General features: G+C 35.8%; 48 protein-coding genes and 7 pseudogenes. 27 read left to right on the forward strand and 28 right to left on the reverse strand.

Annotated elements, in window-relative coordinates; translation table 11 throughout:
* Window positions 1-420 precede the first annotated feature (420 nt).
* Window positions 421-1,764, forward strand: coding sequence for a DNA repair protein RadA (radA, locus tag OOK89_RS05640; RefSeq protein WP_264718930.1), 1,344 nt, complete (start codon window positions 421-423; stop codon window positions 1,762-1,764).
* Here radA and ftsY read toward each other — a convergent pair.
* Window positions 1,751-2,662: a signal recognition particle-docking protein FtsY gene (ftsY, locus tag OOK89_RS05645; protein WP_264718931.1), complete on the reverse strand. Its 912-nt coding sequence runs from the start codon at window positions 2,660-2,662 to the stop codon at window positions 1,751-1,753. The two genes, radA and ftsY, sit on opposite strands and share 14 nt — an antisense overlap.
* Window positions 2,663-2,853: 191 nt before the next feature.
* Here ftsY and iscU point away from each other — a divergent pair, with 191 nt between their 5' ends.
* From iscU to OOK89_RS05665, 4 genes are read left to right on the forward strand one after another with little or no spacing between them, the layout of a single operon-like run.
* On the forward strand, window positions 2,854-3,246 hold the full coding sequence (iscU, locus tag OOK89_RS05650) for a Fe-S cluster assembly scaffold IscU (protein ID WP_182319561.1): 393 nt from the start codon (window positions 2,854-2,856) through the stop codon (window positions 3,244-3,246).
* 10 nt (window positions 3,247-3,256) lie between these two features.
* The gene (locus OOK89_RS05655) at window positions 3,257-3,661 is read left to right on the forward strand and encodes a HesB/IscA family protein (protein ID WP_264718932.1); all 405 of its coding nucleotides are present in this window, start codon (window positions 3,257-3,259) and stop codon (window positions 3,659-3,661) included.
* Entirely contained in the window at window positions 3,654-4,112 is a 459-nt protein-coding gene (locus tag OOK89_RS05660; RefSeq protein ID WP_319606935.1) for an iron-sulfur cluster co-chaperone HscB C-terminal domain-containing protein, read from the forward strand. Before OOK89_RS05655 ends, OOK89_RS05660 begins: the two co-directional genes overlap by 8 nt.
* A complete protein-coding gene (locus tag OOK89_RS05665) occupies window positions 4,090-5,943 on the forward strand; it encodes an Hsp70 family protein (protein WP_264718935.1) in 1,854 nt (617 codons plus the stop codon). Before OOK89_RS05660 ends, OOK89_RS05665 begins: the two co-directional genes overlap by 23 nt.
* 7 nt (window positions 5,944-5,950) lie before the next feature.
* Here the strand turns inward: OOK89_RS05665 and lepB are convergent, their stop codons facing one another.
* The 6 genes from lepB to OOK89_RS06540 all read right to left on the reverse strand — a co-directional run bounded on the left by lepB (window position 5,951) and on the right by OOK89_RS06540 (window position 12,257).
* A complete protein-coding gene (gene lepB, locus OOK89_RS05670; RefSeq protein ID WP_264719328.1) occupies window positions 5,951-6,697 on the reverse strand; it encodes a signal peptidase I in 747 nt (248 codons plus the stop codon).
* Between the two features lie 772 nt (window positions 6,698-7,469).
* Window positions 7,470-7,601: a hypothetical protein gene (locus OOK89_RS05675; RefSeq protein ID WP_255317428.1), complete on the reverse strand. Its 132-nt coding sequence runs from the start codon at window positions 7,599-7,601 to the stop codon at window positions 7,470-7,472.
* A 45-nt stretch (window positions 7,602-7,646) separates the two neighbouring features.
* Window positions 7,647-8,534, reverse strand: coding sequence for an aspartate carbamoyltransferase catalytic subunit (locus tag OOK89_RS05680; RefSeq protein ID WP_006280416.1), 888 nt, complete (start codon window positions 8,532-8,534; stop codon window positions 7,647-7,649).
* A gap of 203 nt (window positions 8,535-8,737) precedes the next feature.
* Window positions 8,738-9,763: an extracellular solute-binding protein gene (locus OOK89_RS05685; RefSeq protein ID WP_095866589.1), complete on the reverse strand. Its 1,026-nt coding sequence runs from the start codon at window positions 9,761-9,763 to the stop codon at window positions 8,738-8,740.
* Between the two features lie 700 nt (window positions 9,764-10,463).
* Window positions 10,464-10,625, reverse strand: a complete 162-nt coding sequence (locus tag OOK89_RS05690; protein ID WP_264718938.1) for a hypothetical protein — start codon at window positions 10,623-10,625, stop codon at window positions 10,464-10,466.
* Between the two features lie 270 nt (window positions 10,626-10,895).
* Window positions 10,896-12,257, reverse strand: a complete 1,362-nt coding sequence (locus OOK89_RS06540) for a leucine-rich repeat domain-containing protein (RefSeq protein ID WP_264718939.1) — start codon at window positions 12,255-12,257, stop codon at window positions 10,896-10,898.
* 151 nt (window positions 12,258-12,408) lie between these two features.
* Here OOK89_RS06540 and OOK89_RS06675 point away from each other — a divergent pair.
* From OOK89_RS06675 to OOK89_RS05730, 5 genes and pseudogenes are all read left to right on the forward strand, one after another.
* Window positions 12,409-13,349 (forward strand): annotated as a pseudogene (locus tag OOK89_RS06675) (IS5 family transposase).
* A gap of 7 nt (window positions 13,350-13,356) precedes the next feature.
* A complete protein-coding gene (locus tag OOK89_RS05715; RefSeq protein WP_231115842.1) occupies window positions 13,357-13,695 on the forward strand; it encodes a hypothetical protein in 339 nt (112 codons plus the stop codon).
* A gap of 12 nt (window positions 13,696-13,707) precedes the next feature.
* Window positions 13,708-13,980 (forward strand): 30S ribosomal protein S15, encoded by a 273-nt coding sequence (gene rpsO / locus OOK89_RS05720; RefSeq protein WP_006279944.1) that lies wholly within the window; start codon window positions 13,708-13,710, stop codon window positions 13,978-13,980.
* Window positions 13,981-13,994: 14 nt separating this feature from the next.
* On the forward strand, window positions 13,995-16,268 hold the full coding sequence (gene pnp, locus OOK89_RS05725; RefSeq protein ID WP_264718940.1) for a polyribonucleotide nucleotidyltransferase: 2,274 nt from the start codon (window positions 13,995-13,997) through the stop codon (window positions 16,266-16,268).
* 205 nt (window positions 16,269-16,473) lie between these two features.
* Window positions 16,474-16,857, forward strand: a pseudogene (locus OOK89_RS05730) (DUF6444 domain-containing protein); the annotation flags it as partial.
* A gap of 28 nt (window positions 16,858-16,885) precedes the next feature.
* Here OOK89_RS05730 and OOK89_RS05735 read toward each other — a convergent pair.
* Window positions 16,886-17,745 (reverse strand): IS630 family transposase gene (locus OOK89_RS05735; protein ID WP_264705388.1). Its coding sequence is split into 2 segments (ribosomal slippage): window positions 16,886-17,421 and window positions 17,421-17,745, totalling 861 coding nucleotides; the frame shifts between segments, so codons are not numbered across the junction.
* A 63-nt stretch (window positions 17,746-17,808) separates the two neighbouring features.
* Between OOK89_RS05735 and OOK89_RS05740 the strand changes: the two are divergent.
* Window positions 17,809-18,413: pseudogene (locus tag OOK89_RS05740) on the forward strand (transposase); the annotation flags it as partial.
* 117 nt (window positions 18,414-18,530) lie between these two features.
* Here the strand turns inward: OOK89_RS05740 and OOK89_RS05745 are convergent.
* On the reverse strand, window positions 18,531-21,362 hold the full coding sequence (locus OOK89_RS05745) for a WPE palindromic element domain-containing protein (protein ID WP_264718941.1): 2,832 nt from the start codon (window positions 21,360-21,362) through the stop codon (window positions 18,531-18,533).
* A 108-nt stretch (window positions 21,363-21,470) separates the two neighbouring features.
* On the opposite strand from OOK89_RS05745, the gene OOK89_RS05750 reads away from it, so the two are divergent.
* The 6 genes and pseudogenes from OOK89_RS05750 to OOK89_RS06360 form a co-directional block, all read left to right on the forward strand.
* Window positions 21,471-24,866, forward strand: a complete 3,396-nt coding sequence (locus OOK89_RS05750) for an AIR synthase-related protein (protein WP_264718942.1) — start codon at window positions 21,471-21,473, stop codon at window positions 24,864-24,866.
* Window positions 24,867-24,961: 95 nt separating this feature from the next.
* Window positions 24,962-25,474 (forward strand): hypothetical protein, encoded by a 513-nt coding sequence (locus OOK89_RS05755; protein WP_006279733.1) that lies wholly within the window; start codon window positions 24,962-24,964, stop codon window positions 25,472-25,474.
* Between the two features lie 47 nt (window positions 25,475-25,521).
* Window positions 25,522-25,683: a hypothetical protein gene (locus tag OOK89_RS05760; protein ID WP_153801320.1), complete on the forward strand. Its 162-nt coding sequence runs from the start codon at window positions 25,522-25,524 to the stop codon at window positions 25,681-25,683.
* 425 nt (window positions 25,684-26,108) lie between these two features.
* Window positions 26,109-28,904, forward strand: coding sequence for an excinuclease ABC subunit UvrA (uvrA, locus tag OOK89_RS05765; RefSeq protein WP_012673297.1), 2,796 nt, complete (start codon window positions 26,109-26,111; stop codon window positions 28,902-28,904).
* 54 nt (window positions 28,905-28,958) lie between these two features.
* On the forward strand, window positions 28,959-29,603 hold the full coding sequence (locus OOK89_RS05770) for a hypothetical protein (RefSeq protein WP_264718944.1): 645 nt from the start codon (window positions 28,959-28,961) through the stop codon (window positions 29,601-29,603).
* A 115-nt stretch (window positions 29,604-29,718) separates the two neighbouring features.
* A pseudogene (locus OOK89_RS06360) lies at window positions 29,719-30,315 on the forward strand (ComF family protein); the annotation flags it as partial.
* Window positions 30,316-30,338: 23 nt separating this feature from the next.
* Here the strand turns inward: OOK89_RS06360 and OOK89_RS05780 are convergent.
* Window positions 30,339-31,171, reverse strand: a protein-coding gene (locus OOK89_RS05780) for an IS5 family transposase (protein ID WP_264718686.1) whose coding sequence is annotated in 2 segments (ribosomal slippage) — window positions 30,339-30,805 and window positions 30,805-31,171 — 834 coding nt in all. Because the reading frame shifts where the segments join, the coding sequence is not laid out codon by codon here.
* Between the two features lie 163 nt (window positions 31,172-31,334).
* Here OOK89_RS05780 and OOK89_RS06365 point away from each other — a divergent pair.
* Window positions 31,335-31,451 (forward strand): annotated as a pseudogene (locus OOK89_RS06365) (ComF family protein); the annotation flags it as partial.
* On the opposite strand, the gene OOK89_RS05785 reads toward OOK89_RS06365, so the two are convergent.
* The 5 genes from OOK89_RS05785 to OOK89_RS05805 form a co-directional block, all read right to left on the reverse strand.
* Window positions 31,425-32,885 (reverse strand): UDP-N-acetylmuramoyl-L-alanyl-D-glutamate--2,6-diaminopimelate ligase, encoded by a 1,461-nt coding sequence (locus OOK89_RS05785; RefSeq protein WP_264718945.1) that lies wholly within the window; start codon window positions 32,883-32,885, stop codon window positions 31,425-31,427. The pseudogene OOK89_RS06365 and the gene OOK89_RS05785 overlap by 27 nt on opposite strands.
* Complete coding sequence (gene metC, locus OOK89_RS05790) at window positions 32,860-34,101, reverse strand: cystathionine beta-lyase (RefSeq protein WP_264718946.1); 1,242 nt, start codon at window positions 34,099-34,101, stop codon at window positions 32,860-32,862. Before metC ends, OOK89_RS05785 begins: the two co-directional genes overlap by 26 nt.
* Before the next feature lie 7 nt (window positions 34,102-34,108).
* Window positions 34,109-34,393, reverse strand: coding sequence for a BolA family protein (locus OOK89_RS05795; protein ID WP_264718948.1), 285 nt, complete (start codon window positions 34,391-34,393; stop codon window positions 34,109-34,111).
* A 70-nt stretch (window positions 34,394-34,463) separates the two neighbouring features.
* Entirely contained in the window at window positions 34,464-36,386 is a 1,923-nt protein-coding gene (gene dnaK / locus OOK89_RS05800) for a molecular chaperone DnaK (RefSeq protein ID WP_012673300.1), read from the reverse strand.
* An 86-nt stretch (window positions 36,387-36,472) separates the two neighbouring features.
* The gene (locus OOK89_RS05805) at window positions 36,473-38,236 is read right to left on the reverse strand and encodes an Rne/Rng family ribonuclease (protein ID WP_264718950.1); all 1,764 of its coding nucleotides are present in this window, start codon (window positions 38,234-38,236) and stop codon (window positions 36,473-36,475) included.
* Window positions 38,237-38,385: 149 nt separating this feature from the next.
* Here OOK89_RS05805 and rpmG point away from each other — a divergent pair, with 149 nt between their 5' ends.
* Window positions 38,386-38,586: a 50S ribosomal protein L33 gene (gene rpmG / locus OOK89_RS05810; RefSeq protein ID WP_064124823.1), complete on the forward strand. Its 201-nt coding sequence runs from the start codon at window positions 38,386-38,388 to the stop codon at window positions 38,584-38,586.
* A 25-nt stretch (window positions 38,587-38,611) separates the two neighbouring features.
* A complete protein-coding gene (locus OOK89_RS05815) occupies window positions 38,612-38,887 on the forward strand; it encodes a helix-turn-helix domain-containing protein (RefSeq protein WP_264718951.1) in 276 nt (91 codons plus the stop codon).
* A gap of 393 nt (window positions 38,888-39,280) precedes the next feature.
* On the opposite strand, the gene OOK89_RS05820 is transcribed toward OOK89_RS05815, so the two are convergent.
* Window positions 39,281-40,162: a zinc ABC transporter substrate-binding protein gene (locus OOK89_RS05820; RefSeq protein ID WP_264718952.1), complete on the reverse strand. Its 882-nt coding sequence runs from the start codon at window positions 40,160-40,162 to the stop codon at window positions 39,281-39,283.
* Here OOK89_RS05820 and OOK89_RS05825 point away from each other — a divergent pair.
* Entirely contained in the window at window positions 40,154-40,894 is a 741-nt protein-coding gene (locus tag OOK89_RS05825) for a metal ABC transporter ATP-binding protein (protein ID WP_151808002.1), read from the forward strand. The genes OOK89_RS05820 and OOK89_RS05825 overlap by 9 nt on opposite strands.
* Entirely contained in the window at window positions 40,891-42,321 is a 1,431-nt protein-coding gene (gene ubiB / locus OOK89_RS05830; protein WP_264718953.1) for a 2-polyprenylphenol 6-hydroxylase, read from the forward strand. Before OOK89_RS05825 ends, ubiB begins: the two co-directional genes overlap by 4 nt.
* A gap of 430 nt (window positions 42,322-42,751) precedes the next feature.
* Here the strand turns inward: ubiB and OOK89_RS05835 are convergent.
* The 6 genes and pseudogenes from OOK89_RS05835 to OOK89_RS05860 all read right to left on the reverse strand — a co-directional run bounded on the left by OOK89_RS05835 (window position 42,752) and on the right by OOK89_RS05860 (window position 48,755).
* Window positions 42,752-43,584 (reverse strand): IS5 family transposase gene (locus OOK89_RS05835; protein ID WP_264718686.1). Its coding sequence is split into 2 segments (ribosomal slippage): window positions 42,752-43,218 and window positions 43,218-43,584, totalling 834 coding nucleotides; the frame shifts between segments, so codons are not numbered across the junction.
* An 85-nt stretch (window positions 43,585-43,669) separates the two neighbouring features.
* Window positions 43,670-44,502, reverse strand: a protein-coding gene (locus OOK89_RS05840) for an IS5 family transposase (RefSeq protein ID WP_264718686.1) whose coding sequence is annotated in 2 segments (ribosomal slippage) — window positions 43,670-44,136 and window positions 44,136-44,502 — 834 coding nt in all. Because the reading frame shifts where the segments join, the coding sequence is not laid out codon by codon here.
* A gap of 71 nt (window positions 44,503-44,573) precedes the next feature.
* A complete protein-coding gene (locus tag OOK89_RS05845) occupies window positions 44,574-44,909 on the reverse strand; it encodes a transposase (protein ID WP_049973597.1) in 336 nt (111 codons plus the stop codon).
* A gap of 167 nt (window positions 44,910-45,076) precedes the next feature.
* The gene (locus OOK89_RS05850) at window positions 45,077-45,424 is read right to left on the reverse strand and encodes a transposase (RefSeq protein WP_264718954.1); all 348 of its coding nucleotides are present in this window, start codon (window positions 45,422-45,424) and stop codon (window positions 45,077-45,079) included.
* Between the two features lie 177 nt (window positions 45,425-45,601).
* Complete coding sequence (locus OOK89_RS05855) at window positions 45,602-47,215, reverse strand: hypothetical protein (RefSeq protein ID WP_010962938.1); 1,614 nt, start codon at window positions 47,213-47,215, stop codon at window positions 45,602-45,604.
* Between the two features lie 156 nt (window positions 47,216-47,371).
* A pseudogene (locus tag OOK89_RS05860) lies at window positions 47,372-48,755 on the reverse strand (IS4 family transposase).
* Window positions 48,756-48,862: 107 nt separating this feature from the next.
* On the opposite strand from OOK89_RS05860, the gene OOK89_RS05865 reads away from it, so the two are divergent.
* Both OOK89_RS05865 and OOK89_RS06680 read left to right on the forward strand, forming a co-directional pair.
* A complete protein-coding gene (locus tag OOK89_RS05865; RefSeq protein WP_155975182.1) occupies window positions 48,863-49,015 on the forward strand; it encodes a hypothetical protein in 153 nt (50 codons plus the stop codon).
* Window positions 49,000-49,916, forward strand: a pseudogene (locus tag OOK89_RS06680) (IS5 family transposase). Before OOK89_RS05865 ends, OOK89_RS06680 begins: the two are co-directional and overlap by 16 nt.
* A 348-nt stretch (window positions 49,917-50,264) precedes the next feature.
* On the opposite strand, the gene OOK89_RS05880 reads toward OOK89_RS06680, so the two are convergent.
* Window positions 50,265-51,242, reverse strand: a complete 978-nt coding sequence (locus tag OOK89_RS05880; RefSeq protein WP_264718956.1) for a quinone oxidoreductase family protein — start codon at window positions 51,240-51,242, stop codon at window positions 50,265-50,267.
* 118 nt (window positions 51,243-51,360) lie between these two features.
* Between OOK89_RS05880 and OOK89_RS05885 the strand changes: the two genes are divergently transcribed.
* Window positions 51,361-52,059: an ankyrin repeat domain-containing protein gene (locus OOK89_RS05885; protein WP_264718957.1), complete on the forward strand. Its 699-nt coding sequence runs from the start codon at window positions 51,361-51,363 to the stop codon at window positions 52,057-52,059.
* A 253-nt stretch (window positions 52,060-52,312) separates the two neighbouring features.
* On the opposite strand, the gene OOK89_RS05890 is transcribed toward OOK89_RS05885, so the two are convergent.
* The 3 genes from OOK89_RS05890 to rlmB all read right to left on the reverse strand — a co-directional run bounded on the left by OOK89_RS05890 (window position 52,313) and on the right by rlmB (window position 54,416).
* Window positions 52,313-52,849: a cytochrome c oxidase assembly protein gene (locus OOK89_RS05890; RefSeq protein WP_264718958.1), complete on the reverse strand. Its 537-nt coding sequence runs from the start codon at window positions 52,847-52,849 to the stop codon at window positions 52,313-52,315.
* Window positions 52,850-53,572 (reverse strand): Bax inhibitor-1/YccA family protein, encoded by a 723-nt coding sequence (locus OOK89_RS05895; protein ID WP_264719329.1) that lies wholly within the window; start codon window positions 53,570-53,572, stop codon window positions 52,850-52,852.
* 79 nt (window positions 53,573-53,651) lie between these two features.
* Entirely contained in the window at window positions 53,652-54,416 is a 765-nt protein-coding gene (rlmB, locus tag OOK89_RS05900) for a 23S rRNA (guanosine(2251)-2'-O)-methyltransferase RlmB (RefSeq protein ID WP_264718959.1), read from the reverse strand.
* Between the two features lie 92 nt (window positions 54,417-54,508).
* Between rlmB and OOK89_RS05905 the strand changes: the two genes are divergently transcribed.
* A complete protein-coding gene (locus OOK89_RS05905) occupies window positions 54,509-55,003 on the forward strand; it encodes a Smr/MutS family protein (protein WP_264718960.1) in 495 nt (164 codons plus the stop codon).
* Window positions 55,004-55,282: 279 nt separating this feature from the next.
* Here OOK89_RS05905 and OOK89_RS05910 read toward each other — a convergent pair whose 3' ends face one another.
* Together OOK89_RS05910 and OOK89_RS05915 are read right to left on the reverse strand one after the other, a co-directional pair.
* Window positions 55,283-55,414 (reverse strand): hypothetical protein, encoded by a 132-nt coding sequence (locus OOK89_RS05910; protein WP_255356250.1) that lies wholly within the window; start codon window positions 55,412-55,414, stop codon window positions 55,283-55,285.
* A gap of 402 nt (window positions 55,415-55,816) precedes the next feature.
* A complete protein-coding gene (locus OOK89_RS05915) occupies window positions 55,817-56,851 on the reverse strand; it encodes an aspartate-semialdehyde dehydrogenase (RefSeq protein ID WP_010962945.1) in 1,035 nt (344 codons plus the stop codon).
* A 140-nt stretch (window positions 56,852-56,991) separates the two neighbouring features.
* Between OOK89_RS05915 and OOK89_RS05920 the strand changes: the two genes are divergently transcribed.
* Window positions 56,992-57,444: a hypothetical protein gene (locus tag OOK89_RS05920; RefSeq protein ID WP_015589289.1), complete on the forward strand. Its 453-nt coding sequence runs from the start codon at window positions 56,992-56,994 to the stop codon at window positions 57,442-57,444.
* Window positions 57,445-57,671: the final 227 nt, after the last annotated feature.

Below are 57,671 nucleotides of genomic sequence, written 5' to 3' on the forward strand. Positions count from 1 at the left end.
TTTGGTAAATTTCTTAACGTTTGTAGCTAAACGACAACCGTCATCCCGCTACGTGTTAGCGGCTAAGAGATACCGCGGCGGTATGACGGTTTGCGGCGGCATGACCTCGTCATTCCCCTACGTGTTAGCGGGATCTAGAGATACCGTGACGGTATGACGGTTCGCGCGGTGGCATGACCTCGTCATCCCGCTACGTGTTAGCGGGATCTATGCTTTGAAATACCGCGAATGAATCGCGGTATGACGGTTCGCGGCGGCGTGACGATAAGCTCGTCATCCCGCTACTTGTTAGCGGGATCTAGAGATACCGCGAATGAATCGCGGTATGACATAGGGAACCCTTTCTTGGGTTAGCTATAGATTTACTTCGCATATTCAGCTAATTTTTATTACAATTACAACAAAATAATTTTGGCTTTGATGAAAACTGTATATGTATGTCAATCCTGTGGTCACAGCACTGGTAGGTGGGTAGGGAAGTGCATCGCATGTGACAATTGGGATACAATTGTTGAGGAAATAGCAGTAAAAACGGGCAAAAGAAGTATATCTGCACCAATTTTAATAAAGACGTTATCGGGTAGCGAAATTATCACTCCAAGTCGTTTTTTAACAGGAATAGAAGAATTAGATAGAGTTTTTGGTGGGGGTATCGTTCAAGGTGCTAGCATTTTAATTGGTGGCGAACCTGGAATTGGGAAATCCACCCTTTTGCTTAGAATTGCAGCTAATGTTGTGCAACTTTCCTCTTTTGAATGTCTTTATGTATCTGGCGAGGAATCTTTAGAGCAAGTGAGTCTCAGAGCAAAGCGTCTTAAGATAAATGAACCTAAAATTAAGCTTTTATCTACAGTGTCTTTAACTGATGTAGTAGCAACAATAAAGGAAAATAAAAGTATTAAATTTTTAGTAATTGACTCTATACAAACAATGTATGATAGCAGAATTACATCAGCACCAGGAACTGTAACTCAGGTCCGCACTTGCGCACATGAATTAACCATTCTTGCGAAACAATATGGTATTTCTCTTTTAATAGTTGGTCATATAACTAAGGATGGACAAATAGCTGGACCTAAAACTTTGGAGCATATGGTGGATACGGTATTATATTTTGAAGGTGAAAATAGCAATCAATACCGCATTTTACGTACTATTAAAAATAGATTTGGCCCTGCAAATGAAATTGGTGTTTTTGAGATGTCTGAAGCAGGACTTGTGCCTGTTGATAACCCATCATCATTGTTTCTGATGGCCCATGACAGAGAAGTAGTTGGCAGCGCCGTATTTGTAGGAATTGAAGGTTCAAGACCAATTTTAATGGAAGTGCAAGCATTAATAGCAGGGACTAATATGGCAACCCCAAGAAGGGCAGTAGTTGGGTGGGATATTAATCGATTGGCTATGATCATCGCGGTGCTAAATGCTCGTTGCAAAATGTTTTTGCATGATAAAGAGGTATACCTAAACATTGCAGGGGGACTCAAAATACAGGAACCATCGGCTGATCTTGCTGTTGCTGCTTCCCTTATTTCAAGTGTAGTAAATTTACCGCTGCCAACTTCTTCAATAATCTGCGGTGAAGTTGCACTTTCAGGAGAAATTAGGAATGTCTCGCATGCTGATCTCAGACTAAAAGAAGCACAAAAGTTAGGATTCAAAAAAGCAATTATGCCTAAAAATGGTAATTACTCTTCTCACGATATTGAGATAATTAAGCTTGGTCACGTAAGGGAATTAAGAGAAATTTTTAATTACAATTAAATAACGCTTCAGCAAATTCTTTGCTAGTAAACTCCCTTAAGTCCTCTATATTTTCGCCAATTCCTATAGCATGTAACTTTATCTTATAAGCTTCTGCAAGTCCAATTACCACTCCGCCCTTAGCAGTGCCATCTAACTTTGTTACGATTAGCCCGGTAACATTAACCATTTTGCTAAATGCTTCTAATTGGCTATAAGCATTTTGGCCGGTAGTTGCATCAAGAACTAAAATAACGTCATGAGGGGCAGTATCATCCAATTTCTTTATCGTTCTATATATTTTTGATAACTCCTCCATAAGGTTCACATTATTTTGCAGCCTTCCTGCTGTGTCAATTAGAACAACATCAATGTTATCTTTTATAGCTTGACTTACAGCTCTATATGCCACACTTGCAGAGTCGCTACCGTACTCTCCAGTAACAATTAAGCAATCAGAACGTTCTGCCCAAATGTTTAATTGTTCACTAGCAGCAGCTCTAAATGTGTCGCATGCAACAAGCATAACGGATTTTCCCATTTCCTTATATTTATATGCGAGCTTACCTATAGTCGTGGTTTTACCATTACCGTTTACTCCGCATACCATTATTATATGTGGTTTTTTATTTAAAATTAACGGCTGTACAACTGGGCTCAATATAGCTTCTATTTCGTTCATTAACTGCTGCGAGATAATGTTATGTTCAACTTCCTTGTCAAATTTGATGCTTGTGAGCCTATCGATAATCAACTTGGAAGTTTTATGACCAATGTCCATGCTAATTAGCAATTCTTCTAATTCATCTAAAAGCGACTGATCTAATTTTTTTTTGCCAGAAAAAATACTTTTCACCCCGTCGCTAAAGCGAGAAGAAGTTTTTAACAGGCCCTGATAAAGGTTACTAAACAAACTCAAGGGATACTCCTTTTTAAATTATAAACTTAATTACAATATAAAGAATGACATGCACTACGTGAATTTGTAAAGTAAAATACACTCAAAAACTACAATTTTACCTTACAAAAATTACACTTTTTGAGTGTATTTTACTTTAGTTTTTAACCTAAATATGTTATAATGTAGAATAGCGGTTCACAGGTAATTTTATGAGTTATAATGAGAAAATTTTAGATCATTACGAAAATCCGAGGAATGTTGGCTCTCTGGATAAAAATGATCCAAATGTTGGTACTGGCCTAGTTGGTGCACCATCGTGCGGTGATGTAATGAAATTGCAGATAAAGGTCAATGACAAAGGTGTTATTGAAGATGCAAAATTTAAAACTTTTGGTTGTGGTTCTGCCATTGCTTCAAGTTCCTTGTTAACAGAGATGATAAAAGGAAAAGCTATTGAAGATGTAACACAGATAAAGAATACTCAAATAGTGGAAGAGTTGTCTTTGCCGCCAGTGAAGATACACTGCTCGGTGCTTGCTGAAGATGCTATAAAGGCTGCTATTCATGATTATCAAAGTAAACAAAATAAAGGTGGACATTGAGAACTAAAGCATGAGTGAATATCAAGGAGTAAACGCTATAAAGAAAGATAAAAAACTTATTACTATAACTGCGGAAGCAGTAGAAAGGATAAGGTATTTATTGGACCAAAAGAAGCATACTAACCTTGAGAAACCGGAAGAAGCAATAGGAATAAGAGTGCTAATTAAGCAAAAAGGATGTTCTGGTTTAAAATATGACATTGAATATGCATATGATACTCGTCCTTTAGAGTCGATAATTGAGGAAAACTGTAGTGATGGCCAAAAAGTTAAAGTGTTGATCGACCCAAAATCCGTCATGTTTATTCTTGGCTCTGAAATGGATTATGTAGAAGAAAAATTTTCATCGGGTTTTGTTTTCAAAAATCCTAATGAGAAAGGAAAATGTGGTTGTGGAGAGAGTTTTCATGTCTAGCAGCTATTTTACATTGTTTGAAATTGAACCAACTTTCAATATCAGCTTTGATGAGTTAGAGAAAAAATATATTGAGCTAAGCAAGACTGATATAAATGAAAGACAGTCCAAAAACATGGAAAATATCAACAAAGCTTATCAAGTGCTAAAGTCACCACTAGAACGTGCTGAGCATTTGTTGAATCTTTTTGGTGTGGGAAGCCAAAAGGACCACTTAAATTCTGAAATATTAAGTGAATCAATGGAAATAAGAGAGTACTTACTAGACTGCGACGATCTACAATTTGCAAGCAGGATGATTGATGAAAAAATAAAAGATTGCGTTAAAAACCTAATTAACACTTTTGCTGTAAAGAATTTTGATGAAGCCGCTACACAAGTCTTAAGATTGAAATATTTATATAAGTCATTTGAGGAGGTGAAAAAGAATGCAACCAATTCAAATTTCTGAACCAAATTCAAGTGAAGTAGTTTTTGGTATAGACCTTGGCACCACCAATTCTTTGATTGCTATGGTAAATAAAGCTGGCAACGTGGAGATATTTAAAGATGAACAAGGAAGAGAACTGCTGCCTTCTGCTCTTTCATATGAAAATAATACATTGAAAACTGGCTACGATGTCGGTCAAAATGCAATCTACTCAATAAAGCGTTTAATGGGTAAAAGTGTTGAAGAATTAAATAAAGAAGGCGTCAATTTTGAAATAGATCATGAAAGCGAAAAAGTTATTAGAATAAAATGCGCAGAGGAAAAGTATCTTACTCCTATTGAGATTTCTGCTGAGATATTAAAAGCTTTATGTGAGAGGGTAAAAAAGTCTAAGGGACTGGAAGTAAAAAAAGCAGTGATTACTGTGCCAGCTTACTTTGACGATTCAGCACGTAACGCAACTAAATATGCGGCAAAATTAGCTGGCATAGAAGTTCTTCGCCTCGTTAACGAGCCAACCGCTGCAGCGCTTTCTTACTCCATTGAAAAGAACAATAGCAGTGGAATATATGCAGTGTATGACCTTGGTGGCGGAACGTTCGATATTTCGATATTGAAATTGCACCAAGGAGTGTTTCAAGTCCTTGCGGTTGGTGGTGACACCAACCTCGGCGGCGATGATTTTGATCATTTGCTTAACCTTATTGTGCTTGATAAGTATAGAGAAAAGGTAGGTTTAAACAAAGAATGCTCTAGTGTCATCCCAGTCTGGGATCCAGAAAGTTTGATTACAAATGAACACACCAGAAAGTTATATAATAAGAACTGGATTCCAGTGTCAGCTACTTGCATGACAACACTTATTGAATCATGTATTGTAAAAGAATACCTGAGCGAAAACACCGTAGGCACTTTTGAATTCAATATTAACGGTGAATTATTTGAATGCGAAATTACCAGAGAAGAATTTGAACATGCAATCAGTTCTTTGGTCAATAGGACTATCAATATAGTCACTCGTACTATAAGTGATATAGATCTTAAAATTGACGATATAAGAGGAGTAATTTTAGTTGGTGGTGCAACTAGAACACCATTGGTTCAAAATTCACTAGTTAAACTCTTTGGAAATAAAGTACTAAATGACGTGGATCCGGATAAAGCAGTTGCCATTGGGGCAGCTCTGCAGGCTCATGATTTAATTTCGAGCTCAAAAGATAGGAATATTCTCCTGGATGTTCTACCTTTATCACTTGGCATAGAAACTATGGGAGGCATAGTTGAAAAAATCATACCAAGAAATACGCCACTACCAGTTTCAGAAACAAAAGAGTTTACAACTTATATTGATGGGCAAACAGCAATGAAAATTCATGTTTGTCAGGGAGAACGTGAAATGATAGAGGATAACAAATCTCTAGCGCAGTTTGAACTAAAAGGTATACCGCCACTACCTGCAGGTTCTGCAAGAGTTGAAATAGAATTCACAGTTAACGTTGACGGAATCTTGACTGTTACTGCAAGAGAAAAAACCACCAGAATCGAGCAGACAGTTGAAGTAAATTCAAGTTTTGGCTTGAGTGAAGCTGATATTCAAAATATGGTTGACCAGTCAATAAACAGCTTTGACGAGGATATGAAGGCTCGTTCCCTTGCAGGCGCTAAAATTAATGGAAATAAACTCATACACTTGGTTGAAAACAATAATAACCTTTCCACTGATCAAAAGTTGAAAAACCTATTACAAAATGCAAAAAACGCTTTACAAGGCAATGACTTGAATGAAATTAACAACACTATCGCCGAGTTAGAAAATTCTTCTTTAGAGTTGTGTGAATTAACAAATAGGTAGAAAAAGCTTACACAACCTTGTGCAATACCCTATTTAATCTCAAAGCAACAGGTAACCTGAAATTAAATGGTAACCAATCGACCTTTCCTAATTTAAATGATAAACCAACTATGCTTACACGCCCAATGATATTTTCCATTGGTACAAAACCAACTTCAGGAAACCTACTATCTAAAGAATTATTTCTATTGTCTCCCATAACGAAAAATTGATCGTTAGGTACATAATAAACCGGAGTGTTATATGATAGCTTATTAGAAATGTCATCTACCAAAATCTCATGTTCCTTGCCACTTAAAAGCGTTTCTATATATCTTGGTATGTTACGATTTGACTCATAATCAACAAAACTTTCAATTTGCCTTCGCTCTACTTTCTGATCATTTAGGTATAATTCTCCCTCTATCATTTGCACTTTGTCACCTGGTGTTCCTATTACTCGCTTAACAAACCTGATGCTGTCATTTCTTGTGGGTTTGAAAACTACTATGTCGCCACGCTTTGGAGGGGTATAAAAAATCCTGCCGCTAAAAATGTTTGGAGAAAATGGAAAGGAGTGTTTACTGTAACCGTATGAATATTTACTAGTAAAAATGTAATCCCCTTCAAGTAGGGTGCTTTTCATTGAACCAGAAGGTATATGAAATGGCTCGAATAAAAAACTACGTATTGATAGCGCAATCAACAGTAAAAAAAACAATGAAGATAAAAATCTTCCCGTTCTTATCACCCAGTTTTTGCTTAGTTCTTCCAACTTTTCCAACTTTGTTTTTCTTATAGATTAAGCTTATTATAATACATAAATTAAAAAATGGTAATATGAAATTTTACTTGTGAATGTTATTCCTCTATTCAAAACAATTTTGAAAAGGCGGTTCATTTCTTTCAACGGTATCATCCAAGTAGCGTGACACATAACTGTACGAACATTGCAATTTGCAGGTGGCAGATGAAAGTAGCTGATGCACATCTGTACGAACATTTGCTTTTGTTAAGGTAATATGGTGTTATGAAAGTAGCTGACACTGGAATGGCTTTGTTGCATCGCTACTTATGAAAGGCTAACTATAGTTAGGATTATAAGCAACCTATTGAAAATCTTGTTTTTTTGCAATCAATCTGATCAAATTTAAGAATAGTAATTTGTTATTTATATTAATAAATTTAATTCTATTGAAAATAGCTAAAGCATTGAAATTCTTGAATTTTAGCCGGATTGGTAAATGGTAGTGAAATTTCTTTTACTCAAATTTAGGTATTCATTGACCGTTCTTGTTATAAATACCAGAATAATAAGCTACTGATATTCCCTATCTTTTTTATCTTTAATCCATCATAGCTAGCGATGCAACAAAGCCCACTGGAATCCAGGTTGTAACCGTTCACGGATTGTGAGAATGAATAAAGAACTAAGCAGTCGTAACTTTTGGAAGGGATTTTGGCCATTGAGACGTGATGTCAAAAATATCGACAACATTCTTTCCACAAATCTTTCTCCATGTTCCGACCAGGTGAAAAAGCTGTTTTTACGATAGCCGTCTAATTTGCCGTTCTGCAAGGTTGTTGATTGACTTCAGGCTTTCGTAAAAACTTCCACACCATATCCTCGGCCTTAACATCTTAATGGCCATTCTCAAACCATTTACAAGCCTTGTCATTTCATGCCCCCCCTTTTTGCATTAGTTGTGTAGCATCTTTTAATATTAGCAAGGCCTATAATAGTGCAACACTGCCTTACGTATTGCCAATCCAAATTCTACTTGCTGTAAAATAACACAATCTGCTACATCGCTGCTAATCTCAATCCCTCTGTTTATTGGCCCTGGGTGCATAACAATCGCATCTGGTTTTGCGTATGATAGCTTTTGTGAATCAAGTCCATACAAATAAAAATATTCTTTCTCTGAAGAACTATTATTCATGCGCTCTTTCTGCAATCTCAAAAGCATAATTACGTCAGCATCCTTTATACCTTCAATTAATGAATAATGGACTGAATCTACTTCAGGAAAATGCTTACAAATCAAAGTTGGTGGTGCGACCAAGTTTATCTCTGCTCCAAACATTTTTAGCAATCTTATATTTGATCTTGCAACTCTACTGTGCAGAATATCTCCACATATCACAACTTTGAGGTCCTTTATTTGCTTTTTGTGATTGCTGATTACAAGATAGTCTGCAAGAGCTTGAGTTGGATGTTCACTACTTCCATCGCCTGCATTGATTAGCGAGCAGTTAACATACTTTGCCAGTGTATTAATGATACCACTACTTTTATGCCTGATTATTATGTAATCAGGATTCATTGCATTTAATGTTTTGATCATGTCTTTTAGATCTTCTCCCTTGTTAATAGAAGAAGATCTTATTGGCAAAGTTACAACATTTGCTCCAAGGCTTTTTGCTGCTATTTCAAAAGACGCAAGTGTACGCGTTGAATCTTCAAAGAATAAATTTATTACTGTCTTATTTTCCAAGATATGACTATTTGCAACTTCTTTTTTAAGGTACTGGTTGGCCAACTTAGTTATATTTTCTACATCATCGACTGTAAGGTCTGAGATGTTTAACAAATTCCTTCTCTTGTTCATAGTTTCCTTTTCAACTACTTGAACCTATTCTACTTTCTTATTACCTTTTTTCAATAGACTTCTTGTGCAGCAATTGTTTTGGTGAAAGAACGGAAAAAGATAGTAAAGTCAAAATTAAGTTAGAAGGAAGAAAAAGTTCAGCGAGTCAAGAGTAAGGTATATTAGCATAAATCTTTCATCCCAATGTTTAGTGGCGCTGGGGATTACTTCCACTTACACTCATCCGCTATCATAACAGCCTCAAAAAGATGCTTCTCAAGTTCACTTAGAGGCAAATCACTTTGTGAATAATTTCCCCAAGATTTTAGTATATCGGAAGTTTCAACGCCTTCAATAATAGGATATTCTTGGTTTTTTTTAGCGTATAACTCTTGAGCCTGCTTGCTTACTAAAAATTCCAATAAGACTATAGCATTTTCCCTGTTTTTTGCGTTTTTTGTTACTGCTGCACCACTGATGTTTACCATTACACCGTGATCGTTGCGATTAGGAAAAAAAGCCCCTAGCTTGTCTGCAACATTCTTTTTATTTTCTGATAAAAGAATTCTCGCAAAGTAGTAGCTGTTTACTATTGCAACATCTCCCTCACCCGCTGCTACGGCGTAAATTTGATCAGTATCACCACCACTTGGTTTTCTTGCCATATTGCTCACAATTCCGCTTACCCATTCTTTCGTCTTTTCAAAACCATTATTTGCAATCATAAAAGCAATTAACGATCTGTTATATGGACTTGTAGAAGAACGCACTAATATTTTTCCTTTCCATTTTTCATTTGCTAAATCTTCATAAGTACTTAAGTCCTTAGGGTCTACTGACTCTTTATTGTAAACCAATATCCTAGCTCTTTTTGTAAGACCAAACCAATAATCTTCACTGTCTCTAAATCTTGCAGGTATAACACTTTTTAAAACCTCTGAATCTACTTGAGATAAAAGTCCTCTTTTTTTTGCTAGAATTAAGTTGATTGCATCAGCAGTCAAAAATAAGTCAGCTTCACCACCGTTTTCCATTCGTGAAAGTAGCTGAGAATAATCATCAATGATGTAACGTACTTTAATACCTGTATTTTTCGTGAATTCATCAAACAAAGTACGTACTAATTCTTCTTTGCGCGATGAATAAACATTTACCACTTGTGAGTCATTAGTTCCGTCGTTTCTGTATAAATAAGTAATAACTATCAATATAATTGCTATTAAGGATGTGAATATAAAGGCTTTTTTCATATTGGATAAAAAATAACTTCTTTCAGTTAAAGTTACCAAGATGGTACAACTTTAGCAAGTGTAAAGTTCGTTAGATAAATCATAAAAACTTCCTTGACAAGCTTCGCCAGTCCCCTTATCATGAAACTGAAGCTATTTATTTATCTTCTCTGTACAGATTAAATGACAAAAAAACTCACGTATCTGGCGTCCCATGTTTAATTTTTTGCACTATGTGCATCTTATGTCTTTATCAAATTTCTAGGTTTTTACCTATACAAGCTGAAATACGCTTATAAAGCATTTAAAACATCAAAAAACGCCAACTTAAAAAATGGATAGTGAATAATTAGCTACCCTAGGGTTTCTTTTGCCTTTTTTTCTGTTTAGTAAATTTCTTAATGTTTATAATTTAGATTAGTTGCGGCTTAAAAGCAACTAAATCGCGGTTATTAAGCGTTTAGAATAAAAAAACGCCATACTTGAAAGTATAATGTAAGTAATTAGCCAACCACGGGGCTTCTTTTGCCTTTTTTTTCGTTTGGTAAATTTCTTAATATTTATAGCTAAACAACAACCGTCATCCCGCTGCTTGTTAGCGGGATCTATGTTAAGGTATGACGGTTCATGGTGGCATGACGATAAGCTCGTCATCCCGCTACGTGTTAGCGGGATCTAGAGATACCGCGAATGAATCGCGGTATGACGTAGAAGGATGATATCATCCCAGTGCTTGACACTGGGATCCAGTTTTCCATATAATCTCATCGAAAATGTTGTAACCACTTTCTATGCTAGTTTGCTTGCTCACAAGCAAACTTTCCTGGATCCAAGTAGTCAAGGCACTGGGATGACACCCTTTTGGATGGAAAGCTACTTGCATGACATCATCATAAAGTAAACCAGTGTCAGCTACTCGGATGACACCCTCTTGGATGGAGACCAGTGTCAGCTACTTTCATAACAAGAAGAGGGTACTGGAATGACAAAGTGGAGGGTCTGCTTCTGTCATCCTATGATAGCTAAAAAGACCTGGATTCCAGCGTCACGCGCTGGAATGACATTGTAGGGTGTTATCCGAGTCCTTTTTTTCGTCATCCGAGGACCGTATGACGTCATCCAAGTAGCGTGACTACTTGGATCTAGCGCTGAATTACCAATCCGCAGAAATTGGAACATCTGCTTCGCCTGGAATCTCAAATCGCGGTTGTGACATTACTTCCCTTACAGCATTTTGAAATCCTGTATCACTAGCATTGACATTCATTGCAACGCTTGTTTTGAAATTGTCATTGCTTGTGAGTCTAGTAAATATTGCATCCTCTGATGGAATTAGCCCTCTACTGTTTAAGAACTGTTTTGCTGTTTGTTCAGTTCCAACATTATACTCTGCTTTATCTGTGCTAGCTATGGCGTCCCCCAATTTATCCACTAAAATTGATTTGTCGCCGTCTTGTGCAGGAAGTATAGCTTCCGCGAAAGCTTTCTTGTTTGCTGCATCTGTAAGGTTAGAAGCATCGATTTTAGCAAACGTAGTATCTGTAACAGTTTTAGTATAAACTTCATCAGCTGGAGCAGCTTTAATATATACCTTATTTGTAAAATCAGAAGAAGCAGTTATAGCATCCACGACCTCTTTTTCTGCAGCTTTTGTTTTAAGCTCTGTAGCTTTAACAACTTTATCAGTGAGTTTGTCTAACATAGCATTTACACCAGCATCAGTTACGTTGTCACCAGCAACATTAACTTTGGTAGTGAGATCAGAAACTTTAGCAACTTTCTCGTTTGCTGAGAGCTTATCTAACATAGCTTTCACACCAGCTTCAGTTGCATTATCACCAAGAACGTTAACTTTAGTAATGAGATCTGGAACTTTAACAACTTTATCAGTGAGTTTGCCTAACATAGCATTTACACCAGCTTCCTCTACATTAGAACCATCAATTTTAGCAACTACGTTATCTCCAGTAAGTCTGTCTAGCATAGCATTTACGCCATCTTCAGTTGCATTGTCACCGTTAGCTTTAACAACTTGGTTATTTCCTTTAAGTGTGCCTAGCATAGCAGTTACACCAGCTTCAGTTGCATTGTCACCGTTAGCTTTAACAACTTGGTTATTTCCTCTAAGTGTGCCTAGCATAGCAGTTACACCAGCTTCAGTTGCATTGGAACCATCAGTTTTAACAAATGCAGTATTTGCAGCAGTTTTAGTATAAACACCACTATTACCAACACCTGCTGCGAGCTTTTCTACTAAAGCATTTATAAAAGCACCGTCGTCTATGAGCTCTTGTTCTGTCTTAGCATTCAATTGATCACCTAACGCCATATCACACTCTCCGTTAATTATAAAAACCATAGCATGCATGAAAAAAGTATAATTTTCGTTAATGCTAGATTTTACATAAGTTTTTTTTGAGGTTTGTCGTTTCAGAATTCTTCTCTTGCTATCCCAGTCCCCTCTCCTGTCATCCGAGTAGCTGACACTGGGATCCAGTTTTCCATATAATCTCATCAAAAATGTTGTAACCACTTTCTATACTAGTTTGCTTGCTCACAAGCAAACTTTCCTGGATCCCAGTGGGCTTTGTTGCATAGCAGCAGAAAAATTAGTGATTACTGACAAAATTCATTATAAATAGCGATTTAACTGTTGAAGGAAAAATATGCCACAAAAAATGAGGGTCAGTAACCATAGCGAATATAACAAATTTCTAGAAAAAAGAGGAAATATTTTTCATTATATCAACGAAGCCATAGAAAAGTGGTACGAGAATGGTCCAAAAATACCAGGTGGCAACAATATTTATAGCGATAAAGTTGTAATTTTGGTGCACATAATAACTTGTTTATTTAGAATAGGCCTGAGGCAAACAGTTGGGTTTATAGCAGGATACCTTGAGCAAATTGGGAAAAATTTGCAAGTTATCAGCTATTCACAATCATCAAGAAGGTTTAAGAAACTCAATATTAAGATCAATGATTGCAGAAAATAATATGGAAGATATCGAAATTGCTATAGACAGTACAGGAATTAGTATATACAACAACACTCCTGGTCATAGCAAAGAAAATAGCGAAGATAGAAAGTATCGCAGCTATGAACAGACAAGAAAATTGCATGTAATGTTGAATACAAACAGCAAAAAAGCCATAGCTGTAAAATACAGTAACGGCTGATCACTATGGAGCTTGTGATTTGCTAAAAGAAGTCGATTTTCAGTATGTCATAAAAGTACTATATGCAGATAGGGCATATGACAGAGAAAAGCTCTATAAGCTGTGTAATCAATATGGTATAAAAACGAAAATTCCTCCGAAAAACAACGCAGCAGAGCATCCAAAGTTAGACTATATGGCTGAGAGAAATTCTGCAGTCAAGCTCATAAAGTCATATGATGAAGATGGTATAAAGAAGTGGAAAAAAGAGATGAGTTATGGAAAAAGATCTTATATAGAAAGTTTTTTCTCGCGACTGAAACAAACATTCGGGTTTAGTTTTAGGAATAAATCTGAGACAAATAGAGAGAAGGAACTACTTGTTAAATGCTATTTGCTCAATAAGTTCACTGATATTGGTATGGCTAAATTTGAGATAGCTTCATAAATTTATTGTGCGTTACCTACTATCCGAAGAGCGATGCAACAAAGCCATCCCAGTGTCAGCTACTTGGATGACAGAGGGGGGTGGGATGACAGAAGATGATGGAGTGACAGGGAGTAATACAAAAAGTTTCGTCATCCCCATTGAATCGGCTTTAAAATCGATGTTCAAAGTTGAAATTTCCCTAGAAGATGCGGGGAAAATCAGAAAAGGTCAGGAAGTTGTATTAAATAACTTGCGTAATTTAAAGAATCATGATATTTGTTGTACGGTGGTGGGTAGTGTACCTATTGCAATCTGCAGTTTTATTTATGGTTGTGTGAAACCTATTCGTGTTTTTAATATTTAAAATGAGGTTTAGATGTCGATAACATCCGAAAAGAAAAAGAGTTTGATAAATATATATGCAATTAAAGAAGATGATACAGGTTCATCTTTTGTACAATGTGCAATTTTGACCGAGAGGATCAGTAACTTAACTGAGCATTTTAAAGTGCACAAGCATGACCATCACTCTAAGCGTGGTTTACTTATATTGATAGGTAGAAGACGCAAGCACTTAAATTATATAAAGCGTAAATTTGGTAATGAAGCCTATCAGGAATTAATAGAGAAGTTAGGCATTAGAAAATAATCGAGGAATTTAATATGTTTAAAATTATAAAAAAATCTATAGAGTGGGGTGGTCGTGCCTTATCTTTAGAAACAGGAAAAATAGCACGCCAAGCTCATGGTTCAGTAGTTGTAAATTACGGTGATACTTCTGTTTTAGTAACTGTTGTAAGTAAAAAGAAGGAAGAAAATGTTGATTTTCTTCCTTTAAATGTACAGTTTATCGCAAAAAGCTATGCCATGGGTAAGATCCCTGGCGGCTTTTTTAAAAGAGAAGGCAAGCCATCTGATAGAGAAACTTTAATCTCAAGGGTAATAGATAGAAGTATAAGACCACTATTCCCAGAAGGATTTCATGATGAAATTAGTGTGGTGTGCAATCTATTAACTTATGATATAGTCAATCCTCCTGAAGTGCCAGCATTGATTGGTGCTGTTGCAGCTCTTGCAATTTCTGGTGTTCCCTTTCACTTTACTATAGCTGGAGTGATGGTTGGTTGTGATGAAAATAATAACTATATACTCAACCCTTCTGTTCAAGAGATGAAAGCAAGCAGCTTGGATCTGTTTTTGTCTGGTGATGAAAATTCAATTTTAATGGTTGAATCAGAAGTGAAAGAGCTCTCTGAAGAAAATGTTTTTAATGCAATAAAATTTGGCCATGAACACCTTAAGCCTGTCATTAAGCTCATAAAAGAGTTTGCTGATACAATTGGCAATAAACCTGAGAGCTTTGCCCCTATTGATGCATCAGATATAACACAAGAGCTCGAAAAATACGGTAAAGATTTTGAAAAAGCATATTCGCAAACAGTAAAACAAGAGCGAGTTCAAGCTCTAGAAGCGATCAGAGAGAATATATTGAATACTCTTAAAGAAACTGGAAAAGACGAAAAGTTAATTACGTATGCAGTAAAAAACTTTGAAAGATCTTTAGTACGTGAAATAATTAGGAAGAAAAGTGTAAGGATAGACGGTCGTAAGCATGATGAGATACGTCAGATAGAAGTTGAAGTTGATATTCTGTCCAAAACTCACGGTTCTGCACTATTTACAAGAGGCAATACTCAGGCACTGGTTGTTACTGCTCTTGGCACCACTCAAGATGAGCAAATTGTGGATGATATTGAAGGGGATAGACGTGAGCATTTCATGTTGCATTATAACTTTCCCTCATTTGCTGTTGGAGAAACTTCTGCTGCGCGTGCACCAGGAAGAAGAGAAATCGGTCATGGCAAACTTGCTTGGAAAGCAGTTCATCCTGTTTTACCCGATAAGTCTGAATTTCCTTATACAATAAGAGTAGTGTCCGAAATTTTGGAGTCTGATGGTTCTTCTTCTATGGCAACAGTTTGTGGGACTTCTCTTGCTTTAATGGATACGGGTGTGCCAATAAAGGCCCCTGTTGCTGGAATTGCTATGGGTCTCATCAAAGATAAAGACGAGTATGTAATACTTTCCGATATACTTGGTGATGAAGATTATCTTGGTGATATGGACTTTAAAGTAGCAGGAACTAGTGAAGGGGTTACGGCGCTACAAATGGACATGAAAATTTCTGGTATAAGCTTTGAAATTGTTGAAAAATCTTTAGAACAGGCAAAAGCTGGAAGATTACATATTTTAGAAAAAATGAATGCAGTGATTTCAGAACACAGTGATGATGTCAAAGACCATGCACCAAGGATGTTATCATTTTACATAGATAAAGACAAAATTTCTGCTGCTATAGGTTCTAAGGGGAAAAATATACGCAGTGTGTGTGAAAGAAGTAATGCAAAAATTGAAATAGGAGATGATGGTAAAGTTTCTGTTTTTGCTACGAGTGGCACTGAAGCTGAAATTGCAAAGAGTATGATGATTGATTCAATAACAGAACTAGAACAAGGTTCTATAGTTGATGTCAAGGTTGTAAGAATAGAGAAGTCTATTGTAGAGCTTGAATTTCTTAATGGCAGAAAAGGAAAAATGCACATAAGTGAAGTAGCTAATGAACATATAGATTCTATAGAGAGCGTACTTAAACAAGATGATACTTTCAAAGCACTAGTAATTGACTTCGAAAAAGGTGGGTGTCCAAAGTTGTCAAGACGTCGGGTTGACCAAGAGACGGGAGAGTTTTTTGAAGGTGAGCTTTACAACGAGGAAAGGAGAGATGGTCCAAATGACAGGGATAATTATTACAATAATTCATTTAGTAGAAAACCTGGAGGAAGTCACCATAAGAGGCCTCCTCGTCCTCGTTCTGGTTTCAGCAACAGAAATAGGCCGAAATTTGGTAATAATGATTCATCATCAGGTTTTTATTAAGAGTAAACTTCTTGCGTTACCTCTCGTCATTCCAGTGCTTAACACTGGAATGACACCCTTTCTGGTGAAGGTTGTTCTCAAATCACAATGTTAGTACAATTGTGGTGTTAGCTATAGCTAACCCAAGGTATCCGTTCAGCGGAGTGGTAGAATAAGGTAGACAAAGTGATCTAAAAAGATAATCATAGAGCAAAAGTGAGGTAATGTGGTAAACCTTTTAGAACTTTGCAAAAATTTACAGCAAAAAATAGAAAAACTGAAAGCAGAGATAGAAAACTTAAAAGCAGAAAATAAAGCTTTAAAGATAGAGAACGCTGAATTAAAGGAAAGGCTTGGTTTAAACTCGAAAAATTCATCTCTACCGAGCTCTAAAGAATTGTACAAAACAAAAAAGAACAAGCCAAAAAGCGAAAGGAATGTTGGCGATCAGGTTGGGCATAAAGGAAATTTTCATGCTACAATGGAAGCGGATAAAGTAGTAAAAATAGAGTTGCCTAATATTTGCGAATGCGGAGGAGAGCTTGTAATATGCGAAAAACCTTATGTTCACCAAAAAGTTGATCTTCCGGAAATTAGGCCTTATGTAGTATAGCATTTCTCATAATAGTCCGAACAGGTCATAGGAAGGCAGAATCAACAGCACGACGAAAGGATTCGAATAGAGGAATGTTTTTCCTGGCTCTGTTTTTTATAGCAAACCAATGATGCTCAATTTTGTTGAAATCTGGAGAATAAGGCGGCAGATACAAAATTTCTGCACCAACCCCTTTAGCAAGCTCGATAATCTTATCAGACTTATGAAAAGTAGCATTGTCAAGAATGACAGTCTGTCCAGGTTCCAAGATCGGTGTCAAAAATTGCTCAAACCATCCATTAAAAACATCCATATTACAGTGGCCTTCAAAGGTTAACGGAACAACTATCTTTCTTCCACTTAAGGCTGCAACCATACTGATTCGTTGAGTTTTCTTTCCAGATTTTAAGGCATAAAACCGCTGTCCTTTCTGGCAATATCCGTAGGGGTAGTCTTCGGTGTTATCAATGCCAGACTCATCTATATACACTAAGTTTTTAGGTTCTTTTGTCGCTATAATTTTCAAAAATTCAGCACGTTTTTCTTCGTTTCTTTCCTTGTATCCATATGTCTTTTTTTGCGCGTAAATCCAATTTTTTTAAGGGCTCGATAGATCGTTTGGATACTAACGTTGTTCCAAAGTTTAGCCATTTCCGATAGAGTCTTTCCTCCGTGTTCTCTGGCAAATTTGGCAAAGGTATCCCAGTCGGTAATTTTGTGATTGTAACCCCCATTTCCAAGTTTTTTTGATTGAAAGTCTCCTGTTTCTTTTCTTCTTTGCTGCCACTCCCATAAAGTAGTTCGTCCAATCTTAAATCTTGCTGCCACTGTTTCTCTGCTTTCTCCTTCGTCTAGCGCTTCCATTGCTTTTTTTCTTAAATCATAACTATATGCTGCTGGCATTCAACCTCCTTATCATCATCTACCCTTATCCTATCACATCCGGACTTTTATGGAAAGAGCTATAATATGGAAGATATCGAAATTGCTATAGACAGTACAGGAATTAGTATATACAACAACACACAGCAAGGAAAATAGCACTGACAGAAAATATCGTGGCTATGAGCAAACGAGAAAATTGTACGTAATGTTGAATATAAACAACAAAAAAGCCATAGCTGTAAAATACAGTAACGGCTGATCACTATGGAGCTTGTGATTTGCTAAAAGAAGTTGATTTTCAGCATGCCATAAAAGCACTATATGCAGATAGAGCATGTGATAGGCACAAGTTTTATAAGTTGTGTAACGAATATGATATAAAGACAAAAATTCCACCAATAAACAATGCGGCAGAACATCCAGAAATAGATTATATGTCTGACAGGAATGCTGCTATTAGGTTAATAAAATTATACGGTGAAGATGGCATGAAAGAATGGAAAAAAGAAGTAAATTATGGGAAAAGATCTTATATTGAAGGGTTTTTCTCAAGATTAAAGCAAATATTCGGATTTAGTTTTAGGAATAAATCTGAGATAAATCGAGAAAAAGAACTGCTAATCAAATGCTATTTGCTTAATAAATTCACTGATATTGGTATGGCTAAATTTGAGATAGTTACATGAATTTACCATAAATCACCATCTCATAAAGTGTGATGCAACAAAGCCATCCCAGTGTCTGGGCACTGGGATGACACCCTTTTGGATGGAAACCAGTGTCAGGTACTCGGATGACACCATTTACAACCACTCTCCTACCCTTTCTAGCTGTTTATAGCTGTTAAATCTCAGGAATTTATCAAAATATGGAGAGGCAATAAAGGGTGTGGAATTACTTAAATAATTAGATAAAAAATCTGGCAGATCATTCTGAAATTCTTGCATTTTTTGTCTATAATCTCGCAAAGAAATAACTTTTATTTTATCATAATCAAGTTTCCAATAAGCAAGTTCTGAGACTTCCCTTCCGGTCACATACTCTACCGCTAAAGCTTGCAAAATTAATTGCGGAAAAAACCCCGACATCACTTCTTCATTGGAAGGTGGTGAACCAAGTTTATAGTCTATAATTGCTACTTGCCCACTTGGTAGATACTCAACTCTATCACATCTTGCTGTCAGTAAGATTTCTTGTGGCCTATTTGTCATCCAAGCAGTTTCATACTGATCACAAGAACCAGTGTCACGCGCTGGAATATGAAATATCGGACAGGAAAAGTTCTTTTCCAACTCAACATAATTGCTTCGAGTTTCATCAAATTCGACAAAAGATTGAATTATCTTTTGTAGTCTTACCCACCACATATTTGAAAAATTAAACTGACTAGTCGAAAATGCTTCTCGTGCAATGCTCATTGGAGATTTTTTGTTGCGTAAATATCTTGCAAGAATGTTGTGTACCATAGTGCCAAATTCCAATATCGATGGCTTAAAATTCAAGTCTCTTAATTGTTTAAGGCCCAGTATATATTCAACGTAAAATGAATAAGGGTTGCGGATTAGCTTTTCTATTGCACTGCAAGACATCACCTGCATTTTTTCTTTTCTAACTTCGGTTTGAGGTTTTGGCATAGGCTGAGTACATGGAACAGTACATTCAGGCGTATTTAATACCCTCAGCCAATCACGATACGGCTGTTTCCCCTCCTTAAGCAGAATTTCCAAACGCTGCAATAGAATTGGTTTTCTATGGCTTAGCGATCTTGTAATATAAACCTTACTTGCACAAAACAAATTGTGTAAAGTATAAAAAAAATACCCCTGCTCTTCTTGCGCAGAAGGAAGGTTAAATTTTTCTCTCGTAAGTGCATTCAAAAGCGGACTTTGAAAGCTTGGTGCTTCATTAAATCCAGCGAGTATTACAACTTTGTTGTGATATAAGCTGAATTTATTCAAGTCACTTGCTACAGAGAAAAACTCTTTCTCTAAAAATAAGGTCAGAATTTGGCTATATAACTCTAAGGAGCACTTAATTTCTATACCCTCACATGCATTCAAGAAATTACAGGTGAAATTACCTATTTCACTATTTAGCTCTGAAAAATTTATACCAGATAGCACATTAATACACTGCAAATGAGTTGCCACCACATCAGAAATAGGGCAATTTATAATGTTAAGTAAAGGATTAAATATAATCCCTAACTTACTGATAATAAGTAATATATCTTCTTTATGTTTTAGCTTTTTATGAGCATTGATAGCATTTATAATATCGCTCAGGCCATTTGTACTAAAGTTGCGTAATATCTCTATTTCAAATTCAGATAAAATCCGAGAGTACTCTTCTTGAGTGTAACCAAAAGTCACTAGCCTATGTTTAAGGAGCGAAAGTAATGCCACACTGCTCCAATTTGAGGTCAAAACTTCGATACTATAAAGTAGAAGCGTTATATAAGGATAATTTTCCGGTATGGCACTGTGTTGCCTTGATAAACATGCTATACGAGCTGCAAGTAATTTATCAAAGACAACCAAAGAAACGTTTTCATAACCTTCATTTTCTATAATTAATGATGTCACTTGTGCTTCTTCCTCTCTGGAATCACAAGTGATGACTTCAATATTGCCAATATGTCCACTACTAACTTTGCTTAGATCGGCAGTTGTATCAAAGACATAATCTAGCTCAGGACTTCCTGTCATCCCAGCCCTCTGATTTTTAGTGTACGAACATTGTAATTTGCAGGTAATTTGAGTAGTAGATGGTGTCATTCCAGTGCTTGACACTGGAATCCAGTTTCTATTGTACAGCCACCTGGTGCGTTCATTTAAAGTTAAGTTTTCTGGATCCCAGTGTCGGAGCACTGGAGAACACGCTTCTGGCAGAAAACTCACATCCCTTCTATCTACATTTAAATAATCGAGCAGATCTTTCAAACAATATTGATAGTGTTTTTTATCAAGCAATTTCCAGTCTTTCTCTTTAATTTTCAAATTCAGGTTAGGCAAAATTATTTCTCCAAACGGCAGGTCATATATAGCCTTAATTAACGACTTATCCTTTCCGATTCCAACAAAGATTATATGTTGGTCTTTTTGTAAAGAGGTTATCATACTGTTTATGTAATCACTCTTATGTTCTAATATATCTACTACTCCTAAATCTTTTAAAATTTTATTCCATGTTTCAATAAGTAAATTTATGAAACTTTCTATTTTTTTTGAATGTTCATCGAACTCTGCCATTTGGGTATACTGAATTTTATCAAGCAATGATGGCAGGCTATAAGCTAAATCAATTGGGAAATTATCATTATTTTTTCTATTCCATTCCAATATGAATTGAATGAGTAGCAGCGTCCTTTTTATTGGACTTATAACTTTAACTCTATCAAGATTTAATATTAAATCTTCCTCATCAATGTTCTCTAGCGAAACTATCTCTGGCAAAATTATGCATTTTTCAGCGTTATAATTCTTGAATGCACTTAGTAGCGCTATCACATCCCTCTTGCAAGGAAGTATGACCTTTATCTCGGGAATTTTTTCTCTTTCATATTCAGAAAATATGTGCTGAACCAGCACATCAAAAAGGGATTCATCCACATTAACAGTAAAAACTCTTCCCACTAACAGTAACAATTAATACAATACTTTTATTGTATAGAAATTATTTAAAATATAAATGTGCTCGCAGTTTCTTATGCTATGATATATTAAAGTCTTTCACAATATTACATGGCAAACATCAGAATAGAAGTTTTAAATAAATGTGAACAAGTTGGCCGCAGAAGGGTAGTTAATGTTTACTTGATTTACATAAGCAAAGAATTACCATCAAAATTACATGAAGAAATTTGTGGGCTATTTTATAATAAAGTCATACAAGACTGCCGTTATTATTCCTACAATGAAAACCTTGAAGAAGTTCAATATAACTTCATAGAACCACAAGCAAAGTGGGGCTTGGAGATAAGCTTTTTACCTGGCATGACCGATAATGTAGGCAACACAGTGAAACAAATTGTTAGAGAGTATTTAATAAGCAAAGGCTATATCGACCAGCCTGTCATCCCAGCCCCTTCTTTTGTCATCCCAGTGCTTGACACTGGGATCCAGAAAGAGAAAACGCAGATTCCAGCGTCACGCGCTGGAATGACACCAATTGAGATCAAAGCAAGAAGTTCAAAATTGATTTTGGGTAAAGGAAGCATGCCAACTGAAGATGATATAAAACAAGAATTTAATCCTATCACTGAGTATTGCACGCTTGTTTATAAAGAAAACGGCAATTACTATTGGAGGCATTACGGTAAGTTAAAAGGCGTCATCCCAGTGCTTGACTACTTGGATCCAGAAAATTTCAAGCAATTGTATAATGAAAACTGGATTCCAGTGTCAAGCACTGGAATGACAGAGGGGGAAACAGGAATGACAAAAGAGAGCACTGGAGTGATATCAAGTAGTAATGGGGCTAAATCTGTTGATTTAAATGTAAGTGACCAAGAACTTGAGAAAATCAGCAGAGATGGAATCGATGGTAATGGCACTTTAGGGCTCTCTCTGGCAGCAATGAAAGCTATAAAGGATTACTTTAAAAAACTTAATAGAAATCCATATGATATTGAACTTGAGTCCCTAGCACAAACTTGGTCTGAACATTGTAAGCACAATATCTTTTGCTCTCCCATTGATGAAATAAAAGATGGCCTATACGCACATTATATTAAGCGTGCAACGCGTGAGATAAATTCTGACATATGCGTGTCAGTTTTCTCCGACAATGCCGGAGGAATAATTTTTAATGACGATTACTTAATCGTAGATAAAGTTGAAACTCACAATAGCCCTTCGGCGCTTGATCCGTTTGGTGGAGCAATGACTGGGGTACTTGGAGTAAATCGTGATATAGTTGGTTTCGGGAAAGGCGCGGAGCCTATAATGAATACCTATTACTTTTGCTTTGCCAAAGAAGCAAAAGGCAAGTTTTATAGGGACAAAGAGCGCACTGATGAGATCTTACCGCCAAAATATATAATGAAAGAAGTGATCCACGGTGTTAATGTTGCTGGTAATTGCTCTGGTATTCCAACGCAACTTGGATCGGTATATTTTGACGATAGATTTTGTGGCAAGCCGTTAGTTTTTGTTGGCAGTGTCGGAATTATTCCGCGCAACATAAATAACGCACCTTCACACATCAAAGGGCCTAAAAACAGCGATAAAATCGTAATTATTGGCGGAAGAGTTGGAAGAGACGGAATTCACGGTGCAACGTTTTCCTCAGAGGCTTTGTCGGGAAACAGCCCTTCAACGATTGTGCAAATTGGTGACCCTATAACACAAAAAAAACTATCCAATGCCGTCATAAAAGCAAGAGATCTTGGTCTTTATAATGCAATAACGGACAATGGAGCAGGTGGGCTGTCGTCGTCTATTGGTGAAATGGGAAAAGACGGATTTGAAGTTGATTTGAGCAAGGTTCTCCTTAAAAACGATGGTATGGCTCCGTGGGAAATATGGATATCAGAATCACAAGAGAGAATGACCTTAGCAGTGCCAGAAGAAAATCTCCCTATGTTTAAGCAAATCATGAAAAAACATGATGTGGAGGTTTGTGTGATTGGAGAGTTTAATGAGAGTGGTAAAGCCGTTGTTAAATGCCCTGAAGGGACAGTAATAATGGACATCGAAGCTGAATTTCTGCATGACGGTAATCCTAAAATGCATTTACAGACAAAGCCGTGGTCTGGAGAATCTAACCATTCTGCTGTCATTTCGGAACCCTCTCCTGTCACCCAAGTAGCTGACACTGAGATAGCTTTAGCAATTCAAGAGAAACATTACGGCTCTGATCATCCTGAAGTTGCTAAACTACTGGTAAACCTAGGCGATGCCTATGGTGTTCTAGGTGACCATAAGAAATATAAGGAGTTGCTTGAACGAGCTTTATCTATTCTCAAGAAACATTACGGCCCTGATCATTTCGAAGTTGCTAAACTACTGGTAAACCTAGGTGACGCTTATAATGCTTTAGGCAATCCTCAGAAAGCAAAAGAGTTGCTTGAACGGGCTTTACCTATTTTTGAGAAACATTATCTAAAAGAAATGCTGAGCAGACCAAACATACGCAGCAAAGAGTTCATAGTGGTGCAATATGACCATGAGGTTCAAGGGTCGTCAGTGCTGAAACCACTGCAGGGCAAGGGAAGAGTGTGCAGTGAAGCTATTGTTTCAAGGCCAATCCTTTCTTCAAATAAAGGTGTTGTAAAATCGCAAGGATTTGGCTCAAGTTATGGAGAAATTGACACCTACCACATGGCAGCATGTGCAATTGACACCGCGATACGCAACTATGTAGCCGCAGGAGGAAATATAAATCATCTAGCGTTGCTCGACAATTTTTGCTGGTGTGATGCTTATAATCCAGAAAGGTTGTGGCAACTAAAGAAAGCTGCAGAGGCTTGTTACGACTTCGCAACTGCATTTAAAACACCATTCATATCCGGAAAAGACAGTATGTTCAATGACTTCAAGGGATATGATGAAAATGGCGAGAAAGTGATAATCTCTGCACCACCTTCATTACTCATCTCAGCAATTGGAATTATAGAAAATATTGAAAATGCGGTATCGCTTGATGTAAAAATGCCAGGGGACTTGATATATGTGCTTGGAGAAACACTTGATGAACTTGGTAGATCTGAATATCAGTTATATAGTGGAATAGGTAATAACAACGTACCAAAAGTTGATGCAAAGAGCGCTAGGAAGTTGTATGAGCGTTACAACCAGGCAATAAAAGATGGCATAATTGCCTCTGCAATTGCACCAAACTTAGGCGGATTAGTTATTGCTCTGGCAAAATCGCTAATTGCAGGAGACCTTGGTGCTGAAATCGATCTTTCACTAGTGCCAATAGGAAAAATACAAAATACAGACATAATAAACAAGATAATAATGTTTTCTGAATCGCAAAGTAGAATTTTGGTTACTATTGCACCACAAAATCAGAAGAGGTTTGAAGAATTGTTTGAAGGTGCAGTTTATTCATGTATTGGCAAAGTAACAGAGAAAAAGGTGCTAAACATAAAGGATGTTTTAAAAGTAGATCTGAAAGATGTGGCATGCTAATATAAAATATTTTTCTTATTATGCTAAATAACTCTTTTACTATATGTAATGTTTATTTAGAATGAATGTATGTTATTAATTTTGGGTAGGTAATTATGTCTATTTTATCGATACTCCTGTTTATCAGTCTTTCTTTACTCAACACTTCAAATAAATTGATGATATGTGCTGCCTTATTTGTGGGAGCTGCTTTAGTTGTAAATTCAATGGTTGAATTTTATGGCAGAAGCAAAGCTACGTACAACTTAATAGTGTGTACAGCGCTATGTTGTGTTTTTAAATGGCAAAGTTTTAATTTGATGATATTGATTTCATATACTGCAATTTTAGTATCTCTTCTCTCAAGCATAATTATTTTTGAAAAATTGAAGTCCAAGTTGAATTTTCATATGGCAAATTTCATTACTTTAATTATAGCATCAGTGGTTGATAGTGCCGTTGTATGTGTTGGATTACTATACAAATTTTCTGCAGGTAAATGCTTATCAATATACATTAGAGATTTAATTTTTAAGTTTTCTTATGTGTCAGTATTGAGCATCTGCTTGTTTGTAGGAATGTATTTATTTTGCTTGGCGAACAAGAAGTATTTTAAGATTTCCACATAACCTGTTTTCTGATATAGCTAAACTGACTTTGAGTCCTGGGGGTGTATTTGGTGGTCCTAATACGTAACAACAGTTTAGAATTTATAGGTAGCCTAAACCCACAACTGTACAAACACTATGATTTGAGCCTATCAGGGGGGTGTCATTCCAGTGCCCAGACACTGGAATCCAGAAAAAAGAATGGTGTCATCCCAGTGCTTGACACATAGCTGTACGAACATTCATTTTTGAAGGTAAATTGCACAGCAAATGGTGTCATTCCAGTCTGGAATCCAGAAATTTTGCTTATAACTGAGCTGATGAGCTAAAGGTAGTTGTCTTACGCTAAAACAAACGTTTTTAATTAAGTTGCATAGAACCAGTGTCTGGGCACTGGCCCACTGGTGGGAATTGCTCCTAAACTACAACGTTCGTACAGCTATGTGCTTGACACTGGGATGACATCATAGGGGCACTGGCCTACTTAACCGTCATACCGTCGCGGTATCTCAGCCGCTAACAAGTAGCGGAATGACGATTTATCAAACGCTGCTTAATTTTCCGTAACAGTTGAAAAAATCAATAGAAAATCAATATATCACTATAAATTCACGTATTTTGAGGCTATAATGGTTAATACGCTATATGGTATAATATGGACGATTTTATCAGAGTTAAGGGCGCAAGGGAACATAATCTGCAAGGTGTAGACGTCAATATACCGAAAAATAAGCTGGTTGTTATAACTGGGCTTAGTGGTTCTGGCAAGTCTAGCCTTGCTTTTGATACAATTTATGCGGAAGGCCAACGCCGGTACGTCGAAAGCCTATCAGCTTACGCACGTCAATTTCTCAACATTCAGGATAAACCAGATGTTGAGTCGATTACAGGCCTTTCTCCTGCAATATCTATCAACCAAAAATCTATCTCAAAAAATCCAAGGTCAACCGTTGGAACTGTTACCGAAATTTACGATTACTTGCGCTTAGTGTATGCACGAATAGGAGTTCCTTATTCACCTGCAACTGGATTACCAATAACAAAACAAACGGTGTCTCAAATTGTAGATACTATAATTGCGTTACCTTTAGAAACTAAAATATATATACTTGCCCCTGTTGTGCGTGGTAGAAAAGGAGAACATCTCAAAGAGATATTGGAAATTAAAAGACAAGGTTACGTAAGGTTCAAAATAGATGGTGAAGTGTACAATGTAGATGACTTGCCTAAACTCGATAAGAACAAGAAACACGACGTTTTTGTGGTTGCAGATAGAATATCAATATTGGACGATATAGGAAATCGACTGCCAAGTAGTATAGAATCCGCACTAAAACTTGGTAATGGTCTAATGTATGTAGAAATAGTAAACCTACCTGACAACCATAATTCCGAGTATAAAAATGGTCAAATTCTGATTTTTTCAGAGAATTTTGCATGCCCCGAGTCTGGTTTCACTCTTGAGGAAATAGAACCAAGATTATTTTCTTTTAACAGCCCTTACGGTGCATGTGGTTCGTGTAATGGGCTTGGTAAAAAGCTGGCTGTTGATGTAAAGCTGATAGTGCCAGATGAAACTCTTTCAATATCTGAAGGCGCTTTAAAGCCAGTGGGATCAATGTTCCGTCAAGTGCACACAAGTTATGGATTTTTAAAAAGTGCAATTCTATCACTGGCTGAAAATTGTAAATTTAGCCTTGATGTTCCGTGGAAGAACATAGATCAAGAAGTAAAAGATATGATACTCTTTGGCTTCGGTAAATTTCAAGGTTTGGTCAGTATCTTAGAAAACCAGATGGATTATGATGAAACGCTTGTTGAGCGATATTGCTCTGTTACTCACTGCAGAGAATGCACTGGCTATAGATTGAGAAAAGAAGCGCTTACAGTAAAAATTGATAGCAAACATATAGGTGAAATATCAGGGCTCAGCATCGATGAATCCCTTAAATGGTTTGAAAATTTGCCAGACAAGCTCACAGAACAACAGAAGCAAATCTCAAGTAAAATATTAAATGAAATAATCAAGAGGCTAGCATTTTTAAAGAATGTAGGGTTGAATTACCTAACGCTTGATCGAGAATCTAGCACTCTCTCTGGCGGTGAGAGTCAGAGGATCAGACTTGCTTCACAAATTGGCTCTGGTTTAACAGGAGTGCTGTACGTGCTTGATGAACCCTCGATAGGCCTTCATCAATGTGATAATGATCGGTTAATTGCCACACTAAAAAACTTAAGAGACATGGGTAACACTGTAATCGTTGTTGAGCATGATGAAGATACAATAATGGCTGCTGATTATGCGATTGATATTGGTCCTGGAGCTGGCGTAAATGGTGGAAAAGTTGTTGCAGAAGGAACACCAGACCAGGTGCAAAGAAATTCAGGGAGCATAACAGGGCAATATTTGAGTGGAGAGAAAAAAATTTTAATTCCAAGGAGAAGAAAGCAAGCAACTCAGTTCATAAAAGTAATAAATGCATGTGAAAATAACTTAAAAAATGTAAACGTTAAATTTCCTATAGGGAATCTTATTTGTGTTACTGGAATATCAGGAGGAGGAAAATCAAGTTTAATCATAGAAACGTTATATAAATATTCAGCACATAAGATACATCATTCGTCTGCAAGGTATGGCCAATGCGATAAGATAGAAGGTCTTGAATACGTAGATAAAATTATAGAAGTTGATCAGTCGCCAATTGGTAGAACTCCAGCGTCAAATCCAGCAACATATGTTGGTATGTTCACTCATATAAGGAATTGGTTTGCTGGTCTTCCAGAGTCAAAAGCAAGGGGATATAATATAGGCCGGTTTTCATTTAATACCAGAGGGGGAAGGTGTGAGGCTTGTAAAGGTGATGGGCACTTAAAGATAGAGATGCATTTTCTACCGGACGTTTATGTGAAGTGTGAGCAATGTAAAGGGCGAAGGTATAATCGGGAAACATTGGAAGTTACTTATAAAGAAAAATCAATCTCTGATGTGCTTGATATGACGATAGATCAAGCTTGTGTTTTTTTTGAAAACCTTCCAATGGTAAAAGAAAAGTTGGTTTCTTTGCAGGAAGTGGGACTTGGCTATATAAAACTCGGACAGTCGTCAACAACGTTGTCTGGGGGGGAAGCACAACGAATAAAGCTATCTAAAGAGCTATCAAAACGATTTACCGGAAGAACATTGTATATTCTTGATGAACCAACAACTGGATTACACTTTGAAGATATAAATAACTTACTAAAAATACTCCATAGATTAGTCGATCTGGGAAACACTGTTATAGTTATCGAGCACAATTTGCACGTTATAAAAACTGCAGATTATATAATAGACATCGGACCAGAGGGCGGAATAAAAGGCGGAGAAGTGATTGCTACTGGAACTCCAGAAGAAGTGGTAAAAATTCCAGAAAGTGTTACAGGCAGGTATCTTAAAACGTATTTATTATAAACTATTTCTTAATTATATTAGGCTAGGTTGCATATTTATGATTTGGAGATAAGAATGTCAGTATATCGATACTTTAGAAGGTACGTTGAATATGGAGTTGTACCTGCTAAGAAAGCAGAAGATAACACACTAGTTCCAGAAAATAGTTTCTATAAGTCCGTACATTACGTTGATAATGTGCTAGGATCTGTGAAAGATGTAATTTGTGGAGTTGAGAGTAAAGACGATTATAACAAGTATTATAAAAACAATGATAAATGTGAATACGTGGGCCACAGAGCAGAGAGAGTGTATTCATTGTGTACACTGGGTGCTGTTTTAGCAGCCAACATAATATTGCAACCTTTACTTTTGATAGTGGCATGTTTGTCATACTTTCCAGTCAAGTTATTGTCAAAAATAACAGGGGACTATTGTTTTAAAACGGATACAAAACCATTCGTTAATTATTCAAACATATTTTTAGAAATGGGGCAAGATTGTGCTAATGCAGTAGCTAGAGTATTTAACAAGATTGTAAGTTATGCTTGCGCTGCTATCATTTGGGCTGCCGCGTCAATCATAACGCCACTTGTGTGGGCTTGTGACAAAGTGCAAAGTAAGTTGAGTGAAGTACAGAAGCCAGAAAAACATCAATTTTTATCTAAGGATAATTCAAAGACTACTTCAGTCAATGGTATACCACAAACTGAGTTATAAGTTCTGCTTTTCAGCAGCATGAACTATATTGAAATGGAATAAAAAGTGAAAGAGTGTAAGCTTAAGTTACTTTAGCTATACTATATAAATTATTTTATAATATATTTAATGAGTTGTGAACCTTCTCTTACTAAAAAAAGCTACAAATCTCATATTTCCAAGCGTATGCGTAAGTTGCGAATGTATCATTGATGAAAATCTTAATCTGTGTAGTGAATGCAACAAAAAAATCAATTTTCTAACTAAGCATTACTGCAATGTTTGTGGCGTAGTAATCTCAGACAATATTTATACGTGTGGTAAGTGCATCATCAATCCTCCACCGTTTAAAGTATTAAGATCAGTTTTTGCTTATGATCAACATAGTAGAAACATGATTATAAATTTCAAATTTTTTGATAATTTGAATTACGTAAAAATCTATGCAAAGTGGATACACCAAGCTAATCAGGATACATTTCAGAACGCAGAGATCATAATTCCTATACCGTTACATAAAATGCGCTTGTTTAAACGTAAATATAATCAAGCAGCACTGCTTGCAAAAGAGTTGACTAAGTTATCCAATTTATCCTATACGCCATTTGCAATAAAACGTCCTCGCCATACTATCCCTCAGGCTGGTCTTTCACTTAAGCAGCGTGAAAAAAATTTAAAGAAGGCTTTTAGCATAAGCAACAAGAAAATTATCGAAAATAAAATCGTGATATTAGAGGTTGTCCACAAACCAGTAAATCAAGCATATTCCCTACTTAACATAACTTTACTCATAGCCAGATATATGAAACTTTCAGTAGATGTTGTAAGTAAATCGTACTCCTTTGATAGCCTTCTATTTCTATTGATCCAAGCAAAAGTCCTCTCTACCACCCACCTTCTCGGCTGTACTGAAAATCCAGGATCCCGTTGTGGCAATAGTTCTAGTGGTGTATCTTTATGCACCCAAAACCTACATGGAGGCCTTTTGACAATTTCAATATCTATCCCATATTCTCTCTTTACGTAATCCTTTAAATCTTTTCCTTGGTATCCCATATCAGCCCACATTTTCTTAATATTGCTGTATTTTTCCTTCATATTGTCCAATGCCATCTTCACCCCATCTCTGTCATTTTCGCTTGCAGCTCCTACATAGCAACCAAGCACAAATCCTTGAGTATCTGTGATTATATGTCTTTTTCTCCCCTTTACCTTTTTCGCACCATCATAACCTTTGACCCCCCTTTTTCCGTGGTTTTTACCGATTGACTGTCCACTATGCATGCGCTCGGCTCCTCATTTCTTCCCATTTTTGACCTACTATATTTAGTGATATCATAGTTCATTTTCTCAAAAATTCCCTGCTTTTTCCATCTTCTAAACTGTTCATGCACAGCCTTCCACGGCGGAAAATCGTGTGGTAAATAGCGCCATTGACATCCTGTGCGCAGTATATAAAGAATTGCATTTACTATCTCACACTTACTGTATTTTGGTGGCCTTCCTCCTTTCTTGTACGATACTCTGAAGTGTTTTTCTATTCTTGCCCACTCCCTTTTACTTAAATCTGTTGGATATTTTTTCCTCATCTCTTACCTCAATATTCTTTCTTTATATACTACGTATTCCTTGGTTTGTGGACAACCTCTTATAGCCTTTCTTATAATAGTCCGAATGCGATAAGATATGTGTTTATGGCTATAGCAGGCCAGTAGCATATTACGGTCTGTTCGGATTATTGTAAAAAGAGCTATAGTTGACGATGTGGTAACAACCGGAGCAACTGTAAGATCTTGCTCTCAAGAAATTTTAAACTCCGGTGCAAGAGAAGTGAGAGTGCTATCACTTGCAAGAACGGTAGCATGTTAAAACGTGATTTTTAATAACCTCAACATCACTGAATTCAAAAGTTTGGCCGCTCACGATTTGGTATCCTTCATGCCCCTTTCCTGCAACTAGCAGAATCATACCCTCATTATAGGCAATATCTACTCCTTTCTCTATAGCTTCTCTTCTATCTTCTATCTCTAGCGCATCAGGGCAATGTAGTAAAATACCACGACGAATTTCTGCAGGATTCTCATCACGCGGACTGTCATCTGTGATTATCACTCTGTCTGCATACATTTGTGCTATTTTACCCATTTCTGCGCGTTTTGTTTGATCGCGATTTCCACCGCATCCAAAAACTAGAACTATTTTTTTATTGAAGTGCCATTTTAAAGACAATAGGGCTTGTTTAAGCGCACTTGGAGTATGAGCATAATCTACAAATGCAAAAGGTTTCACTTTTTCCATTCTTCCTGCTGGAAAAATGAGTTTATCCACACATATTTCTCTGTAATTCAGTCCAGACAAGGTAACTATACCCATTGCACACAACAGATTATATGCTTGAAATTGCCCCAAAACTGGAAAAAACATGTCATAAATTTCATCGCCAATTTTAATTGTAAGATGTTGACCGTTTGGTGCTGGTATTTGCTTTAACAAAGTAATATCAGAGCCTTTTTTCCCATAGGTTATAACTTTATTACCACGTTCTTCAGCTATTTTAAGCAGCGCATCATATTCACTTATGTCTGCATTTAACACTGCTGTTTCCCCTTTTGGTAATACCTCATAAAATAACTTTTTTTTAACTTCAAAATACTTATTGATATCCTTATGATAATCTAAATGGTCTTGTGAGAAGTTGGTAAAAACTGCAGCAGTGAGCCTGAGTCCATGGATTCTATATTGATCAATCCCATGACTTGATGCTTCTAACACTAAGTGCTCTACGTTTTTATTATCTATATCACGTAATGCTGCGTAAAGGTCATCTGCACCTGGAGTGGTAAGACTGTTGCTATTACCTTTTCTACCATTATTGATGCATGTTCCAAGTGTTCCAATAGACGCAGCATTATAGCCAGCGTTTTGCCAGATCTGGCGGCAAAATTCTACTACTGAAGTCTTGCCATTTGTGCCTGTTACAGCAGCAACATATTTTGGCTGTTTGAATTGATAAAACCTGCTGACTATTTTACTGTATATTTCTTGAGGGTTTGGGTGGAAGATACAGATTCCAGCATCACGCGTTGGAATGATACCAAGGCTTGAAGCTTCTGTTATGCAATCACTTGCAATTATCGCTTTAGCTCCACAAGATAATATCTGATCTATGTAAATCCTATCCCTTTCTGACACACAAACAAAAAGATAACCTTCCTTGATTTTCTTGGGATTACATGTGACGCCTTTGATTTCAATATCAAAGTTAACATCAATAATGTTATGCAGTAATTCTCTCAGTTTCATGTCCTACTTCATCGTTTTGAAAGTCTAAACATGGTAACCTTTTTAGTGCGTCATTAAGGTCAAAGATTAAATCTTCAGGATCTTCCAGTCCACAAAATATCCGTATAAAACTTCCACCATAATCTGAATTCATTACAGATCTTGACATAGATCTACGATCTATTGGTAATATCAAACTGTCGCACCCTCCCCAAGAAGCACCGATACCAAAAATTTTCATGTGATCAACCATGCAGCTTAGTTCTTCACATGAATATTCTCTATCCAGTATTATACTGAATACGCTACTTGCTCCTTTGAAGTAACTTTTCCATAATTCGTGTTGAGGATGGGAGGGAAGTGCTGGGTACAAAACTTTTTTGATTTTTAAATGTTTTTCTAGCCACTTTGCCACTTCCATTGCTGTATTTTGGTGCCTTTTTATACGTGTGTGCAGTGTTCTTAGTCCCCTATGTGCAAGGTAGCAGTCGTGCGATTGAATGGTTACTCCATAATTTTTATAGCTCTCATAAAGCAATTTAAAAGTTTCACCTTCAGCAACCATAGCTCCCATCACTAAATCTGAGTGACCGGCTAGATACTTTGTCACCGCATATAGTGCAACATCAACTCCATAATCAAGCGGCTTAAATAACAAAGGAGTGGCCCATGAATTGTCACAAACGGTCACAATTTTATGTTCCTTAGCAACTTTTACTATATGCTCTATATTCGAAATCTCAAACGTTACAGAACCAGGAGTCTCGATCATTATCAATGAAGTATTACTCTGAATTAAATCAGTTATATCCTGTGTTGGATCATAAAAAGTTACTTCTGTTCCTCTTTTTGGTAGCTCATTTTCTGCAAACCTCCTAAGCCTATAATAACTATTATCTTGAATTAAAACGTGCGAGCCTGCTTTAGCGAAAGTTAGAATAGCAAAAGTAAGTGCAAATAGTCCGGAAGGATAAATAAGCGCTTGTCCACTCCCTTCAATTTCAGCCAGTGCATTTGAAAGATAATGAACAGTAGGAGTACCAACATTACTGTAGCTATAATCCCTTGCAACACCATCATTGATTACATCGTATATACTTTCTCCATTTGCTGCATTTAAGTAGTCCTTGTAAGTAGGGAATAATATGGTAGAAGAATGATAAACTGGCGGGTTCATGGAACCTTTATAGTCATTAAATTTTCTTCCTGCTTTAACTAATATAGACTCTTCCTTCACATTTTTATTATTTATTTTTTAAATTGTACTCATCTTGCGTATACAAGTGAAGAGAAATTGCATGTATTAGCTCTATCTCACCCTTCAATAACTCATAAATCAACTTGTGTCTTTTTAGAACGCTCATTCCAATAAAGCCGTCAGATATTAATATTAATTTAATGTGCGAAGGTAATGTTGAAGATGAAGCAAAATAATGATCAGCATGCTTTGCTGATTCATCGATAATGTTGATATCAATTACATCTATCGAATCGTGTATCTTTTCTTCTATCGTTTTAATAATATCCATAATGGTTTCTTTAAGCAACAATATGCTCCTCTTGTCATCCCAGTATCAGCTACTTGGATGACAATCGCAATTACTTATTCTCTTCTTTATTATCTATGTCTTGATAATCAGAATCTACTACTTTTTCCTCTTTATCATTTGGATTTCCTTCTGATGAAAAGCCATTTTCAGCACTATTTTGTTGAGATGCTTGATACATAGCTTCTCCAAGTTTCATAGATAATTGAGAAAGATTAGTGACTTTCTGCTGTATTGAATCAGCGTCATCAATGTTATCAGATTTACTAACTTCTTTTAATTCGTTAACTGCATTTTCAATAGCAGATCTATCTTCTGGTGAAACTTTATCACCATACTCTGTCAGAGACTTTTCTGTAGAATGGACTAAGCTATCCGCTTGATTCTTCACTTCAATAAACTTTTTGCGCTTTTCATCTTCTTGCGCTTTTTCTTCAGCTTCTTTTACCATGCGATTTATTTCATCATCAGATAAACCACCTGAAGATTGAATGCGTATTTTTTGCTCTTTTCCAGTAGCTTTATCTTTTGCAGAAACGTGTGCTATTCCATTTGCATCTATATCAAATGTCACTTCAATTTGTGGCCTTCCGCGCGGAGCAGGAGGTATCCCTTCCAAACTAAACTGACCGAGTAGCTTATTATCAACTGCCAGTTTTCTTTCACCCTGATGCACCTTAATTGTAACAGCTGTTTGGTTATCTTCTGCAGTTGAAAACACCTGAGATTTTTTAGTAGGAATTGTAGTATTACGCTCAATAAGTGGAGTGAATACTCCTCCTAGAGTTTCAATACCAAGAGAAAGTGGGGTCACATCAAGTAGTAACACATCTCTTACATCACCTTGAATGATCCCCGCCTGTATTGCAGCTCCAATTGCTACAACTTCATCAGGGTTAACTCCTCTATGTGGATCTTTGCCAAAGAATTCTTTAACTTTCTCTATGACTTTTGGCATACGAGTCATGCCACCAACAAGAACCACTTCGCCAATTTGACTAGCAGATAAACCAGCATCCTCAAGAGCTTTTTTACAAGGAGCCATAGTTCTTTCGATTAAATCATTCACTAAGCTTTCAAGTTTTGCTCTCGTTAATTTCATATTTAAGTGTTTTGGACCACTTGCATCAGCTGTAATAAACGGTAGATTTATTTCCGTTTCCATTGCACTTGATAATTCAATTTTCGCTTTTTCAGCAGCTTCTTTGATTCTTTGCATAGCCATTGGATCATTTTTCAAATCAATGCCATTACTTTTCTTGAATTCATCTAGTAAATAACTCACTACTCCATTATCAAAGTCTTCACCTCCAAGATGGGTATCACCGTTTGTTGCTTTCACTTCGAAAACTCCATCACCTATTTCAAGTATTGAAACGTCAAATGTACCACCACCAAGGTCATATACTACTATTGTGTGCCCATGTTTCTTATCAAGACCATAAGCAAGTGCTGCAGCAGTCGGTTCATTTACTATTCTGAGTACATTTAATCCGGCAATTTTTCCTGCATCTTTTGTTGCTTGACGTTGAGAGTCGTTGAAGTATGCTGGCACTGTTATCACAGCATCTTTTACTTCCTCTCCAAGATAAGCTTCTGCTGCCTCTTTCATGTTTTGTAGTATAAATGCACCAATTTGACTAGGAGAATATTCTTTATTATCAGTTGTTTTAACCCATGCATCACCACTTTTTGCTGCAAATACTTTGTATGGTACACTTAGATTTTTCATCTCAGGATCACTATATTGACGGCCTATTAATCTCTTAGTAGCAAAAAAGGTATTACTTGCATTGGTGGTTGCTTGCCTTTTTGCTGGAGCACCAATCAACCTTTCTCCTGAAGAAGTTAATGCAACTATAGATGGAGTAGTTCTTGCCCCTTCTTTATTTTCTATTACCTTTGTATCCTTGCCCTGCATTATTGCAACACAAGAATTTGTTGTTCCGAGATCTATGCCTATTGCTCTTCCCATAATGAGTACCCCATTGTAAATATTATCTGATATAAGAATATATAAGTATAGGGCTCATTAATTACAAGCCCAATTTAGGTTTCTAATTAGTTATTAGAACTTAAAAGGCGCGAAAGCCACTTAGTCAGCCAAAAATTGCCTCGTAGTTTATTTGAATTATCAGCTTCTTCATTGCTGCTATCCCCAATTTGGTATCCAGAGTTCTGTAATGGCTTATAACCGTTTAAATTAACATCATCTCCTTGTTTTAAAACAAATGTATTTACATCTAAACTGTTATCAATACTAACGTTCAATGTAATATTAAACTCTTTTTCGATTGTAGAAACTGTATTGCGTTTGTTATTAAAAATGTGCGCTATAACTGCACTGTGTGCTACTAAATCAAAAGACTTATTTCGATTCTTGTTAGCAATATGTTGTAAATCCCTTAGTATTGATGAAACAATTACTTCGTTTGATTTTACTCTTCCAGTACCTTTGCAGTGTAAACACTCTGTAGTATTAATTTCTTGTATGTTTGGTTTAATTCTTTGTCTTGAAAATACCATTAAACCAAAGTCATTTATGTAGCTAAATTGAACTTTAGCTTTATCATCTTTAAACGCTTGCTTTATAGCAGACTCAACAGCTCTGCAATACTGATATTTCAACATATCAATAAAATCGACTACTATTAATCCTGATAGGCCCCTAAGATTCACCTGTCTTGATATTTCAGGTACTGCTTCCATGTTGGTTCTATAAGCTGTTTCTTCTATGCTATCTTCTCCTGTCATCTTTCCTGAATTTACGTCTATTGAAACAAACGCCTCAGTTAAAGTTATTATCAAAGACCCACCAGATGGCAATTCTACTCTATTGCTATATAACTCAGAAATTTGATCTTCGATTCCGTAGTAAGTAAAGATCGGAGCATAACCTCTATACAATCTATAGCGCAACTTACTACCTTTTAGTGCATTGTTAGCATATTGCCTAACTGCCTCAAAAGCTTCCTTTCCAGACACTATAACTTCTATACCATCGCTACAAAAATCACGAACAGATCTCATAATTACATCTGCTTCATTGTAAATTAATGATGGAACGTTTATAGAGAAGGCATTTTTTTGAATGCTCTGCCATAATGAGGATAAGTAATTGTAATCCTGCTCAATTTCTTTCTTATTTTTTCCTGAACCAACAGTTCTTACTATTAAACCTGATCTTTTTGGCAAGTTTATTGAACTCAGTATCTCCTTTAACTGCTTTCTGACATTAGCATCTTCAATTCTGCGGGACACTCCACCTTTGCTCATGGAATTTGGCATGAAAACACAGTATCTACCCACTAAAGTTATGTATGTTGTAAATGAAGCTCCTTTATTGCCTCGTTCCTCTTTAGTTAGCTGGACCAATACTTTTTGATTTACTGAAATAACATCTTGTAATTTGTATTTTTTATATAAAGGTACCTCTCTTACAAAACCACTACCTGATCCGTTGACATTCTTACTAGCTGCAGAATCTGAAGAAACATTTGCTGAGGCTTCTTCTATACAATCGTCATTTGAGTAGCCCTCAAAGATAGTTTCCTTTTCTTTTTCTGGAATGTTGAAGTAATCTAGAGATATCTCGGAAAAAGACAAAAAACCTTGCTTATTTTTCCCATATTCAATAAATACGGCTTGCAAAGAAGGCTCTATACGCTTTATATAAGCAACGTATATATTACCTCTTAATTGTTTTTTTTCCTTGAATTCTTGTTCAAATTCTACAACCTTGTTATTAATTGACAAGGCAACTCTTACCTCATTAGAACAGATAGAATTTTCTATCAATAATACCCTTTTACCACTATTTGTCACTTATTTACCGTTTGCTTTTTATTCTGAAGTTAACTTTATGCTACTTAATGCACTGTTGATTGTCAAGGATTTTGCAATCTGCATTATTCGATTGACTTTTAGTATTTTGCGTAATAAACTCGCATAGAATTTATTATATCATTATAAGTATGGCGAAAAAAAATGCTTCTTTGCTTGTTAAGTTAGTCAGCACTGCAATCAAGATAACAAAAACTGGTGAAGAAAAATCAACAGGCTATTTTTATGTAAAAAAGCGTAATCCAAAAAAGCTCACCAGAAAACTGGAGTTTAGAAAGTATGACCCAGTAGTCAGAAGGCATGTGCTATTTAAAGAAGAAAAATTAAAGTAGTTTTTTTATAGGAAAGTTTATTATTATGCAAAATTTACAATTAAGTTATCCTGTAATAATAGAGTTGGACAATGTAAAGGATACAAAACTGAAATTAATAAAAGTCATTGCACAATTAATAAGTAAGAAATACGCAACACAGAAAAAAGCAGCAAATGCTCTAAAGATTGATCAACCTAAAGTATCTCAAATCAATAGATCAAAAGTCGAAGGGTTCTCCTTAGAATACTTGCTTAACTTATTGGTTGCATTGGACCAAGGCATAAACGTAAAAATAAAGTGTAATTCTGAACCTGCATAATATGGTATCCGTTCAGCGGAGTGGCAAAATAAGGTAGACAAGATAAATCAATCCCGGTGTCAAGCACTGGGATGACAAGGTATAAACCTTATCGTCATGCCGCCGCGAACCGTCATCCCGCGATTCATTCGCGGTATCTCTAGATCCCGCTAACAAGTAGCGGGATGACGGTTATCAGGCCAGCACCCCTACGATGTCATCCCAGTCTGGGATCCAGGAATTTTATTAAGTTAATAAGCATAAAAGTAGCCGTTTTATGTTAAAATACAACGTTTTGATGATTATGAAAAAGCTGGATTCCAGACTGGAATGACACCATTTGTTGTAAACTCACTTCTTCTTGATTTGCAGAACAATAAAACAGTAAGTCAGAGGCATTTTAAAAAGAACTTATTATTCAACAAAACAAGACTTAAAATTTTGTGCAATGCTGTTAATTATAGCTAGATATGCATCTTTTCCAGGTTCTATGTCTGATCCAATAGGGTCAAGAATTACCATTTTTGCGTCATTAGAAAGGGCGTTAGGCTTTATGCTATCTTCCTGTGAATGAGCAAATATACATTTAACGTTTTCTTCCTTCATTATCTTTTTTAGCTTCATTAAACTCTTCATACCTATGTAAGAATCCTCTTCTATAGAAAGAATAGCACTTGGATGATTTAGACCGAAATATTTTTCAAAATATTGATAAGCATCATGAGTAACGATGTATTTTTGATTTTTAAAATCATTCAGTTCTTTCATGATTTCTTTTACTTCTTGGTCTATTTTTTTTATAGCTTTTGTTGCATTAGAACTGTATCGATGGGAATTTTCTTTATCTATGTTAGACAATGTTGCACTTATAGAAAGTATCATGCTCTTTGCATTTTCGGGACTCAGCCACATGTGTAAATCTTTTTCATCTTGAATGTGAGTGATTTTTCTAGAAAATGAATGTGGCCGAGCAGGAAGTAGGTTGATTGCCTTTGACAATTGCACTAGTTCTTTATTATTTTTGGCGAAAGTTTGAACAAACGTCTCTAAGTTATCGTCAACATAAAATATAACGTCACTTGATTCTAAATTACTCGCATCAGATGGCTTTAATATATAATTATGCGCAGATGTTGCATAGCCAAGCAATTCCGATTCTAAAATCCCTTCTGTAACAGAAGCTACAAGTGAGTGGATAGGTTTGATTGTAGCTACAACTTTTAAATTGGATGAAAAGGCGATATTATAGTATAGTGTAAATGAAAGTAATAGAAACAAAGTCAGTAAATGTCTCATATAAATGTTGAGAAGAAGTTAAATTTTGTCAATAAATTAAATAATGTCAATAATCATGTTCTAAAAATAGAAAATCTTGCTCTCACATATGATGGTAAAAGAATCCTTGACAATATCAATATGTTCATGGAAAGAGGAGACGTAATTACAATACTTGGTCCAAATGGTGGAGGTAAAACCTCTTTAGTGAAAGCAATTGCTGGCATAAATAAAAGCTGTACCGGTAATATCGTATTTGCTGACAACATAAAAATTGGCTATATGCCGCAAAATTTTAGTATTAGTAATTTGATGCCAATAACAGTTGAATATTTCCTTTTAAATAGCTCCTTGAAAAGACTAAAGAAAAATCAATCCATTATTACAGAAACGATAGAGTTGGCTGGTATCGGTAACATTTTGAAGAATCAAGTGTTAGAAATTTCTGCAGGGCAAACACAATTATTGCTACTTGCACGTTGTTTAATTGCAGAGCCTGACTTGATCATTCTAGATGAGCCAGTTAGTGCAATGGATATTAACGCACGGGCTAAGTTCTATGATATTATAAGCAAAATAGCAAAAAACCGATTAGTGTCGATTCTTATGACTTCTCATGATCTTAACTCTGCTCTACCATCCTCAGATTACATAATTTGTATAAATAATACTATCTATTGCCAAGGCAAGCCTGATGAGATTATGAAAAATAGAACCCTAAATGAAATATTTAGCAGTTACGCAGCGAAATGATTCAAAATATTTTGCGTCTTCTGCACATAACTACGGTGCTGACGCGTTACAATATATTACCTTATTTACTTCCACCATCAAAGAAATCAATAAATAAGATACAAGGCCATAAACTAAAGCGTGCTCTTGAAAAATTAGGTCCGGTGTTCATTAAGTTTGGGCAGTCTATTTCATCACGTACTGATGTTTTAAATGAGGATATAACAAATAACTTGTTATTGATATGTGATAGATTGCCATCGTTTTCACATAAAATAGCAGTTAAAACTATAGAAAGTGAGTTTAATTGTAAATTGAGCGACATTTTTTCAAGCTTTTCTGAAAAGCCAATTGCAGCAGCATCGATTTCTCAGGTGCATAGAGCGGTTACAACTGAGGGTAAGGAAGTTGCTGTGAAGGTTTTAAGGCCAAATATTGAGAAAACATTCTCAAGGGATATAAAAATGCTTTCTTGGCTCGCAGAAATTGCAGAAAAATTTAGCGAACAATCAAAAAGGCTGAGGCCAATTGAATTAGTTAAAACTTTTGCTGAAATTTGCCGATTAGAGTTAGATCTACGTTTTGAAGCTGCTCACTCTTCGGAACTAAAGGAAAACACAAAAAATGACAGAGGTTTTTACGTACCTGAAGTAGATTGGAATAGAACTTCGAAAAAGGTTTTAACATTAGAATGGATAGAAGCAACGCCAATATACGAAGTTGAAAAACTGAATAATCGTAAGCAAATAGCTATCAATCTTATAGAATCGTTTTGTAATCAGGTATACAGGGATTGTTTTTTTCATGCTGATATGCATCCTGGAAATCTAATGGTTGATAGTAATAACAATATTATTGCCCTGGATTGTGGAATCATGGGTAGAATAGATCGTGAGACATGCTATTACGTTATAGAGATACTCAAAGGCTTTTTAAATCGGGATTATGATCACGTTGCAAAAATGCACTTTAAAGCTGGTTACGTTTCATCACAGCATAGAAATTTTGTCACAGCTTGCAGGGCAATAGGTGAACCTATTATTGGGCAGCCTATACAGAAGATTTCATTTGCCAGTTTACTTGCTCAGCTATTAAAAATAACTGGTGATTTTGATATGAAAGTTCAAACACAATTGTTATTGCTGCAGAAAACTATGATTTTACTGGAAGGGACATGTAGAAAGATCTACTCAGAAATCAATATGTGGAAAGTAGTTGAAGCGTGGATAAGCAGTCAACATGAAAATAAAATAGGGTATAGGGAAAAAATTAGAAGTTCTTATCCCATAAAAACAATCCAAGGAATATTTAGCCTTATAGAAAAATTGAACCTAATAGCTGATAAAAAATTAGAAAACATCCAAATTAAAAATAAATCAAATGGAAAAGTCTATTTTTTATTGTGGTTTGTAATTATAATTCTAATCGTTAAACTTTTAATTTCTTAAACTATGGGAAAAAACTGCGTCAAATCCAATTTTTATTCAACTTAATTTTTAATCTGCAGGAGCTGAGTTGAGAATGTCCAATTTTCCACTTTCTTTATGTATCTGTTCAGCAGAGTGGCAAAATAAGGTAGACGAGAAAAGACAACTATAGGAACAAATGGGTGTCATGCCAGTGCGTGACACTGGCCTCTTGTTTCAATGTTAAACAAAATACCATAGAATTCAAAAAGACAATTCCTAGAAAATTTCTACATCCAAAAAAGGCATAAGTTATGTTAATGCTGTTTGAATGAGATGATATAAAGATAAGCCAAATTTTTACAAAGAAAACATTTCAAGCAGCAAGACACCTTTGATTGAAAGAGAGCACCAAATTTATGGGGTGAGTAACTGCGCTATTTCAATTAGAGGTTGTCCACAAACCAGTAAATCAAGCATATTCCCTACTTAACATAACTTTACTCATAGCCAGATATATGAAACTTTCAGTAGATGTTGTAAGTAAATCGTACTCCTTTGATAGCCTTCTATTTCTATTGATCCAAGCAAAAGTCCTCTCTACCACCCACCTTCTCGGCTGTACTGAAAATCCAGGATCCCGTTGTGGCAATAGTTCTAGTGGTGTATCTTTATGCACCCAAAACCTACATGGAGGCCTTTTGACAATTTCAATATCTATCCCATATTCTCTCTTTACGTAATCCTTTAAATCTTTTCCTTGGTATCCCATATCAGCCCACATTTTCTTAATATTGCTGTATTTTTCCTTCATATTGTCCAATGCCATCTTCACCCCATCTCTGTCATTTTCGCTTGCAGCTCCTACATAGCAACCAAGCACAAATCCTTGAGTATCTGTGATTATATGTCTTTTTCTCCCCTTTACCTTTTTCGCACCATCATAACCTTTGACCCCCCTTTTTCCGTGGTTTTTACCGATTGACTGTCCACTATGCATGCGCTCGGCTCCTCATTTCTTCCCATTTTTGACCTACTATATTTAGTGATATCATAGTTCATTTTCTCAAAAATTCCCTGCTTTTTCCATCTTCTAAACTGTTCATGCACAGCCTTCCACGGCGGAAAATCGTGTGGTAAATAGCGCCATTGACATCCTGTGCGCAGTATATAAAGAATTGCATTTACTATCTCACACTTACTGTATTTTGGTGGCCTTCCTCCTTTCTTGTACGATACTCTGAAGTGTTTTTCTATTCTTGCCCACTCCCTTTTACTTAAATCTGTTGGATATTTTTTCCTCATCTCTTACCTCAATATTCTTTCTTTATATACTACGTATTCCTTGGTTTGTGGACAACCTCTTAGAGGTTGTCCACAAACCAGTAAATCAAGCATATTCCCTACTTAACATAACTTTACTCATAGCCAGATATATGAAACTTTCAGTAGATGTTGTAAGTAAATCGTACTCCTTTGATAGCCTTCTATTTCTATTGATCCAAGCAAAAGTCCTCTCTACCACCCACCTTCTCGGCTGTACTGAAAATCCAGGATCCCGTTGTGGCAATAGTTCTAGTGGTGTATCTTTATGCACCCAAAACCTACATGGAGGCCTTTTGACAATTTCAATATCTATCCCATATTCTCTCTTTACGTAATCCTTTAAATCTTTTCCTTGGTATCCCATATCAGCCCACATTTTCTTAATATTGCTGTATTTTTCCTTCATATTGTCCAATGCCATCTTCACCCCATCTCTGTCATTTTCGCTTGCAGCTCCTACATAGCAACCAAGCACAAATCCTTGAGTATCTGTGATTATATGTCTTTTTCTCCCCTTTACCTTTTTCGCACCATCATAACCTTTGACCCCCCTTTTTCCGTGGTTTTTACCGATTGACTGTCCACTATGCATGCGCTCGGCTCCTCATTTCTTCCCATTTTTGACCTACTATATTTAGTGATATCATAGTTCATTTTCTCAAAAATTCCCTGCTTTTTCCATCTTCTAAACTGTTCATGCACAGCCTTCCACGGCGGAAAATCGTGTGGTAAATAGCGCCATTGACATCCTGTGCGCAGTATATAAAGAATTGCATTTACTATCTCACACTTACTGTATTTTGGTGGCCTTCCTCCTTTCTTGTACGATACTCTGAAGTGTTTTTCTATTCTTGCCCACTCCCTTTTACTTAAATCTGTTGGATATTTTTTCCTCATCTCTTACCTCAATATTCTTTCTTTATATACTACGTATTCCTTGGTTTGTGGACAACCTCTTATAGTATTTTCTAAAACGAATGATAAACGTCTAAAATGGTATTACCAACTAAAAGGTGTAAGTCTGTACATTGATGCATTAGAGGTCTGAGGCAACTTTTGATGGTGTGCCAACAATGCTCTATCGGATTTAGATCAGGTGAATATGTTGGAAGATAAAGCAAATGACAGCCAAAAGACTCTATTAATGACTTTGTTTTGGGAGTTTTATGGAATGTAGCATTATCCATAACTATGGTTGTATCACGCTGTAATTGTGGAAGTAATCTTCGCTCTAACCATACATTAAATATATCTTTATTACACCCTCCTGTGAAGGTCATTGGTGCAATAAACTTCTCATCCACCTATTATACTCACTCTTTCCCGCTTTTTTCCTGGAACATCAGCATATATTTTTTCTCCTCTTGGAGCTCGTGCATATTCTCGGTATAGTCTATTATCAACTCCTGCTTCATCTATATATAAAATGCTACAGTGGTCTATTTTTGAGACTTTATCGATAAATTGCTGCCTATCTTCTTGATTGCGCTCTTGATAGAATGTGACTTTTTTTAAAGGTTATTTTTAGCTGTCTTAATCTATACCAAATTGCACTTATCCCAAAGCCAAGGTTTTGTTTCATTTCTGCTAGTGTGTGATCTGGGTGTTTTTTGACATATTCTTTGAGTATTTCTGGATCTATTTTTCGAATAAAACCAGTACTTTTTACCGCTTTGAGACCTTGGCCAATAGCTTTCTTTTTTAGCCATCTATATAGTGTTGCTATCCCTATCTCAAAAACCTCTGCAACTTCAACCTTTGACTTTCCTTTTTCTACTAAAGACACTGCTTTTTCCCTTAAATCTACACTATATACCATCGCTTTCCCTACTTTAAAAAAACATATTATACCTTTATCATTCGCTTTTGAAAATACTATAGTTAGCGGAATGACGGTTTTTCAAATTGTCGGTAAATCTAAGTCAGTTTAGCTATAATTTCCTAAATTTGCTCACAATCTCTTGACTTGACACATATGTTTTTTTCCCAAATGTTACTATCTTCCTCCTTTTCCTTTCTCAATTTGTGCAACCATTTCCTTTACATTTGCATGCGTGAGAAGGGAATTTTTGCTGACATGAGATTTTGGATCAGATTTTGCTGTTACGTGTTTCGTTGCAGATCTTTTATTCTCTGTTAGAAATGAATGAGATTGTTTTTTCTTCACACCGATATCCGCTTGTGCTGCTGGAGTGGTTTTGCTTTCAGCAAGCTGTACATTAGCATTTCCTTTTGCTTGATTTTGCTCAAATTTTTCTTTTAATGCCTTTACTTTACTGCCCATCTCGCGATTAGCTCCTCCTTTCATAGTAGCTGCTGCTACTTTTGGTATCGCCTTACCAGCAGCTTTTTGTGCTGATTTCCTATTGTCTTGATTTTCAGATTTTAGTGGTACTCTTTCAGCTGATTTTTTAAGAATTACTCCTACTACTTTTGGCTCTGTGCTTACTTTTTGATTAGCACGGCTTAGATTTTTAGGCTTTGGCGGTACTGCAGGTTTATCTTTGATTACCACTTTCGATTCTTGTCTAACTTCTTGACCAGTAGTAAACATTTTTTTTGGCACTTGCGGTGGTTTTGGTGGTACGAGGGATTGAGGTTGTTGTTTCTGCTTACGTTCTCTTTTTGCTTCTATATGTTCTTTAGGAACTGTTGCATAAATTGGCTCTTCTTTGGGCGATTTTGAACTCTGCGAATTTTCTATTAAAATTTTACTCTTCTTCTCTTGATAATTTGATATCTCTTTGTATACAGACTCTTCATTTAATGAACTTCCATAGCCTGAATCTTCTCTCTGCTCATATAAAGGATTTTCCTTTTGCTTTTTCTCTTGATAATTTGATATGTCTTCATATTCAGACCCCTGATCTAATGAACTTTCATAGCCTGAATCCTCAGAAGGATTTTCCTTAGCATCAGGCATACTAAAACTATTAGCTCCTTTTAGTAAAGAAGATGTAGACTTTGCCTTGCTTTCTCCATCTGAGGATATTTCTGATTTAAAGCGTACCTTCCTCGAATCTGGAGCAGCCGGAGGTGCTGTTGTTGGTCGCTTTATTTGCCTCATGCGATTACCACCTAATTTTTCTTTCGGCTGTTCTTCTTTTCGCAGCTCAAAAGTACCTTCCTTTTGCTTTCTACCTTCCAAACTCACTTCGTGTGATCTATCTTTTCCTTGACTCTTTTCACTTTGTTCTAAATTTAAAGAATCTTTTAAAATATTATTTTTTCTGAAATCTTTTTCTAATTGTTCCAAGAGATCAATTTTTTTTAAAATTCTTGTATACTTAGCTGCTGTTTCTAAAGTGAAACTTGACAACTCATCATTTACAAAATTACTTATACTACTGTTCTTGGTTGGAAAATTTTTTCCCAAAATTCTATTCATTAATGTTTTAAAAAGACCTAATGGCTGTTCTACATAATTGTTCAAGTCAGTATATATAACAAACTCAGCTATACCTTTTGCCTCACCTGTAAAACCTTCTAATGCATGAGATAAATCCCTTAACGTTTTGTTATATTGTTTCTCTGCATTTCCTAGCTTTACAGCTTTGATCAGAGAATCGAGATTTTTTTTATAGTTCTCACTTTTAAATGGATTATTCATACTAATTACAGCTCATTATTTATTAAAATATAGATCTAAAATATTAAGATCTAGTAAATATTACTTTTGTAATTCATGTAGAACTATAGCTATAATAAGTAAGATTCCCTACGTCATACCGCCGCGGTATCTCCAGATCCCGCTAACAACTTACTATTACCCACAAATATGAGGTTCGTGAGCAAGTCGCCATCCTTCTGCTAAATCAAAGAGACGTTTATATCCTTTCCAAAGAGTAATTGGTCCTGGCTTTGGGTCATTTTTTCTTGCTAAATGGCCTCCAAGTTCATGAAACAGCTTCTTTTATGTTGGGAACTACACTTGGACATGGTTTTCTGTGTATTTTAACGTATAAAACTTTCCATTCTTCTTCAGCTAATAAGGTAGTACATGGTAATGTTGGGTTAGCTCTTGCAATTGATGTAATAAAGAAGATCCTCCAAGCAATAATACTCATAACTGTTAGATATCTCATTAGTCTTTCTGCTATTCCAAGCCTACATTCTTCAACTTTGAGACCGAATTTAAAATTTTATGTAATATCTCTATTTTCCATCTAAGGCAATACCAACTAATTTTTTCAACAGCTTCATCGAAAGTATTAACTGAAAGATTCGTTAATAGCATCCATTCTAGCGGTTTTTTTTAAGGGAAGGGGAGTTTTCTCAACAACATAAACTGCATAAAGTGGTAATTTAGGTAGTTCTTCCGTCTTATGCCTAATATTATTCTTAGATGGATTCATCATAAACTTTCCAAATCTAACTTCCAAACGTGCTGTTCTTTTTGGCTTATTATCTTTTACAGGAACTTCAACTTCTACCGTACCTGCACAATGAGAGGATTTAATAAATGCCCATAACTTCTGCTCACCTTTTTCAGGATATCGAGATTTTCTATTTACTGCTCTATCTCTGCATGCTCTAACTAGCACTGCCGAATTAAGATTATGTGCAAGCTCAAAAAAGTCATATATATCTGCTTCTCTATCGCATACAGTTATAGTCTCAGTTTGAGTTGGATCAATAATATTATTTGTTTTTCTTAAAGTTTCCAACCACTTTACGCTTTCTTTATCTTCAATGCGATCGCTCTTTTTTTTAAGGTTCTCAGTTTCTTCAGGTCTTGAATAAACTTTTTGATCTAGTATCCCTAGTACCAAACCTTCTATACTAACGGCAAGAGCTGTATGCATTATAATACCTTTTGCAGTATCATAACTGGACAAATTTGCTAATCCGCTTGTTTTTTTATAGTTATTATATACAATGTAACTGGTATCTTGAATGACAAGAACCCTCTTGTGAGCTTTTGTTCTCTCAACCGTCTTATTAATATGTGTAGCTAAAATATCACTTTCTTTTACATTCTCATTTTGAAAAAAACGGTATGCTGCTTTTGCTTCTGACCAACTTCCGCATGCCTCATTAATTGAGCTTTCAGGTAAACTTATCAAACTATCAGCAATCTTTACTAATCGGTCAGTTAATCTTTTATCTCCAAATTCATTTTTAGCCCATTCACTACTTTTACTTGCCATTTTACACCCTCAATATTTGCAAACTTTAATATTGTAATATTTTACTTTTTAGTCCATTTATATTTGTGGGTAATAGTAAGGAATGACACCGTCTTGGATGGAAACCAGTGTCAGCTACTTTCATGACACCATCACAAGGTGAAACTGGATCCCAGTGGGCTTTGTTACATCGCTCAAGTGAAAAGAACTGGCAGTTACTGACAAAATTCATTATAAATAGCCATTTAACTGTTGAAGAAAAAATATGCCACAAAAAATGAGAGTCAGTAACTGCCATGAATATAACAAATTTCTCCAAGAAAGAGGAAGCATTTTTTGTTATATCAATGACGCCATAGAAAATTGGTACGAGAATTGTCCAAAAATGCAGGGCGGCAACTATATTTATAGTGATAAAGTTGTGATTTTGGTGCATATAATCGTCAGTTTCTTTAGAATTGGTTTAAGACAAACAGTCGGGTTTATAAAAGGGTATTTGCAACAAATAGGAAGAGATTTGCAGCTATTCACAAGCATCAAAAGAAACTTAATATTAAGATAAATGATTGCAGAAAATAATATGGAAGATATCGAAATTGCTATAGACAGTACAGGAATTAGTATATACAACAACACACAGCAAGGAAAATAGCACTGACAGAAAATATCGTGGCTATGAGCAAACGAGAAAATTGCACGTAATGTTGAATATAAACAACAAAAAAGCCATAGCTGTAAAATACAGTAACGGCTGATCACTATGGAGCTTGTGATTTGCTAAAAGAAGTTGATTTTCAGCATGCCATAAAAGCACTATATGCAGATAGAGCATGTGATAGGCACAAGTTTTATAAGTTGTGTAACGAATATGATATAAAGACAAAAATTCCACCAATAAACAATGCGGCAGAACATCCAGAAATAGATTATATGTCTAACAGGAATGCTGCTATTAGGTTAATAAAATTATACGGTGAAGATGGCATGAAAGAATGGAAAAAAGAAGTAAATTATGGGAAAAGATCTTATATTGAAGGGTTTTTCTCAAGATTAAAGCAAATATTCGGATTTAGTTTTAGGAATAAATCTGAGATAAATCGAGAAAAAGAACTGCTAATCACATGCTATTTGCTTAATAAATTCACTGATATTGGTATGGCTAAATTTGAGATAGTTACATGAATTTACCATAAATCACCATCTCATAAAGTGTGATGCAACAAAGCCATCCCAGTGTCTGGGCACTGGGATGACAAGAAGAGAGCACTGGAATGACAGGAGAAGGGGGGCTACTACCGTCATAAAGGAACCAGTGTCAGTTACTCGGATGATACCTTTTTCTACTTAATTTGGGTTATGCAAGAAGTCTATTCGCGGTATAGATTCCGCTAACACGTAGCGGGATGACGGTTGTCGGTAAATCTAAGTCAGTTTAGCTATATGCTTTTAATTCCCCCAAAAGGAGAATTAAATATGTGAAGTTCTAGTTGATATGACTTAATGAATGGTTAGTTTAAATTACTAATTTATTTAAGAGATTTTGATAATATTTAACCCACTCGCTTTTCTATTTTCCATATCACGATGTGCTTGAATTATTTCATCAAATTTATATTTTTTATTGATCCGTACAGTTAAAAGTTTTTTTCTTATCATCTCGAAGATTTCCATTGTGGTAAGCACTAATGTGAATCTATCATGCTTATAATGATATATTAAGGTTCCAGTTGCAAATAACGAACGTGAACTAAGTAAAGAAAAACTAATAGGAGCGTTACCTGATATCTGCCCATAGGAAACGTATATGCCGAACCTGCCTAAAGATTCAAAAGAGAGCTTGCTTGTAGCGTAACCTATGGGGTCATATACTGCACCTACTCCTCTGTTTTGCGTAATCTCCATAATTTTAGAAACGAAGTCTTTATCATTGTAGTTTATTGCGTATGTGCAGCCACTTTGTAAAGCTATCTTCATTTTTTCATCAGAGCTTACAGAACCTATCACTACACCTTTTTTATCCTTTGCCCATTGGCATATTATTTGTCCTAAGCCACCATTAGCCCCATGAACTAGCACGAAAGCACCAGGCCTGATTTTATAAGATTGATTAACTAAATAGTGAGCTGTCATACCTTTAAACAGCACTGCAGCAGCAACTTCATCAGATATGTCATCTGGAATTTTTATCAGATATTTCTGGTGTATAATGCGCTTTTCACAATATGCCCCTGGAGGAGCTGTGCAATATCCAACTCTATCTCCGACCTTCAACCCATCACTGATTTTTTTACCAAGCTTTTCAATAATTCCCACTGCTTCCACTCCAAGCACTGATGGTAAATTTTTAATTTTGCGTGTACCTTTTCTGTGCTCTAAATCATAACGATTTAAGCCGATAGTTGTGTGACGCACTAAGACTTCCTCGCCTTTTGGCTCACCTATACTCTTATCTACAAATTCTAATACTTCTGGTCCCCCAGTTTTTTTTATTTGTATAGCTCTAACCATGGTGAATATAAGATAAAAACTTTGATTATGTTATCTAACAATTAATATTTTGCAAAATGTTATTTAGAGTTTATATACTACATAAGTGTATATTAATAGTTTTAAGGTATAAATTATAATGAATAGAGAAACTTGGCTTTATAGTGTTTTGTATAATGTGTTGTACAAAGTGGATGAAGATAACGATTTAGATACTAGTAATATAATAAAAAAAATAAAAGAAAGGCTAGAAAGTGGAATGCGAACTTCAAGCAAAGAAAACTATTATGAATATTTATATGCTTCTTGGGAAAAAAAAGGTTTTGATATTAATCACAAATTTGATTTGAAAGACTATGATGGCTTTCCAGTAGATAGTCTTTTTTCTATTGCTATTAATCACAAGCCTCACGCTTTATCAAATCTAGCGCAAGTTTTAATAAAAGCAGGGGCTAACGTGCAAAATGAGAAAGGATATTTACATGCCTGCGCTTTGACGCGTTCTCCAGATGTGTTAAAGGCTCTCATAGAAGCGGGGGTAAGTGATAGCCCACATGAACACTACGGTGGAAATACCGCTTTAGATTGTGTTACTGAATTATATGATGCAGAGAAGTCAATTGAATGCAAAGATTGCTGTAAGATTCTAATTAAGCATACATTGGAAAAAAAACCTCATGAAAAAATGCCAGATTCTGTAAAAAATAATAAGGAATTGGCTCAATATTGGAATGCTTGTGAAGCAAAGAATGAAGGATGGGAATTGATAACACCAAGCACTGAGACACAAGTAGTCGGTGCGCAAAAAGCAAATAAGAACTCCTGCTCAATTCAATAGATCTGTTGCATAATCATTATTTGAATAACAACGCACTCCTTCTATAGCTAACACGTCATACCGCCGCGGAGATCCCGCTAACAAGTAGCGGGATGACGAGGTTTACCTTATCGGATTACGTCATACCGCCGCGGTATCTCAAAGCATAGATCCCGCTAACGGGTAGCGGAATGACAGTTTTTCAAATTGTCGGTAAATCTAAGTCAGTTTAGCTATAGCTCACGCTGCTTGGGTGACAATAGGAAAAAGTTTATTACTTAAGCTTAAAAAATGTGTATGATAGTGTTATTTCGCTCAAATCTTTTGTGTTGTTATCAAGCATTATCTCAGGATCTATATAGAAAGATACGGGCATAGCTGCTTTTTGTTTTGCTAGCAACATTTGTTCTTCAAAGCAAAAACATGCAATTTTATTGAAATACTTACCTGCTTTGAAAGGCGTAACGTTATATACTGCCATACCAAATGAAGGCTGATCAGATAGATTTTTTGCGTAATAAAACGCTAAACTTTGTTCTCCTATGTTTACGTCAAAGTAGTTAGTTTCTGATTTAAACTCCCAAGGTAGATCGGACATTATATCAGCATTGAAATGGACCCTGATCTTTTGGTTAGTTATATTTGTTGTTGTGTTAGTTACTTTTCTTATTGTGCCACCATACCCAGTAGCTTTACAAAAAATGCTATATAGAGGCACCGATGCATATGCAAGACATAACATCAATACAACTAGAGATATTAGAAAGAAAACTATAGAATTCTTACTGCCTTTCCTTAAAAAGGAAAACATCTAATCCCTATTGTTGAACAAGTTAAGTAACCTGAGTAGATTGAGAAATATATTAATAAAGTCAAAATAAAGATTAGTTGCACCGAGTATTGCCAATTTAGTAGTAGCAACTTCTGATCCGTCATTATGTTTATAATAAACGTCCTTGATTCTTTGAGCATCATACGCAGTCATTAAGGTAAATACTATTACTGATATGAACGATATTGCAAAGTGGAGAGGACTACTTCCAAGAAATAAATTTACTATAGACGCAATGATTAACCCCAAGACTCCCATAATCAAGAAAGATCCCATACTTGTAAGATCTCTTTTTGTAGTATTACCATATAAAGCCATAGAGCCAAACATGATTGATGTAATGAAAAACGCCCTTGCTATATTTTCTGCAGTATAAACTATAAAAATATAAGATAAGGAAAGCCCCATCAACACTGAGAACGAGAAAAATATAGTAACGGCAGACTGAGCACTTAGGTGTTGAATTCTATAAGACATGTAGAACACCAATGCAACCGGAGATAACATTACCACAAGCGATAGAACGGGATTAGAATAAATTACTTGAAAAAGACCAGAAAATACTGTTAAAAATGCAACAAGCCCTGTGACGCCCAAAGCTAAAGCCATGTAGTTATATACTTTAGTTAGGTAACTTCTAAGCCCAGCACTATAATAAACGCCTTGAGAGCGAATATCCTGTTCATTTCTCATGTAAGACATAATATAACTCCTTTTATCCATTACTTAACACATTATAATATAAAACCATATTTTTATCAAGTGTTTTTATTATAAACAGCTATGCGCTGGCATTTGTTTTAATATAAATAGAATATAGGCCTATTGCTGCTGCATTTGAAACATTTAAACTGTTAATTGCATTTGACATTGGTATTTTTAAAAGATAATCACAGTTTTCTTTAACTAGTCTTCGTACCCCTTTCTCTTCAGAACCAAAAATAATTACTCTTTTTTTCTCAAAACTCTTTATTTCATCTATATTTTCTTTAGTATTGCAATCAAACCCATAACACCAGTAACCGACCTTTTTTAAATACTGCATAGTTTTTACTATATTTGTAACGTATATTAGCGGGACAATATCCAATGCTCCACTTGCTGCTTTTGCAATAGATGCATTTTCACTCGGTGAATGATTATGTGGTAAAACCAATGCGTTAACATTAAAGCAGGCCGAAGTTCTTAAAATTGACCCAATATTGTGTGTGTCAGTGACTTGATCTAAAATGACTATAGTAGAGCTGTCGTTTGAGCTTTCAGCTACTTCTTCGATGCTTAAGTTATAAAGAATAGGGGCAACATTTAAAGCAATTCCTTGATGGTTAGCACCTTTGGGTAAAACGTCATTAAGTATTTTGTTTTCTACTAATCGAACTTTAATGCCCTTACTATTTGCACATTGCCTAATTTCTTTTTCATGTTCTCTATAGAAATTTTCTGTTACTAACAGTTCTATACACCGCCTATTTTTATTCTTCAGTGCTGACATGCAGGTGTGCTTTCCATACAGCCAAAAATTCTCATTAGTTTTTGACGATTTCATCGTATTATCGAAAATTGGATTTTCATAGAATAAGCAACATTTTACTATGTTTGGATATTGTTGTAAAATTATACAATTCGATTAATGCGTTTATGTCGGACGATGAGTTGGATTGGCAAAAAAATGTTAAGCCAATAAAATGTGGAAAAGTTACTTTAAAAGTTGATCATAAAGTAAATATAAAGTCTATGGTTGATAAAGGTACCTCCGACTTACAAGGGAATTTTCTTAATACCAATAATGGTAACTCATCATTTTGTCTTGACCAAAACACAAAATCAAAGATTGATAGGGGTAAATATTTTATAAGCGATAAGCTCGATTTGCATGGCTATAATATAGAGGATGCTTACTGTAAATTGATAGATTTTATTATCAAAAATTATCGAGCAGGGAATAGATGTTTATTGGTAATTACGGGATACGGCAGTGCAACAAATAAAACAGACACTATAAAGAATAACTTAAATAAGTGGTTAAATGATACTAAAATCCAGCATATGGTTCTATACTACCAGCAAGCTACGAAAAAACATGGTGGTAAAGGGGCTTTTTATGTTTTATTAAGAAGGCTTAGGCCCTATTAGCTGCTTAAGTTTCCTTTTAAGCCTTAATTTTTCTTGTATAACCATACAGTGTTCGGCAGCGCGTGACGCACAACTGTGCGAACATTGTGATTTGGGTCTACCAGGAGGGATGTCTCCCAGTACCTCTTTTCCCGTCATCCCGCTACGTGTTAGCGGGATCTCATTTCACTTTATGAGGGTGTCATCCGAATAGCTTGACTACTTGGATCCAGATTGGATACTGAGTTGGTGAGTATAAAAGTATAGCTTCTACGTCATACCGCCGCGGTATCTCAGCCGCTAACAAGTAGCGGGGTGACGAGTTACTATACCGCTGCGAACCGTCATACCGCGATTTATTCCATAGCTGTACGAACATTCATTTTTGAAGGTAAACTGCACAGCAAATGGTGTCATTCCAGTGCTTGACACTGGAATCCAGCCGGCTTTGTTGCATCGCTAGCTATGATGGATTAAAGATAAAAAAGGTGGAGAATATCAGTAGCTTATTATTCTGGTATTTATAACAAGAACGGTCAGTGAATACCTAAATTTGAGTAAAAGAAATTTCACTACCACTCACTAATCCGGCTAAAATTCAAGAATTTCAATGCTTTAGCTATTTTCAATAGAATTAAATTTATTAATATAAATAACAAGTTACTATTCTTAAATTTGATCAGATTGATTGCAAAAAAAACAAGATTTTCAATAAGTTGCTTATAATCCTAATTATAGTTAGCCTTTCATAAGTAGCGATGCAACAAAGCCATTCCAGCGTCACGCGCTGCCATGTGATATACAATTTCCTTCGAATTACAACGTACGTGCGCTCTATATGCACTTGATTGACAAATGCTCTCTTATCAAAATCTCAAGAATCTGCACTATATTTAATGCTGCGCCTTTGCGCAGGTTGTCAGCCACTATCCACATATTTAATCCGTGCTCAACAGTATTGTCTCTTCTAATACGCGATACATATACAGCATTCTCCTGTACAACATCAATTTGAGTTATGTATTCACTATCTTCACGCCTGTTGTACACTAAAACTCCACTATCTTCGGCTTCACTTAGCACTTCACGAGCTTGTTCTTCAGTGATATGTTGATCAAATTCCACATTTACTGCCATAGCGTGACCGATAAAGACGGGTACCCTTACACAAGTTGCAGTAACTTTTATATCTTCCTCTAAAATTTTTTTTGTCTCCTCTTGCATTTTCCATTCCTCTTCTGTAGAGCCATTTTCCATGAATTCTCCTACATGGGGAATGCAATTGAATGCTATTTGCTTAGAGAATATCTTGGGTTTTTTAGCTTCGTTCATAAAGATTTTTTTTGTCTGGTCATAGAGCTCATCCATTGCTGCTTTGCCTGCACCAGAAGTTGATTGATAAGTTGAAGCAACGATTCTCTTTATTTTTGCTTTTTGGTGTAATAGATGTAGTACTAGCAGCATCTGTATTGTAGTACAGTTTGGATTGGATATTATGTTGTGGTTTTTATATTCCATAATTTTTTCTTTATTAATCTCTGGAATAATGAGTGGCACACCCTCTTTCATTCTAAAATGGGAACTGTTATCTATCACGATGCATCCAGCCTGTGTTGCAATTGGTACATACTCTTCAGAAACATGAGATCCAGCACAGAAAATGGCTACATTAGTTCCAACGAAGTCATAATCCTCAAGGCATAAAACTGTTAACTCTTTGTCACCAAAGCTCACCTTCTTCCCTTCTGATTTTTTCGATGCAAGTGCAATAACGCAATCTATCGCCTCATCTTGAAATTCAGCAAGCGTGCTTAATACCTCACGCCCTACTCTTCCGGTTGCTCCAATAACAGCAATTTTGTATCTCATATAGATGAACCTCTAATTTTAAAGTTCTATTATATTTTTACTGACAAAATTTACAATTGTTTTAATATTTTTACCTTGCAATTAATTGTAATTTAGCTATTATTATGCAATATTAGTAATATTACATAATGAAATGAAAGATGAGTAAGGAATACGATGAAACTAAGGTTAAACCTGCAATGTCTACACCTCAAGGGCCTGAAGGAACCAATGGATCAAAGGCCCAAAGTGTTCTTTCGAATAAAAGAAAGCCTACAATAAATTTTGATGATAAAAAGTATGGTGTAAAAACCTCTAAAATAGACCAACAGTCTCTAAACAAAAGACAAGAATCTTCAAAGCTAAGAGATCTCTTAAGGTCAATACCAATAATAAGGAGATTTTTAGCAAGGATTTTCACACCTGAAAAAATAGAAATCATCAGTAACCCTATATATGACAACATGGAAGCATATAAAAAATCGCAGGAAGATTACCCTAGTAAGATAAAAGATGAAACTAGTATAGATGATGAACACACAAAAGAAGTAGATAGTAAACTTGAGAAGGGTAATGTTGAACAAGTGGACAACAAGAAAAGTCGTAGTTCATAAATATCAATCATTTAAAAATTATCTCTAGTTATAACATTGTATCTGTTCAGATGCATGGCTCATGTACAAATATTGAAACAAAAATTCCAGTGCTCCTTTCTCGTCATCCCAGTGCGTGACACTTGTATCTTTATGATGTGAGGCATTAGAGCTAAAATACCTCACAGGGAGGGTGAAGCTGATGCGACACTAATGCCATTAAGCCAGATTTTGCTTCCCTCCCATAG

Source organism: Wolbachia endosymbiont (group A) of Lasioglossum morio (assembly GCF_947250585.1).
GTDB classification, from domain to species: Bacteria; Pseudomonadota; Alphaproteobacteria; order Rickettsiales; family Anaplasmataceae; genus Wolbachia; species Wolbachia pipientis.

Bases quoted from the DNA above. Each gene is read 5' to 3' on its own strand.
- radA (WP_264718930.1), top strand. From the start codon at position 421: ATGAAAACTGTATATGTATGTCAATCCTGTGGTCACAGCACTGGTAGG.
- iscU (WP_182319561.1), top strand. From the start codon at position 2,854: ATGAGTTATAATGAGAAAATTTTAGATCATTACGAAAATCCGAGGAAT.
- OOK89_RS05655 (WP_264718932.1), top strand. From the start codon at position 3,257: ATGAGTGAATATCAAGGAGTAAACGCTATAAAGAAAGATAAAAAACTT.
- OOK89_RS05660 (WP_319606935.1), top strand. From the start codon at position 3,654: ATGTCTAGCAGCTATTTTACATTGTTTGAAATTGAACCAACTTTCAAT.
- OOK89_RS05665 (WP_264718935.1), top strand. From the start codon at position 4,090: ATGCAACCAATTCAAATTTCTGAACCAAATTCAAGTGAAGTAGTTTTT.
- OOK89_RS05675 (WP_255317428.1), bottom strand. From the start codon at position 7,601: ATGACAAGGCTTGTAAATGGTTTGAGAATGGCCATTAAGATGTTAAGG.
- OOK89_RS05680 (WP_006280416.1), bottom strand. From the start codon at position 8,534: ATGAACAAGAGAAGGAATTTGTTAAACATCTCAGACCTTACAGTCGAT.
- OOK89_RS05685 (WP_095866589.1), bottom strand. From the start codon at position 9,763: ATGAAAAAAGCCTTTATATTCACATCCTTAATAGCAATTATATTGATA.
- OOK89_RS05690 (WP_264718938.1), bottom strand. From the start codon at position 10,625: ATGCAAGTAGCTTTCCATCCAAAAGGGTGTCATCCCAGTGCCTTGACT.
- OOK89_RS06540 (WP_264718939.1), bottom strand. From the start codon at position 12,257: ATGAGATTATATGGAAAACTGGATCCCAGTGTCAGCTACTCGGATGAC.
- rpsO (WP_006279944.1), top strand. From the start codon at position 13,708: ATGTCGATAACATCCGAAAAGAAAAAGAGTTTGATAAATATATATGCA.
- pnp (WP_264718940.1), top strand. From the start codon at position 13,995: ATGTTTAAAATTATAAAAAAATCTATAGAGTGGGGTGGTCGTGCCTTA.
- OOK89_RS05750 (WP_264718942.1), top strand. From the start codon at position 21,471: ATGGCAAACATCAGAATAGAAGTTTTAAATAAATGTGAACAAGTTGGC.
- OOK89_RS05755 (WP_006279733.1), top strand. From the start codon at position 24,962: ATGTCTATTTTATCGATACTCCTGTTTATCAGTCTTTCTTTACTCAAC.
- uvrA (WP_012673297.1), top strand. From the start codon at position 26,109: ATGGACGATTTTATCAGAGTTAAGGGCGCAAGGGAACATAATCTGCAA.
- OOK89_RS05770 (WP_264718944.1), top strand. From the start codon at position 28,959: ATGTCAGTATATCGATACTTTAGAAGGTACGTTGAATATGGAGTTGTA.
- OOK89_RS05785 (WP_264718945.1), bottom strand. From the start codon at position 32,885: ATGAAACTGAGAGAATTACTGCATAACATTATTGATGTTAACTTTGAT.
- OOK89_RS05795 (WP_264718948.1), bottom strand. From the start codon at position 34,393: ATGGATATTATTAAAACGATAGAAGAAAAGATACACGATTCGATAGAT.
- dnaK (WP_012673300.1), bottom strand. From the start codon at position 36,386: ATGGGAAGAGCAATAGGCATAGATCTCGGAACAACAAATTCTTGTGTT.
- rpmG (WP_064124823.1), top strand. From the start codon at position 38,386: ATGGCGAAAAAAAATGCTTCTTTGCTTGTTAAGTTAGTCAGCACTGCA.
- OOK89_RS05815 (WP_264718951.1), top strand. From the start codon at position 38,612: ATGCAAAATTTACAATTAAGTTATCCTGTAATAATAGAGTTGGACAAT.
- OOK89_RS05825 (WP_151808002.1), top strand. From the start codon at position 40,154: ATGTCTCATATAAATGTTGAGAAGAAGTTAAATTTTGTCAATAAATTA.
- OOK89_RS05820 (WP_264718952.1), bottom strand. From the start codon at position 40,162: ATGAGACATTTACTGACTTTGTTTCTATTACTTTCATTTACACTATAC.
- ubiB (WP_264718953.1), top strand. From the start codon at position 40,891: ATGATTCAAAATATTTTGCGTCTTCTGCACATAACTACGGTGCTGACG.
- OOK89_RS05850 (WP_264718954.1), bottom strand. From the start codon at position 45,424: ATGGTATATAGTGTAGATTTAAGGGAAAAAGCAGTGTCTTTAGTAGAA.
- OOK89_RS05855 (WP_010962938.1), bottom strand. From the start codon at position 47,215: ATGAATAATCCATTTAAAAGTGAGAACTATAAAAAAAATCTCGATTCT.
- OOK89_RS05880 (WP_264718956.1), bottom strand. From the start codon at position 51,242: ATGGTTAGAGCTATACAAATAAAAAAAACTGGGGGACCAGAAGTATTA.
- OOK89_RS05885 (WP_264718957.1), top strand. From the start codon at position 51,361: ATGAATAGAGAAACTTGGCTTTATAGTGTTTTGTATAATGTGTTGTAC.
- OOK89_RS05890 (WP_264718958.1), bottom strand. From the start codon at position 52,849: ATGTTTTCCTTTTTAAGGAAAGGCAGTAAGAATTCTATAGTTTTCTTT.
- OOK89_RS05895 (WP_264719329.1), bottom strand. From the start codon at position 53,572: ATGTCTTACATGAGAAATGAACAGGATATTCGCTCTCAAGGCGTTTAT.
- rlmB (WP_264718959.1), bottom strand. From the start codon at position 54,416: ATGAAATCGTCAAAAACTAATGAGAATTTTTGGCTGTATGGAAAGCAC.
- OOK89_RS05905 (WP_264718960.1), top strand. From the start codon at position 54,509: ATGTCGGACGATGAGTTGGATTGGCAAAAAAATGTTAAGCCAATAAAA.
- OOK89_RS05915 (WP_010962945.1), bottom strand. From the start codon at position 56,851: ATGAGATACAAAATTGCTGTTATTGGAGCAACCGGAAGAGTAGGGCGT.
- OOK89_RS05920 (WP_015589289.1), top strand. From the start codon at position 56,992: ATGAGTAAGGAATACGATGAAACTAAGGTTAAACCTGCAATGTCTACA.